The organism is Lachnospira multipara LB2003 (genome assembly GCF_000702205.1).
GTDB classification, from domain to species: Bacteria; Bacillota; Clostridia; order Lachnospirales; family Lachnospiraceae; genus Lachnospira; species Lachnospira multipara_A.
In genome coordinates, this window is the sequence record NZ_JNKW01000016.1 from 1 (window position 1) to 41,091 (window position 41,091).

General features: G+C 32.9%; 31 protein-coding genes, 1 other RNA gene and 1 pseudogene. 6 read left to right on the forward strand and 27 right to left on the reverse strand.

The features are described 5' to 3' along the window. Positions 1 to 153: 153 nt before the first annotated feature. The 5 genes from efp to nrdR form a co-directional block, all read right to left on the reverse strand. Positions 154 to 711, reverse strand: coding sequence for an elongation factor P (gene efp, locus T537_RS0109070; RefSeq protein ID WP_027437391.1), 558 nt, complete (start codon positions 709 to 711; stop codon positions 154 to 156). A 132-nt stretch (positions 712 to 843) separates the two neighbouring features. Further along, positions 844 to 1,287 (reverse strand): type II 3-dehydroquinate dehydratase, encoded by a 444-nt coding sequence (gene aroQ, locus T537_RS0109075; protein WP_027437390.1) that lies wholly within the window; start codon positions 1,285 to 1,287, stop codon positions 844 to 846. A gap of 7 nt (positions 1,288 to 1,294) precedes the next feature. Then, entirely contained in the window at positions 1,295 to 2,653 is a 1,359-nt protein-coding gene (aroE, locus tag T537_RS0109080; protein WP_031557409.1) for a shikimate dehydrogenase, read from the reverse strand. Beyond that, positions 2,628 to 3,158 carry a YqeG family HAD IIIA-type phosphatase gene (locus T537_RS0109085; RefSeq protein WP_031557410.1) on the reverse strand — a complete coding sequence of 177 codons (531 nt, stop codon included), beginning with the start codon at positions 3,156 to 3,158 and terminating at the stop codon, positions 2,628 to 2,630. The genes aroE and T537_RS0109085 overlap by 26 nt, the downstream gene beginning before the upstream one ends. A gap of 27 nt (positions 3,159 to 3,185) precedes the next feature. Continuing rightward, positions 3,186 to 3,632, reverse strand: coding sequence for a transcriptional regulator NrdR (nrdR, locus tag T537_RS0109090; protein WP_027437387.1), 447 nt, complete (start codon positions 3,630 to 3,632; stop codon positions 3,186 to 3,188). 264 nt (positions 3,633 to 3,896) lie between these two features. Here nrdR and T537_RS0109095 point away from each other — a divergent pair, with 264 nt between their 5' ends. From T537_RS0109095 to T537_RS0109105, 3 genes are all read left to right on the forward strand, one after another. Beyond that, positions 3,897 to 4,946 (forward strand): lactonase family protein, encoded by a 1,050-nt coding sequence (locus tag T537_RS0109095; RefSeq protein WP_031557412.1) that lies wholly within the window; start codon positions 3,897 to 3,899, stop codon positions 4,944 to 4,946. Between the two features lie 170 nt (positions 4,947 to 5,116). Beyond that, positions 5,117 to 6,034: an aspartate carbamoyltransferase gene (gene pyrB, locus T537_RS0109100; RefSeq protein ID WP_031557415.1), complete on the forward strand. Its 918-nt coding sequence runs from the start codon at positions 5,117 to 5,119 to the stop codon at positions 6,032 to 6,034. A gap of 119 nt (positions 6,035 to 6,153) precedes the next feature. Further along, positions 6,154 to 6,579, forward strand: coding sequence for an aspartate carbamoyltransferase regulatory subunit (locus tag T537_RS0109105; RefSeq protein WP_031557417.1), 426 nt, complete (start codon positions 6,154 to 6,156; stop codon positions 6,577 to 6,579). 39 nt (positions 6,580 to 6,618) lie between these two features. Here the strand turns inward: T537_RS0109105 and rnpB are convergent. From rnpB to T537_RS12105, 20 genes are all read right to left on the reverse strand, one after another. Beyond that, positions 6,619 to 6,969, reverse strand: an RNA gene (rnpB, locus tag T537_RS12510) — RNase P RNA component class A. A 112-nt stretch (positions 6,970 to 7,081) separates the two neighbouring features. Further along, positions 7,082 to 7,441: a PilZ domain-containing protein gene (locus tag T537_RS0109110; RefSeq protein ID WP_031557419.1), complete on the reverse strand. Its 360-nt coding sequence runs from the start codon at positions 7,439 to 7,441 to the stop codon at positions 7,082 to 7,084. Positions 7,442 to 7,546: 105 nt separating this feature from the next. Further along, on the reverse strand, positions 7,547 to 8,593 hold the full coding sequence (gene queA / locus T537_RS0109115; protein WP_031557422.1) for a tRNA preQ1(34) S-adenosylmethionine ribosyltransferase-isomerase QueA: 1,047 nt from the start codon (positions 8,591 to 8,593) through the stop codon (positions 7,547 to 7,549). 198 nt (positions 8,594 to 8,791) lie between these two features. Then, positions 8,792 to 11,212: a phenylalanine--tRNA ligase subunit beta gene (pheT, locus tag T537_RS0109120; protein WP_031557424.1), complete on the reverse strand. Its 2,421-nt coding sequence runs from the start codon at positions 11,210 to 11,212 to the stop codon at positions 8,792 to 8,794. 106 nt (positions 11,213 to 11,318) lie between these two features. Further along, positions 11,319 to 12,338 carry a phenylalanine--tRNA ligase subunit alpha gene (gene pheS / locus T537_RS0109125; protein ID WP_031557427.1) on the reverse strand — a complete coding sequence of 340 codons (1,020 nt, stop codon included), beginning with the start codon at positions 12,336 to 12,338 and terminating at the stop codon, positions 11,319 to 11,321. Between the two features lie 120 nt (positions 12,339 to 12,458). Next, positions 12,459 to 14,147, reverse strand: coding sequence for an AAA family ATPase (locus T537_RS0109130; protein ID WP_031557429.1), 1,689 nt, complete (start codon positions 14,145 to 14,147; stop codon positions 12,459 to 12,461). Between the two features lie 11 nt (positions 14,148 to 14,158). Beyond that, on the reverse strand, positions 14,159 to 14,986 hold the full coding sequence (locus T537_RS0109135) for a hypothetical protein (RefSeq protein WP_031557431.1): 828 nt from the start codon (positions 14,984 to 14,986) through the stop codon (positions 14,159 to 14,161). Positions 14,987 to 14,996: 10 nt separating this feature from the next. Continuing rightward, positions 14,997 to 16,181: a DUF5716 family protein gene (locus T537_RS0109140; RefSeq protein WP_031557434.1), complete on the reverse strand. Its 1,185-nt coding sequence runs from the start codon at positions 16,179 to 16,181 to the stop codon at positions 14,997 to 14,999. A 3-nt stretch (positions 16,182 to 16,184) separates the two neighbouring features. Next, the gene (locus T537_RS0109145; protein WP_031557436.1) at positions 16,185 to 19,742 is read right to left on the reverse strand and encodes a DUF5717 family protein; all 3,558 of its coding nucleotides are present in this window, start codon (positions 19,740 to 19,742) and stop codon (positions 16,185 to 16,187) included. A gap of 30 nt (positions 19,743 to 19,772) precedes the next feature. After that, on the reverse strand, positions 19,773 to 21,038 hold the full coding sequence (locus T537_RS0109150) for a replication-associated recombination protein A (protein ID WP_051554913.1): 1,266 nt from the start codon (positions 21,036 to 21,038) through the stop codon (positions 19,773 to 19,775). Positions 21,039 to 21,048: 10 nt separating this feature from the next. After that, positions 21,049 to 22,719 carry a hypothetical protein gene (locus T537_RS0109155; RefSeq protein WP_027437375.1) on the reverse strand — a complete coding sequence of 557 codons (1,671 nt, stop codon included), beginning with the start codon at positions 22,717 to 22,719 and terminating at the stop codon, positions 21,049 to 21,051. Between the two features lie 50 nt (positions 22,720 to 22,769). Further along, positions 22,770 to 23,525 (reverse strand): DNA repair protein RecO, encoded by a 756-nt coding sequence (gene recO / locus T537_RS0109160; protein ID WP_027437374.1) that lies wholly within the window; start codon positions 23,523 to 23,525, stop codon positions 22,770 to 22,772. A gap of 80 nt (positions 23,526 to 23,605) precedes the next feature. Further along, positions 23,606 to 24,994 carry a glycine--tRNA ligase gene (locus T537_RS0109165; RefSeq protein WP_027437373.1) on the reverse strand — a complete coding sequence of 463 codons (1,389 nt, stop codon included), beginning with the start codon at positions 24,992 to 24,994 and terminating at the stop codon, positions 23,606 to 23,608. Between the two features lie 122 nt (positions 24,995 to 25,116). After that, entirely contained in the window at positions 25,117 to 26,082 is a 966-nt protein-coding gene (gene era / locus T537_RS0109170; protein WP_051554922.1) for a GTPase Era, read from the reverse strand. 43 nt (positions 26,083 to 26,125) lie between these two features. Continuing rightward, complete coding sequence (locus T537_RS0109175) at positions 26,126 to 29,098, reverse strand: insulinase family protein (protein ID WP_051637209.1); 2,973 nt, start codon at positions 29,096 to 29,098, stop codon at positions 26,126 to 26,128. Between the two features lie 241 nt (positions 29,099 to 29,339). Next, the gene (hemZ, locus tag T537_RS0109180) at positions 29,340 to 30,794 is read right to left on the reverse strand and encodes a coproporphyrinogen dehydrogenase HemZ (RefSeq protein WP_031557442.1); all 1,455 of its coding nucleotides are present in this window, start codon (positions 30,792 to 30,794) and stop codon (positions 29,340 to 29,342) included. A gap of 116 nt (positions 30,795 to 30,910) precedes the next feature. Next, entirely contained in the window at positions 30,911 to 31,555 is a 645-nt protein-coding gene (locus T537_RS0109185; protein ID WP_027437369.1) for an MBL fold metallo-hydrolase, read from the reverse strand. A 22-nt stretch (positions 31,556 to 31,577) separates the two neighbouring features. Then, positions 31,578 to 33,878, reverse strand: a complete 2,301-nt coding sequence (locus T537_RS0109190; RefSeq protein WP_051554911.1) for a RelA/SpoT family protein — start codon at positions 33,876 to 33,878, stop codon at positions 31,578 to 31,580. 115 nt (positions 33,879 to 33,993) lie between these two features. Beyond that, positions 33,994 to 34,854: a sugar phosphate isomerase/epimerase family protein gene (locus T537_RS0109195; protein WP_031557445.1), complete on the reverse strand. Its 861-nt coding sequence runs from the start codon at positions 34,852 to 34,854 to the stop codon at positions 33,994 to 33,996. Positions 34,855 to 34,868: 14 nt separating this feature from the next. After that, the gene (locus T537_RS12105) at positions 34,869 to 37,346 is read right to left on the reverse strand and encodes a glycoside hydrolase family protein (RefSeq protein WP_034244598.1); all 2,478 of its coding nucleotides are present in this window, start codon (positions 37,344 to 37,346) and stop codon (positions 34,869 to 34,871) included. A gap of 244 nt (positions 37,347 to 37,590) precedes the next feature. Between T537_RS12105 and nrdG the strand changes: the two genes are divergently transcribed. The 3 genes from nrdG to T537_RS0109215 all read left to right on the forward strand — a co-directional run bounded on the left by nrdG (position 37,591) and on the right by T537_RS0109215 (position 39,399). Further along, entirely contained in the window at positions 37,591 to 38,115 is a 525-nt protein-coding gene (nrdG, locus tag T537_RS0109205) for an anaerobic ribonucleoside-triphosphate reductase activating protein (RefSeq protein ID WP_027437365.1), read from the forward strand. Further along, entirely contained in the window at positions 38,116 to 38,580 is a 465-nt protein-coding gene (gene dut / locus T537_RS0109210) for a dUTP diphosphatase (protein WP_031557447.1), read from the forward strand. A gap of 129 nt (positions 38,581 to 38,709) precedes the next feature. Further along, a complete protein-coding gene (locus tag T537_RS0109215; protein ID WP_031557449.1) occupies positions 38,710 to 39,399 on the forward strand; it encodes an MgtC/SapB family protein in 690 nt (229 codons plus the stop codon). Between the two features lie 123 nt (positions 39,400 to 39,522). Here T537_RS0109215 and T537_RS0109220 read toward each other — a convergent pair whose 3' ends face one another. Then, the gene (locus T537_RS0109220) at positions 39,523 to 40,578 is read right to left on the reverse strand and encodes a trigger factor (RefSeq protein ID WP_027437362.1); all 1,056 of its coding nucleotides are present in this window, start codon (positions 40,576 to 40,578) and stop codon (positions 39,523 to 39,525) included. A gap of 269 nt (positions 40,579 to 40,847) precedes the next feature. Continuing rightward, positions 40,848 to 41,091 (reverse strand): annotated as a pseudogene (locus T537_RS13010) (group II intron reverse transcriptase/maturase); the annotation flags it as partial.

The following is a 41,091-nucleotide window of genomic DNA, read 5'->3' on the forward strand; positions in this document are numbered from 1 at the left end:
CGATGGACACCTTTGTCCTTGGCTGTATCCTTCCCACTACTAGGGCGGATTAGGGACTTTCACCCATTAGAAAACGTGCGCCGCAAGGCGCACTGCAAAAAAACACCAGATTCAAAAATGAATCTGGTGTAAATTAATATAAATTATATATGATTATGCTCTTGAAAGATATTCGCCTGTACGTGTATCAATCTTGATTGTATCACCCTGGTTAACGAATAATGGAACATTAATCTTAGCGCCTGTTTCAAGGATAGCTGGCTTTGTAGCACCTGTAGCTGTATCACCCTTAACGCCTGGTTCTGATTCTGTAATTAAAAGCTCAACTGTAATAGGTGGCTCAATTGAGAATACATTACCTTCATGTGAACATAGCTTAACTAATTCATTCTCCTTAACGAACTTAAGTGAATCACCAACATTCTCCTTAGATAAAGCGATCTGATCATATGTTTCTGTATTCATGAAGTAGAATAAATCTCCATCAGCGTAAAGATACTGATATTCCTTCTTCTCGATATGAGCTAAATCAAATTTTTCTGTTGGTCTGAAAGACTTTTCAACAACACCACCAGAAACGATATTCTTTAACTTTGTTCTAACAAAAGCTGCGCCCTTACCTGGCTTTACATGCTGGAATTCAATAATCTGCCAAATGTTTCCATCCATCTGAATTGTAATACCATTCTTAAAATCACCTGCTGTAACCATGCTTGGTAAACCTCCTAAATAAAATCAATCATATTATCTGTTAAAAATAATCTATAAATCTTAGAAAAGATTTCCCCTCCTAAGATACGCAATAACCTTATTAATTTTATACTAATAGTCGGCATTTGGCAACTATTTTTTCTTAACCAAATCCACAATAGCCTCTAGAGCTAACAAATATCCATTTAATCCAAGACCAACAATTTGACCAACACATGTTGGTGCTGTTACGCTTGTATGTCTAAATTCTTCTCTTTTATGAATATTAGAAATATGCACTTCTATCTTAGGAATCTGCTCAACTGATGATAGAGCATCTCTAATTGCATATGAGTAATGTGTATAAGCTCCAGGATTTATTACTATTCCATCAACCTTCTCATAGAAAGCCTCCTGAATCTTATCTATTATTTCTCCTTCATGATTTGACTGAAAAACTTCCACATCAATGCCTAAATTCTGTGCTTTATTTTCAATCATAGATACTAAAGAATCGTAGTTATTCTCGCCATAAATACCTTTTTCTCTTATTCCTAAAAAATTAATATTAGGTCCATTAATTACTAAAATCTTCATTAATTTATCACCTTTCAATCTCTTTATACATTCTATCCATATTGCCATCATTAGTATTTACAATAACTGTAGCCGCTGTTCTATAGATATCTTCTCTTCTTGCCATTAAATCATCTATTTTATCGCTTAAATTAGAGCCTTTAAGTAAAGGTCTATTAGTATCATTAGCTAATCGTTTCATTAGTTCAGCCTTTGAAGTTTCAAGATAAACTACTTTTCCCATAGATTTTAAAATCCTAACATTCTCCTCTTTAACAGCTAAGCCGCCACCAACAGAAATTACTGTATTGTTAAGACTTTTACTTAATTCCTTAATAGTGCTTGTCTCAAGGTCTCTAAAGTATTTTTCTCCATCCTTTTCAAAAATCTCATTAATAGTTCTATGCTCTTTCTTTTCTATTAATTCGTCTGTATCTATAAAATCCATATTTTTATTTTTGCTAATCCATTTACCAAAAGTTGTCTTACCACTTCCCATAAATCCTATAAGAATAATATTTCCTGCCATGTTAGCCTGCATTTTTTCATAAATGAATTGACTACTGCTTTGTGAAATTTGGCTCCCAGACCACAATTCATAGGCGCATATAGCTTGATATAGAAGCATTTTTAATCCGTTGTAGCTTTTAACTCCTGCCCTATTACAAGCCTTCATAAAGGCGGTATTAGCTGGGTTATAAATTATATCAACTCCTACTTCTAGCTTCTTATAAAAGGCTTCATCACTAATAATTACATCTTCTACATTAGGATATAAGCCAACACTTGAGCACTGAATACATATGCAATCATCCTCATCAATCTTAGTATAATCACTAAGCTTAAGAGCTTTAACCAGATCCTTTTTAAAATAACTATTAACTGCCTCTTTTATGGACTCTGCCTTATTAATTGTACGATTTAATACATAAACTTTCTTAGCATTTCTACTAGCACATAAAAAAGCTATAGCTCTTGCAGCTCCTCCTGCTCCAAGAATTATACATGTCCTATTAGATAATGTTATCCCTTCATCCATTAACTCTCTTTCAAGTCCTAGGATATCTGTATTATATCCTTTAAATCCATCATCAGTTCTAACCAAGGTATTTACTGCCCCTATAGCCTTTGCTAATGGATCAATACTAGTAAGATAGTCAATTACCTCTGATTTGTAAGGTACCGTTACATTTAAACCTAATACATTTAATGCATAGGCTCCCCTAATAGCATCAGCCACACCATTTTTTTCTACCTTAAAAGTTGTATAAACATAGTCATCCTCATTAAGACTAGCCAAGGTATTGTGAATTAGTGGCGATATTGAATGCTCCACCGGGTTTCCTATAAGTCCTAAAACTCTAGTTGTTCCCTTTACTTCTTTCATTTTCCTTCTTCCTTTTAAACCTTTTGTAAGACCTAAGAACAATCCATTCAAGTCTTCTTTTTAATACTATCTGAATCTCTTCATGCTTTGCAATAGGTTTTACTAAAATCGAATAAATACCTGCTCTATTGGCTCCCCAAACATCTGTAAAAATCTGATCTCCTACAAAAAATGTCTCATTAGTCTTAGTCTTCATAATGCTCATTGCTTTGTAATAATTTTTTGGATTAGGCTTTCCTGCCTTACTTACATATTTAGAGTCTGCAGCAATAGCTAGTGGCCTTACTCTTTCCTCATCATTATTAGAAATAATACATGTTTCAAATCCAATCTCATGTAATCTCTTAAATAAATTTTTGCATCTTTCATCAACTGGTGCATCATGTTCTACCAAGGTATTATCTATATCAAAGATAATGCCTCTATAACCTGCGTTATAGAGGCCCTCATAATCTATTTTGTAAGCAGAATCAATATACACATCTGGAAAAAACCTTTTTAACATAAAAACTCCTTGTATTACTTTGTTTGCTTACTTTAAAATCTTCTTAATCTCATCCATAAATGTATTAACATCCTTGAATTCTCGATATACTGACGCAAATCTAACGTAAGCAACCTCATCTGTATCTTTTAATTTATCCATTACAATTTCGCCAATTGTATTAGTTGAGATTTCTTTCTCACCCATATTAAATATTGTATTTTCAATTTCGTCAACCATGGAATTTATCTTAGACATTGAAACAGGTCTTTTATGACACGATCTAACTATACCTGCAACAATTTTTTCTCTATCATAAGGTTCTCTATTGTTGTCCTTTTTTATAACAATTAAGGGAAGGGTCTCAACCTTCTCATAGGTTGTAAATCTCTTGCCACAGACCTCACACTGACGACGTCTTCTAATTGAGCTATCATCTGTTGGTCTTGAATCAATTACTTTAGTATTGTCATTACCACAATAAGGACACTTCATATTTAACACCTCCAAGCCCTTTTATTAAATTAATTATAAATAAAATTAGAATTTTCGTCAAACTTTTTGTCCAAAAAAATGTATATTTTATACAAAAAACTATACACTTAACATTATTAGTTTTGTTAAAAAATTAACCTTGTGCTATTGAAAAAAAGCTGTTGTTGAATTAAAATTACAATAGATTGTTTTTATCCGTGACTTAATTACAATGGGGTTTTTATTTTCATGGGTACAATACTGCATTATTATTGGAGGAACACTATGAGTAAAAAATATGTAGCATATGTTGGAACATACACACAAGAAAAAAGTAAAGGCATTCATATATATGACTTAGATGTTGATAATGGACGCATTGAAGAAAGAGATGAAATCGAAATTGATAATCCATCTTATGTTACTACATCAAGTGATAAAAAATTCTTATATTCAATTTGTGACCAAGGTGTAACTTCTTTCAAGATCTTAGAAGATGGCTCACTAAAGAAGCTAAATACTGCTTCTATTAACGGCATGAGAGGATGTTGCATAGTTGTTACTAAGGACAATAAATTCCTTATTGTTTCTGGTTACCATGATGGTAAGATTACAGTTCTTAAGATTAAGGCTGATGGCTCTATTGGTGCCATTGCTGATGAAGTATTTCATAAGGGTATGGGTAGCATTGCAGAACGTAATTCTAGACCACATATTAGCTCTTTATCATTTACTCCTGATGAAGATTTATTATGTGCTTGTGATTTAGGTATTGATCAGATTAAATTATATGAATTCAATCATAAAACTGGTAAAATTAAGCTCTATGATATTATTCGTTCTCAACAAGAATCTGCACCTCGTCAGATTTTATTTAGTGAAGATGGTCGATTTGCTTATGTTGTATGTGAACTTAAAAATTATATTAATGTTTATTCATACGACAAGAATTCAGATAAGAACAGATTTGAATTAATCCAGAATATCTTTACAGTACGTAAGGATCACAAATCTAACAGTGCAGCAGCTTATATTAAATTTACTAATTCTGGTAAGAATTTACTTTGCTCTAATGCAGGTGATGACACACTTACTGTATACAGCGTAGATAAAAGATCTGGTAAATTATCAGCTCTTAACTCTCTTCCTGTAAGTGGTGAATATCCTAAATATGTTAATGTCTTCCCTGATGACAAGCATGTATTATGTATGAATAACGAGAATAACACAATTACTATTTTTACAGTTCACTATGATAAAGGTCTTATTGTTATGAATGGCAAACCAATTAAGGTTTCTCGTCCTAACAATATGGAAATCGTTGCACTAGACTAAGAATAACTAGCAAGAATACTTAACTACAACTATAAGAATCAAAGTTCCCCTATGGGAATTTTGATTCTTTTTTGTATTTTTTTTAAATTTTGATTGATTATTGTAAAAATTAATAGTAGAATATTGAAGATTAAGAAATCAATAACACTATAATAACTTTTGGAGGCAATATGAAACATTTACTTAGTCCGCTAGATTTAAGTTTAGAAGAACTTGATAACTTACTTGATTTAGCTAGAGATATTTCTCACAACCCAGATAAGTATTCTAAACGTTGTGAAGGCAAAAAATTAGCAACTCTTTTCTATGAACCTAGTACAAGAACCCGATTAAGTTTTGAAGCTGCGATGCTTAACTTAGGAGGGTCTGTATTAGGTTTTTCTTCTGCCAATTCCTCATCGGCATCTAAAGGCGAAAGTGTTGCAGATACAATTAGAGTAATTTCTTGTTATGCAGATATAGCTGCTATGAGACATCCAAAGGAAGGTGCACCGATGGTTGCTGCTTCTGTTTCTAGAATTCCTGTTATTAATGCAGGTGATGGTGGTCATCAGCATCCTACACAAACTCTTACAGATTTAATGACAATTAGAGAACTTGGTGGTTCCTTAAACAATTTCACTATTGGCCTTTGTGGCGATCTTAAATTTGGACGTACTGTTCATTCACTTATTAGTTCATTGGTTAGATATTCTAACATCAAATTCGTTCTTATTTCTCCTAAAGAACTTAGAATTCCAGATTATATTAGAGATGATGTTTTAAAAGCAAATAACTGTGATTTCGTTGAAGTTGAAAGCTTAGATGAAGTTATGCCAGAACTTGACTTCTTATATATGACAAGAGTTCAAAGAGAAAGATTCTTCTCTGAAGATGAATACTTAAGAATGAAAGGTTTCTATGTACTTGATAAGGCTAAGATGGCTATGGCTAAGGAAAGCATGTATGTATTACACCCACTTCCAAGAGTTAACGAAATCTCAGTAGAAGTTGATGATGATCCAAGAGCTGCATACTTTAAACAGGCAAAATACGGTGTATATGTAAGAATGGCTCTTATCCTTACACTTCTAGGACTTGACAAGTAAAATTTACACACATATATAAGCTAAATATATCAATTAATAGGTAAAGAATAAGACATTAGCTAATGTAGTCGGGTTTTAGCACAATCTTATGCTTTTACTTACACAAAAAGGAGATCATTATGTTAAACGTTGGACAGTTAAACGAAGGTTTCGTTCTTGACCACATTGAAGCTGGTAAAGCAATGGAAATCTATAATAAATTAGGACTTGGCTTACTTGATTGTCAGGTTGCCATTATTAAAAATGCTCGTTCTAATAAAATGGGTAAAAAAGATATTATTAAGATTGAGGGTGGCCTTGATTTAGTTGATCTTGATGCCTTAGGCTTTATTGATCACTCTATAACAGTTAATGTTATAAAGGATGGAGAAATCGTTGAAAAGAAGACTCTTTCTCTTCCTAAGGAAATTACTAACATAATCTTTTGTAATAATCCACGTTGTATTACATCAATTGAACAGGGATTAAAGCATGTATTTTTCTTAGCTGATGAAGAAAAGCAGGTTTATAGATGCAAGTATTGTGAAGAAAAATATAATAGATAAAAAACAAAAAGCACCTCTACGAGGTGCTTTTTATATATTATTAAGAGCAAAACTATAAGCCGGGTTATGTCGAATTACTTCGTGATGATCATCTATCTAGTCCTACTGTTACCAATAGGCTCAAGCGACCTACCTAAAACACGTCGGGCAAACGTATTGTTTTTACTCGGTCTTGCTTCGGATGGGGTTTACATAGCCAATGTTGTTACCAACAAAGCGGTGGTCTCTTAAGCCACCTTTCCACCCTTACCATTGCTGGCGGTATATTTCTGTTGCACTAGCCTTGGAGTCGCCTCCACCGGACGTTATCCGGCATCCTGCCCTATGAAGCCCGGACTTTCCTCACCTACTCCCTTTCGAGATTGTAGCCGCGATCATCTGTCTTACTCCATAATAAATCTTAAATTATCTCTTACGCTCCTTATGGAAGCTCTCGCATTAGAATTGCCCTTGGCAATCTGCTCGAGCCTACATGGCAACTGCTTCGCAGTTGTCACAACTATTAAGAAACGCACTTAGATTCATAAACTAACTGGTATACATCAATCTTAAATTGATCTTCACTTGTAATACCAATGAATCTACAACCATAAGTTGTCTCTGGTTCGCCTAAATTCTCCATACGTACAATTTCGATAATAGCCTCAAAGCATTCTTTATTATCTAATGTAATAATTGTATCGTGGTAAGTATTTAGCTTAAAGTTCCTGTCTGACTTAAACGCTATTCCATCTCTAGAGATATTAAGTGTATTAACAGCAACTGCTCTACCAGAAATTCCTGTAACAAAATTGTCCCCTAATTGTTTCAATGAAATAACCACGTCGATGTCAGTCCTCTTAGACTTTCTTCTCTCAACCATCTACGTTACCTCCATATTGTCCTCTCTACTTTATATTATTTTAACATTGAAAAGAAATTTAAACAATACAAATTTATGTACTTTTGTTATTTAAAATATAATTTATTAGTTTATTTCATTATCTGTGATAAACATTGCATCACCAAAACTAAAGAATCTATATTTTTCTTTAACAGCTTCCTTATATGCATTAAGAATATTCTCTCTGCCTGCAAGAGCTGATACAAGCATAACTAAAGTTGATTCTGGTAAATGGAAGTTAGTTATAAGACAATCTACTGTCTTAAATTTATATCCAGGATAAATAAAAATATCTGTCCATCCTGTCTTAGCTGGTACATTACCATCTTCATCTGCTACCGATTCAATTGTTCTTGTAGAAGTTGTACCAACACAAATAATACGACCACCGTTTTTTCTAGTCTCATTAATTGTATTAGCTGCTTCTTCGCTTACCATATAGAATTCAGAATGCATATGGTGTTCTTGAATATTCTCAACCTTAACCGGTCTAAATGTACCTAAACCTACATGAAGAGTTACCCTTGCTATCTTAACACCCTTTTGTTCAATAGCTTCTAATAATTCCTTAGTAAAATGTAATCCTGCTGTAGGTGCTGCAGCTGAGCCTTTATGTGTTGCATAAACTGTCTGATATCTATCCTTATCTTCAAGCTTATGTGTAATATATGGTGGAAGTGGCATCTGTCCTAATTCATCAAGAATCTCTTCAAAAATACCATCATACTCGAATTGAATTATTCTGTTGCCATCATCAACAATATCTTTAACTTCAGCAACAAGCTTACCATCACCAAAGCTGATTCTAGCCCCAACCTTAGCTTTTTTACCAGGCTTTACAAGAACTTCCCATGTATCCTTTAAATCCTCTTTACGCTTAAGTAAGAGTACTTCAATACCTGCTCCTGTGCCTTCCTTCTCGCCATAAAGTCTTGCTGGAATAACCTTAGTATCATTAATTACAAGACAATCACCAGGATTAAGATAATCAATAATATCCCTAAAAATCTTATGTTCTAACTTACCTGTTTCTTTATTAAGAACCATAAGTCTTGAAGATGATCTGTCTGAAAGCGGATCCTGTGCAATTAACTCCTCTGGTAAATCATAATCAAAATCATGTAAATCCATAAAACACCTTTAAACATAACCAACGCGGTTATGCCCTTTCTTAGTCAAAAACTAACTTCGGGAAGTTAATTGTTGCAATTACTTTGTAATTGCAATGCAGCCTTGCGTGGCCGAAGGCACTATAATCGCAAGGTTCAAAATACTCCCCGAAGTTAATATATTATATCTATTTCTTACAGAAATCAAGCTAATATTTAATTAAGCTCTAAGTTCTACACCTAAATTGCTTAAATCTGCTAAGATTTTTTCCATAACTGGTGTAATATCCTTGTCTTCAAGGGTTCTGTCATTAGCTCTAAATGAAATAGAATATGCTACTGACTTGAATCCTTCCTTAATCTGGCTACCTTCATAGATATCAAATAAATTGTAATTCTCTACTAACTTGCCGCCACGCTTAGCAATAATAGCTTCAACATCACCAACTGGCATAGACTTTGGCATTACCATACTTAAATCTCTTGTTACAGCTGGGAATTTAGCAATTCCAGTGTATTTAATATCGAAGTTTGCAAGTTCTGTAACAACAGGCATATCTAATACTGCAACATATGCTCTATCACCAATTCCATAATTATTTAATACTGTAGGATGAACCTCACCTAAATAACCAAGAACCTTACCATCTAAACTAATTTCAGCCTGTCTACCTGGATGTAAGAAATTCTTCTTAGCATCAGCATTATATGTTAACTTATCATCAATACCAATTTCGCTTAAGAATTCTTCAACAACACCCTTCATAGAGAAGAAATCAACGTTACCAAATGAACCAAGTGTAAACTGTACTCTTTCATCTGGAAGATCATTCTCTGTTGGAAGATAAATCTTAGCAAGTTCAAATAACTTAACGTCCTTATTACGTCTGTTATAGTTAGTTGAAAGGCTATTAAGCATACCATTTAGTGGAAGTGTTCTCATAATTGAGAAATCTTCTCCTAAAGGATTAGAAATTACGATTGTCTTACGTAATACATCATCCTTATCAAGCATTAATTTATCAAATACCTTAGGACTTTCAAATGAATATGTCATAGCTTCTGAGAAACCTGCAAACTTAGCGATTCTTGCAGCTTCTAATTCAACTTCCTGCTTAAATGAAATCTTACCCATAGTTGTTGCACCATGAGGAAGTGTTGTAGGAATGTTGTCATAACCAAAGAATCTAGCAACTTCTTCAGCAATATCAGCATTTCTAAGTAAATCCTGTCTAAATGTAGGAATAATAAGTTCATTGCTGTCCTTATCATATTCAATTTCAAGTCTCTTAAAATATGTCATCATGTCATCAACTGACACATCAGTACCAAGTAAAGCATTGATTTTTTCTGGTTCAAATGCAATTCTCTTTCTTTCTACCTTCTCTGGGTAAATATCAATTGCACCACCAACTACAACACCAGCACCAAGCTCTTCAATAAGCTGGCAAGCTCTATCCATTGCTGCCATAGCATTCTCTGGATCAAGACCCTTCTCAAACTTACCAGAAGCATCAGTACGAAGACCTACTCTCTTAGCTGACTTTCTAATATTAGTTCCATCAAATGTAGCAGCCTCAAAAAGCATTGTCTTAACATCATCAGTAATCATTGAGTTCTCTCCACCCATAATACCAGCAATGCCAATAGACTTCTTGCCATCATTAATCATAAGAACTTCTGAATCAAGATTTCTTTCCTGACCATCTAAAGTAACAAACTTTTCTCCATCCTTAGCTCTTGCAACAACTATCTTTCTATCTTCAATAGTATCAAGATCATATGCATGCATTGGCTGACCATATTCTTCCATAACGTAGTTTGTAATATCTACGATATTATTAATAGGTCTAATTCCAGCTGTCATAAGTCTCTGTCTCATCCACTCTGGTGATGGAGCAATCTTAATATCCTTTACAACTCTAGCTGTATAACGCTTGCAAAGATCATTATCCTTAACTTCAACCTTAATATAATCGTTAACGTCCTCATGGTTACCAGTCTTAGTAACAACAGGAGCCTTAAATTCCTTCTTAAATGTAGCTGCTGCTTCTCTTGCAATACCAATTACACTATAACAATCTACTCTGTTATTAGTAATTTCATATTCGTAAACAACATCGTTAAGACCAAGGTAATCAATAGCTGATGAACCTACAACAGCATCATCACCTAAAATATAAATACCTTCTGAGTCAGCTGTTGGATAGAATTCTGATGATACACCAAGTTCTTCCATAGAACACATCATACCAAATGATTCAACGCCACGAAGCTTACCCTTCTTAATCTTAATACCATTCTCTGGTAATGGACCGCCATCGTGTCCACCTGCAACCTTACCGCCATCAAGTACTACTGGTACTTTCTGACCTGAGCTACCAACCTTAATATTAGGTGCACCAGTTACAATCTGTACTGTTTCACTACCTACATTAACCTGGCAAACTACTAATTTATTAGCATCTGGATGAGCCTCTACTGACTCAATCTGACCTACTACGATTTTTTCTAAGTTCTTATTATATCTTTCAAATCCCTCAACCTTAGTTCCTGAAAGTGTCATAGCATCACGGAATTCCTGATCAGTGCACTCAAGGCCTGGGACCATAGCTTTAATCCAATTTAAAGATGTATTCATGATTTAATCTCCCTTTTAGTTGCTTAAAATAGAAGCTCTCGCATTAGAATTGCCTTAGCAATCTGCTCGAGCCTACATGGCAACTGCTTCGCAGTTGTCACAACTCTTAAAATTGCTTTAAGAATCTTTCATCGTTCTCATATAAAAGTCTCATATCATCGATTTCGTACTTAAGAAGTGCGATTCTCTCTAAGCCGATACCGAAGGCGAAACCTGTGTATTTATCTTTATCAATACCACTCATTTCAAATACATGAGGATGAATCATACCGCAACCAAGGATTTCAATCCAGCCTTCACCCTTACACATACGACATCCCTTACCACCGCACTTAAAGCAGCTAACATCCATTTCAGCACTTGGTTCTGTAAATGGGAAGTGATGTGGTCTAAATTTAACTTTTGTTTCTGGTCCAAAGAGCTGCTTAGCAAATTCAGCTAATGTACCCTTAAGATCTGCGAATGTAATATTCTCATCAATTACCATACCCTCTACCTGATGGAAACATGGTGAATGAGTTGCATCTACTTCATCTGCTCTGTAAACTCTACCAGGACTAATCATCTTAATTGGAAGTTTACCTCTTTCCATTTCACGAACCTGAACTGAAGAAGTCTGTGTTCTAAGTAAAATCTTATCATCAATATAGAATGTATCCTGCTCATCCTTTGCTGGATGGTTAGCTGGAATGTTAAGTGCCTCGAAGTTATAATAATCATATTCAACTTCTGGGCCTTCAACTACTTCATAACCCATACCAATAAAGATCTTCTTAACTTCCTCTAGAGCTAATGTGTTAGGATGACTATGTCCAACATTATTCTTCTTAGCTGGAAGTGTAACATCAATAACCTCTGACTTTAATTTAGCTTCAAGAGCCTTGCTAGCTAAATTCTTCTTAGCATCCTCTAAAACTTCTTCAATTGCTGCTCTTGTTTCATTAACAATCTGACCAACCTTAGGTCTATCTTCTGGGGCAATATCCTTCATTCCCTTAAGTATTTCTGTAAGTTCACCCTTCTTACCTAAAAAGGCTACTCTGATATCATTTAATTTATCAAGAGAATCAGCTTCATTAATCTTAGCAAGCGCATTCTCTTTAAGCTTAACTAGTCTCTCGTTCATAATTACTCCTAAATTTAACGTAGTAGTGTTTACTGACCCTCTCCAAGGTCCAAAAAAACAATTCTTATTTTAACACAACTCCTAATTTTTTCAATAATATATCACTTTAAATTGTGACAACTACGCATTAGCACTTAAACTCTTCTCAAAATTTTCCACAACCTTTAGGGCTTCCTTTGCATATTCTGGATTTCTCTTGGTTATGTTCTTTATATTTACCTTAGCTTCCTTTACTCTCTTGTCGTTATATTCAATTTGAGTACGAAGCTTTTGTCTTCTAACACTTAATTTATGCCTTATTTCAACCATTTCTTTGGCATTTAATATGGCTCTTGCCTGGGATAACCATATATGAGAGTCATATAAATCCAATTTATCAAGAAGTTCCACCAATTCTTTTTCTGCTGCCGAAAGGGCTGCTGTCATTTCTACTAAATGCCTTTGCTCTTGTCTCATTATATTAAACAGCTTAAATTTCTCAGCTAATTCATATGAACTTGATACATCATATTTGCTATACTGATAATCAAGAGTATTTGCTGCATTAATGTATTTTATCTTAACCTTATTTAGAAGGGTTGTGGCTTTATTAATCTTATTTTCAACCACATAAACTTCTCTTTCTGTCTTTCTAAGTAGGTAAAAAAGACTTAATGCTATCATAGCAGCAACTGCTGTAATTGTTACAAAAAGCATAGAATTAGCATCGTCCTCTAGTCGAATCATTGCAAAAATAAATGCAATAAATATTACAGCCATACAAATTATGGATGTGATTGAAAAACTTCTGATATTGATTTGTCGCTTTACAAGATTTCTTGCTTCATCCTTTAAACCAAGTCTTTCTCCTTCAAGCATTCTCATATCTCTTTTTACATTCTCATAATAATCTTCCTGGCTTCTAATATCATCAATAGCTTCAGGAATTTCTTTTTCAAGATTTTCCATACGTCTAAAGACATCCATTGGGAGCTGGTTTCCCATTCCTCTGCTTATTCTTCTATCAGTTGTAAGATTTTCCACTCTTTCTGCTGCATTTTCCACCTTAAGCCTTAGATTAGTTGGTGCCTCATCTATTTTTTTAGTATCCTCATAATACCTGGCAACAGTTTCATATTCCATCTTAGCCCTCTCCATAAATGTAGATGCTTCTTCCATTATTTCGCACTGGCTCTTTACATACATTTCCATATCCGATGGCATGAACTTATCAGTATTAACCTTATCTAATTCCTTAGGTTTTTTGGTAACATCTGGCAAATCTATTTCAAGCTTATCAACCTCTAAATCTACCTTACTGCTATCTATCTTTCTTAAAAGTTCCTTTTCTTCATCTTTCTTTGCATCAGTTAATAGATTATCTTCTTGATTAAAATCTATTCTTTTCTTTCCGTTCTTAATAAATAAAGAATCCTTACCTTCTACTAATTGTTCCTCTATTTCCTTTTCCTTAGTCTCTTCTGATTTAACTTTTTTCTCTGACATCTTCTCAACTGTCTTAATCAGGTTTTGAGCCTGTACACTATTAAGAAGCCTATCGTATTTTTCCTCTTCCTTTGAAAGAGTCTTCTTATTGACAATATTTTTTTCACGACCTGTTACGTCGCTATCTTTAGCTATTTTTTCTCCATTTTTATCAATATCAAAGCCTACAAAAAGTTTATCCATGGAAAGATTTGCTAAATTATCCTCAAAATCCTTTTCATCGCCCTCCTCTTTTAAAGGCTCATCTTCATAAACAAGATCTTCAAGATTATCCAAATCATATTCTTCATCCATGCTTTTCTTTATAAATTTAAAAATCCCCATATGCCCTCCAATTAATCACTAGAAGTAGCTACTACATACTCACTTTTCCATTTATTCAAAATGTCGGATATTTTCATATTAAATTCTGAAATCTTACCTTCTTCTCTTAATTTAAAAGCATCCTCAATTTCCTTAAAATCATCAGTAAATCTGGCATTATCCATAAGAGTCTCAAGTTCACTTCTTACCACATATTCATCTTCATTTATGTCCATATTTTCCACATTACTGTGTGACTGTAACATATTCTGACATGCAATAAGCATTCGCTTTGTTTCCTCATGCTGACTATATTTATAACTCTCCTTGAAATAAATAATGGCATTCTCATATAAAAACATCTTGGCATAAGAAACACCTAAGTTATGTAAAACTTTTCCATAAAAAATCGGTCCAAAATCTTCTAAAGAATATTTTTCTAATATCTTTAAATAGCACTTAATTGCGCTATAGTAACATTCATTAGATAGAAATGTATCTCCCATTTTCTTAAGTCTTTCATATGGAAATTGTTTACTTAATGTGTTTAATATTTGTCGTATTTTTTCAATTTCTTCAAGACTATAATAATCCACTGATTTAAGTATAGTTACTAGAATTTCTGCTAATCCAGCTTCATTTTCTTTCAAGTAAGAAAGTCTATTGGCAAGATTTTTCTCTCCTAATTCCTTCTCTATAAAAGCTATCATTTCTTCATCAATAAAATCGTTATCTATTAAATATATATTGTTGTAAATGTAGTAACACAACTCCTGGCTTGTAAAAATTCGTATCCCTGTACTTTTAATGTGATAGGGATTAGTTGCCATCTTGCCCCTACATAATATTAGTCCGCTCATAAACTACCTCTTATATTGCAAAATCTAGATCTTTATATATGACTTTTCCAGATGATCTATAAAAATCTCCAAATCCCAAATCTTTAACTACAATTTGGCATCTACTATTTGAGAAAAACTTTATATTAAGTGATATTCTTGTAGTTTTTCCCTCCCTTAGCGGAAAATCAGAAAGATCAATAACTTCGTCATCAAATCTATTATCCGCTGTTAGAATTTTTAGATTAATCTGTCTTATATCATCTAATATAAAATCAACAGTTCTCTCTGCCATAAACCAGTTAGAACCTGGCTTTACAAGTCTAAACCTCTTATCCTTACCAAACTCTTTAATATCTAGTTCTATTCCAACCATTATTCTTTCCTTAGAAAGCAATACAGTATTATCGAAGACTTTCGGTTTTAAGTTCTCAAGGGCGCAATAACAAGCCCCCTTTGTATATAAGTTTTGACCTATAAATGCCTTCTTTCTACAAACAATTTGTTTTGTAAACTTCTGTGGTAGATTATTTACATTAAAGCCCTTGCCAGTTAAATAAATAGCAGATATAGCTCTTTTTTCCAAAAAATCATTTAAGGTTTGACAAAGTTCTTCATCTATATCATCTAGAGTTTTTTCACCATAAATAACCGAATCAAATTCTGGAGAATTAAAATGCTTACGCTCTTCAATAATATAGTCTATATTATGTACTCTCTTAGACATTAATCTACACATTTCTATGCCATCTTCTCTAAAGTCCATAAGACCTACACCGCCAAGATATAGCTCCTTTTTTTGAAGATATGCATAATATGCAAAGCTTTCTGCATCTGAAATAACTTCCCACTTATATGAGTCTAAATCTAAATTAGAAAGAGCAATTTTTATTGCCTCAAGTGTTTCAATCTTATAATCATGAACGCAGACGCTTATACTATCAACCTTTGATATATCTGTTTTTATTCTTACACTTTCTACTATATCCTTAAAAGTCTCTGTTAAGGTCTTATATGTATTAGGTGCAAACTCATCCTTTTCTTCTATCATTTCTTTTAAAGTACAGCCAAAAAAAGTTTCTTGCCTGTCATCATATTCCATTTGAATAACATCCTCATAGGAATAATCATAATAACTAACCATGGCGCTATCTTCTCTTAAATCAACGCCTATAATTAATCCTGTATTTGTTTCATTATTTACTAAACTATCCATATTTTAGTCCCTTCGCATGCTAAAAGTTGAATCTACAACATACTTTTCGACACAATACCCGCTCATTACTTCCCTAAGGGTCATATAATCCTTAAGATTAGCACTTGCAAAGCAATCATTTAATTCATCATATCTACCTCTGTTAGATGAATTCATTAGGTCATCAAAGTCCATTGCATTTTCTTGTGTTTTATATGGATTCTTACCATCATCAACTATATAATAATACTTAACTTCGTCTCCAAAAAACAAATTTAATTTGAACGTAAATAATCCGAAGCTAGTTTTTTTCATAATTTCTGTATGTTCCTCGCCACCATTAATTACATAATTAATAAAGCACTTGCAATCTGGACTTGCAACATACTCAAAATTAGTGCTTCCGATTATATTATATGGCAAAATCAAGTATTTTGATAAAGCATCATAGAAAGACAAATAGATTTCTTTTTTACATAAATAATCTAATGCAATTCTACTTATCTTTTTTCTATATTCATCCTGTAATACATCTGGTTTTCTTGCTACATCCTTTAAATATGCCACATAACAAATATCAGCTATGCCTACCTTTTCTTCTATACATTTTTCAAAAACCCTGTAAACTACTTCATTGGATTTTTTACCCTTTACTACATATAGAAAGGCATTATAAGCTAAATAGGCTTTAACTAGCAACTTTATACCATTGGTATTATAATAGTCCACAAAAATTTCAGTTAATCGACCATTATGTACTCTACTAAACATCATCTGTGACAAGGTTCTTTCAGATAATAAAGTTACATCTAAGCCAAATTTTTTACATGACTTCCACAATTTATAAAGTTCTTCATTAGTACCATTAAAATTTACTATCATGTACTTAAGCATATTTTCATTATAAACTCTGTTAGTAAAAAGATATGTTGTAACATAATCAACCCATGTATTAGCTACCATATCAAATTTAGCAATCATAGCATCACAAAGGCCAAGTAATCTTGCTGGCCTAATGCCACTAAATCCGTACTTTCTGCCAAGATTAAAGGCTTCATCATAAAGCTTATTATTAATCATTATTTCCATCAAGCCTATGCCATCTTTAAAGGAAAGATCATCCTTTATTAATATATCTAGTACCGCAGTTACATTATCAATTTCATTTTGTGAAGCATAGTATTTAATTAACCATGAATTAATCTGTAATTTATAATTCCTATCAAAAATAGGATTGGTAATTATATACTTGTAACCACCTATTACATCTGGATTAATCAATCCTCTCTTGTGACAAACTAGTGCCCAATTAATCATAAAGCCTTCATTTGAAATCTCATAATTTCTTAATTGTTCATCTTTAATTATATCAGGCATTAATTGTGTAACTGTATATAAAAAGCCTTCCTTTCTAATAACTCCGTCATTACATAAAAAGGCAATAGCACAGTCATCTGTATAAATAGGAATATAACACTCCTTATTTTTTATTTCATAAAAATCAGCATTAGTCTTTTCCTTTAATTTGACAATAGCTCCTACAATTTTGTCGTCGTCAACCTTTACCTTATGTATAAATTTTAACTGGGATACAAAATCGCAATTCGCCTCATTTATAAGCTCATCTGTTAAAAACTCATTGTAAATAATGGACATATGCTCATTAACGAATCCCATTTTAAGCATTTCTTTGGCGAAATTCTCAATAATCTGTAGATACCAGTTATACTCTTCCTTATAAAATTCTTTATTATACACTATATTTCCATAAAGAAAAGCCTTATCTTCTCTTTGCATGTTATTATCATATAAAAAATACATAAGAACAGGCTTTGGAAATCTAATATCAAGAGATTTATTGCAACTTGATATATAATATTCATAAATTCTTGTAATTTTAAAGCCCTTAAGTATGGCAAGCTCAAAGTATTTGTTATTCTCATTTTCGTCAAGTCCTGCCCTAACCAAATGCTTTACAAGTGGGCATAAAATCTCATCAAAGTCATGAACACTATATAAGTACTTTAAAATCTCAATTTGCTCATTACTAGCGTATTTTAGCTCGTCAATTACACTTGCTATCTGCTTAGCAAGTCCTTCATGTATTGCATTATGTCTAATTCCAAAATTAACAACCTTTAATTCAAAATCATCCACTACTCTAAATAATTCTGGATGGAAATTAAAAATCTTAAGAGCTTCATAATACATTACAGGACTTGTACAGCCCTTCTTTATTATTTCTTTTAGTCTAATTAATCTTATACTTCTATTTTTCTCATTATCAGTATTTAAGTAAAACAAAATCCATAGAATTCGCCAAGACTTAGCCCCTGATTCATAAATTTGTGTAACCTGCTTTATTACCTTTTCAGTATAATCTCCTGATCTTATATAAAGGCTGTTAATATAAAGATAATAGCAATAAATTACTGGATCTGAGTTTATTGAAGCCAAGGCTTTTATCTTAACTTCTTCAATAATCTTACTACCTTCTTCATATTCTCTAGTCATTAGAAAACTTTGTGCTAGAGCTAATTTTAAAAATAAATCATCACTGCAATACTTATTACAATCATGTAGAATTTCTCTAACATGTCCCACAAAAATATCTTTTCTTGTAAGATTCATTCTGTAATCTAGATATTCCATTACAAGCTGTCTATAGGCATCTTTTTTGGCTCTGCTTATTTTTCTTTGCTTAGTTTCGCCCTCACTAACTTCCCTTTTACACTCAATTTCATATTCTAAATCCACATTAAAAGCAGTGACTTTTATTTTTGTATAATTTTTACCTCTATGAAGCTTTGAAGAATCTATAATATATTCTATTTCGCATAAATCTCCTGTAAAATCCTCTTGTGTAATGACATTTTTTGACAAAATTATAAAATCATCATTGCAGCTAATCTGCAACTTTAAGCTGCCCCATTCGTTTTTTCTAATAAAAAAACTATCCTTTACATCAGCTTTTAAATTCTCATAAATTTGTCCATTTTTTTCTAATTTAAATTCAATAGCTCTTTTCTTTTTTAATGATATTAAAAATTCTTCAATTGATTCTAATCCATGTTCCTTATTCTTAATAACATCGTAAAGATTGCAGGTTTTACTATCATTATCAAGAAAAATCTCCTTAAAATCTGGACTAAAAAAGATATCTAATGCTTCTTTGCTATTTCTTTGATAGACATTAGTAAAATGGAAGAGATTGCTAGCTTCTCCAATACTTGTATTAACAAATCTAGGCACACATTTAAAGTGAAATGGAATCTCAATTTCTCCATAGTCACTTATAATTGTGAATTTGCCCTCTAAAATGTCTTTTTTCTTCAATCCTCTTCCATCAACATTAAATCTTATTTCATTCTGCTTTCCAGCAAAGTCATTATCAATAATATGAACTCTTAAATCAGAGGAGTAAACAAGTCCCCTTGCTTCCTTGTTTGCCTTAATTATAAAACTACTACTAGTGGTTACTCCTAATTCCACATCACGAGTAACCACTCCTTCTTCTACAATTAACTTATTATCTTCAAAATTAAATTTTCCTCTAGCTAGACGATTATTGTTATCTCTCATTTTTTCTATCCCCTTAAATCAAGCCAAATTTTAATCCTCTATATAAAACTTCTCATCCTTATATTCATCCGGAAGATATTGCTGTTTGACATAATGTCCCTCATAATCATGTGGATATAAATATCCCACACCATGTCCAAGCTTAGCTGCTCCCTTATAGTGGGCATCCTGTAGGTGTGTAGGAACACTTACCTGCTTGTGAGTCTTTACAAAATCAAGAGCCTTATCAATAGCTAAATAACTTGCATTGCTCTTTGGAGCCTTAGCAACATAAATAGCTGCCTCTGATAAGATAATCCTTGCCTCTGGCATTCCTACTCTTTCAATAGCAAGACAAGCAGAAACCGCAACATTTAAAGCATTAGGATCTGCCATGCCCACATCTTCACTTGCACAAATCATAATTCTTCTTGCTATAAACTTAATATCCTCCCCAGCATAAAGCATTTTAGCAAGATAATACACAACTGCATCAGGGTCAGAACCCCTCATGCTCTTTATAAAAGCTGATATTGTATCATAGTGATTATCGCCTTCCCTATCATACCTTACAGCCCTTTTTTGTATACAGTTTTGTGCCACTTCTAAATCAATATGGATTTTTCCATCCTCTGATTTATCCGTTGTTAAAATACCAAGTTCAATGGCATTTAGTGCTGATCTTGCATCACCATTAGATATATCTGCTAGAAAATCTAGAGCATCCTCATCAATTTCTGCATTATATATTCCCATGCCTCTTTCTTCATCATAAACTGCCCTTTTTAGGATTTCTTTAATGTCATCCTTTTCAAGGGGTTTTAATTCAAAAATAATTGATCTTGATATTAAAGCCGCATTAACTTCAAAGTAAGGATTTTCTGTAGTTGCACCAACTAAGATCACTGTTCCATCTTCAACATATGGCAATAAGTAATCTTGCTGCCCCTTATTAAATCTATGAATCTCATCTATAAAAAGAATTGTCTTTTTACCATACATTGAAAGGTTATCCTTTGCCTCATTAATAACCTCTTCCATATCTTTTTTGCCTGCTATTGTGGCATTTATCTGTTTAAAATTAGCACTTGTTGTATTAGCTATAACCTTGGCAAGAGTTGTTTTTCCAGTTCCTGGAGGACCATAAAAAATAACCGAACTTAATTTATCTGCCTTTATTGCTCTATAAAGTAAAGTTCCCTTGCCAATTATATGTTTCTGACCTACTATTTCATCTAATGTCTTAGGTCTAAGACGCATTGCAAGAGGAGAATCCTTCTTGTCATTGTTTTGTCTCATATAATCAAATAAATCCATTTTACATTCCTTATTTCAATTTAGTTCCTAGCCAAAATTTCTTTATATCTCCTATATTATTAAGGCCGCTACCCTTCATTGTTGTAGTAAATAAAGTATTATTGCTTCCATAAAAATATAGGCTATTCTTATATTTTACCATTCCTGTGTTAGTGCTTAAATCATTACCTTCATATACCTTTATTGCTTTATTATTAGCCAGATTTAGGTAATATATTCCATTGTCCTTTATGTAAGAAACCGACCTTGTCGTATTGCCAACTAGACTTAAGCTTCCATCAAGAACTCCACTATCTAACACCTTTGTCTCGCCCTTTTTAATAAGAACCAATTCATTACTTGTATTAATAACTAACAATTCTTTTGAATTATTTAGGAAAATACTATTTCTTCCTGTTTTTATATCACAAAGATTTTCAAAATTTGATACGCTTCCATTAGAAATACTAGCACAATACACCGTGTTAGTATTTAGGGCATATACATAATTATTTGTTGCATCATAAACAAATTCCATATTAGAATCTGTTGATTTCATTAGCTGTATGGCTTTTTTAGTTTTTAAATCATATCTGTAATAAATAAAGCCAACAGTGTAAACAAAGCTGTCACACTTATCCCATTCGTTAACTAAATCAGCGCTATATGTATAGCAATTATTATAGTCTGAACTCATAGCAATTATATTAGTAACATTAATTCCAAGAGATGTGACCTTTCTAGTCTTATAATTATATTCACTCATCTCTCCATCGTTATTTACAAATATAACTAGGTTTTGGCTTGTATATACAAAATATTTGTTAACGTCCTCACTAAGTAAAGATGTGGTTATTTTACCATCATGAATATAGGCTAGATTTAAGGTCTTCTCACCCATTCCGCCTTCTTCATTTAGCACAACTGTTTCTGTATAAACCATTACACCGCTATCTAGTAAACATACAATTTCCTTTGATTTATCACTAGTTACAACTGTTTGTAATTCTCCATCTAAGTAAAGATCTATAGAATAATCTTGTGATTCTTCATCATAGTTTACAAAGCCCATATATTCGCCATTATTACTTGATAATTTCTGAATATTTTGTCCATTTAATTCAATGCCATCCATGCTATAAAATGTTTTGTCATCCTTTGCAAAAATTGCATCTGATTCCTCACAAACATACTTAGATTCTAAGTTAGTAACATTATATATCTTGTCATTGTAACTAAAGAAAAGTTCATAATTCTTTCTTGTAAATAATACAAAGCCTAAAATAGCAACAGCTACAATTATTACTAGAAGGCAAGCAAAAAATATTAATCGTCTAAAATTATATCTGCTAGCTCTTTTTCTAAATGTAACAGCTAAATTATTCTCTTTTCTTTTATTATTTTCCTCTGTATTTTTATTGGATTTCTTATTCTTACTATTAGACTTTGCGGTTTTAGAATTGGCTCTAATTTTGCCAACAAATCCATCTATTGCTCCAAGAACATCAAATTCTTTGTCTTCATTTTCTTTACCTTTATTATCTTGTCTACTACTAGTTGGTATATCAGTTTGTCTTAAGCGCCCTTCTTCGTAGGCCTTTTTTCTAGCTAAATAATCAGAATTATTAACCAAAATAACAGGACCATCACAATTTGGGCACTGCGCTCCCTCATATTCCTTGCCGCATTTTGGACAAAGCATAGTCTCACCTCAACTCTTCTCTTTCTTGTCTATTATTTTACATTATTATACTAATTATTTAAAGTGTTTTCTTCAAATAACATTTCCTTAGACTTGAAATTCTTATCAAAACACTGACTTTCAAGTCTATTAACCACCTGCTTTAAATAAATAAAAGTCTCATTGTTTAAAGTAAAGCTATATAGCTTGTTTAGGGGACTTGTGACTATATATTGTAGGGTATAAACTGCATCTTTATTAAGATATATCTTATCCCTTGCTTCCTGCATGCAATCACTACAGTATAATCCATTATGACTTAGTGAAAAATACTCTAAATTAGTTTCCTTCTTACACTTTCTGCATGTAAAAAAATCTGGACATTCACCATTAATTGCTATCATTTTAAGCTCATATATATATCTAATTAAAACACTTGGTATCTTCTTTCTTATAAGGGCCTTTAAAGTCACATATAAGAGATTAATAATATCTTTACCATCAAGGTTCTCCTTAGAATAATAATCCGCTATTTCAGCAAAATAATAGCCATAGCATACAGCATCAAAATCATTTACCAATTCTTCAAAATATTCCTTGGCACTAATCTTATATACTGAATAGGAATCTCTTCCCCTATAAACTTCAAAAGTCCCAAAAATAAAGGGTCTAGTAAGACCTATTAGGGGACTGTTTACACGTCTTGCTCCCTTAGCAAAAGCACTGATTTTACCCAGTTCTTTGCTTAAAATAACTATTCTTCTGTCAGATTCCCCTACTGGCATACTTGATAGAATAATACCAGTAACATTAATTACGTCTGCCATAACCCTCTCCTAAACTTAAATTCAAAGGGCTGTTGCCACAATTAGCAACAGCCCTCTACTATACTAATTCTAATTCTTAATTAGAATCTAAATTTATCTTCAAAATATGTCTTAAGATCAGCAATTGCAATTCTTTCCTGTTCCATTGTATCTCTATCACGAACAGTTACGCAACCATCTGTCTCTGATTCAAAGTCATAAGTAATACAGAATGGAGTTCCGATTTCATCTAATCTTCTATATCTCTTACCAATATTACCTCTGTCATCAAATTCACAGTTATAGTACTTAGAAAGTTCTGCATAAACCTTTTCTGCACCTTCATTAAGCTTCTTAGAAAGTGGTAAGATACCAATCTTAACTGGAGCAAGAGCTGGATGGAAGTGAAGTACAGTTCTTACATCTCCGCCTTCTAATTCTTCTTCATCATAAGCTGCGCAAAGGAAAGCAAGTGTAACTCTATCTGCACCAAGTGATGGTTCAATAACATATGGTACATATTTTTCCTTAGCTTCATCATCAAAGTAAGACATATCTTCACCTGATGTGTTCTGATGCTGTGTAAGATCATAATCAGTTCTATCTGCGATACCCCAAAGTTCGCCCCAACCAAATGGGAATAAGAATTCGATATCTGTTGTACCCTTAGAATAGAATGCTAATTCTTCTGGATCATGATCTCTAAGTCTCATTTCTTCTTCTTTAATACCAAGAGAAAGTAACCAATCACGGCAGAATCCTCTCCAATACTGGAACCATTCAAGGTCAGTACCTGGTTTACAAAAGAATTCTAATTCCATCTGTTCAAATTCTCTTGTTCTAAATGTGAAGTTTCCAGGTGTAATTTCATTACGGAATGACTTACCAACCTGTCCAATACCAAATGGAATCTTCTTTCTTGATGTTCTCTGAACATTCTTAAAGTTAACAAAAATACCCTGAGCTGTTTCTGGACGAAGGTAAACTGTATTCTTAGCATCTTCTGTAACACCCTGGAATGTCTTAAACATAAGGTTAAACTGTCTGATTTCTGTGAAGTTATGCTTTCCACAAGAAGGACAATTAATTTCATGCTCATCAATAAAGTTCTTCATATATTCCTGAGACCAACCATCTACTGATGACTCAAGTTCAAAATTATTGTCTGCTGCCCAGTCTTCAATAATCTTATCAGCTCTAAATCTTTCATGACATTCCTTACAATCCATTAAAGGATCTGAGAAACCGCCTAAATGACCTGATGCTACCCATGTCTGTGGATTCATTAAAATAGCACAGTCAACACCAACGTTATAAGGATTCTCCTGAATAAATTTCTGCCACCAAGCTCTCTTTACGTTGTTCTTAAGTTCAACACCTAAGTTACCATAATCCCAAGTATTAGCAAGACCGCCATAGATTTCTGAACCTGGATATACAAAGCCTCTTGCCTTAGCTAAGGCAACGATCTTCTCCATTGTCTTTTCCATAATGAAACTCCTTTTTTATTATTGTTCTAAACTTAAATTTAGACTTATTCGCTTATAAAGCTAGCTTTGTAACACAAAGCTAGCTTTTTTAGTTTATAACATTCTTTAAGATTATGCAATTATTAATTATCTGCTAAATCCTTTTTATCATAGCCAAAATTCTTAATTAGAATGTCGCTATCTCTCCATTCCTTCTTAACCTTAACCCATAGTTTTAAATTAACCTTAGTATCTAATTGTTTTTCAATTTCGTAACGGGCATCTGTTCCAATTCTTTTTAACATGCTTCCGCCCTTACCAATTATGATACCTTTGTGAGAATTCTTCTCGCATATAATTGTTGCATCAATATCGACAATTGGTTTTTTGTGTGTTGTTTCTCTTTCCTTATAAAGGTTGATTTCAACAGCAATACCATGAGGAATTTCATCCTCTAAGCAATAAAGAGCCTTTTCTCTAATAAGTTCAGCAATAATCTGCTTCATTGGCTGGTCTGTAACTGTATCCTCATCGTAATACATTGGACCATATGGAAGATAATCAAAAATTGTATTCTTTAATTCCTCCACATTATCACCATTTCTTGCTGAAATAGGAATAATCTCATCAAATTCAAGTTCTTTTCTATACATATCAATTACAGGAAGAACTTCTTCTTTCTTAATCATATCAACCTTATTGATAATAAGAATGATTGGCTTTTTACAATTTTTAAGTCTTTCTATTATCTTAGATTCTGCTTCACCTATAAAAGCCTTAGGTTCTACAAGATAACAGATTACATCCACATCCTTAATAGTTCTTTCTGCTGCATTAACCATATATTCTCCAAGCTTATTCTTAGCCTTATGAATACCTGGAGTATCAACAAAAACTATCTGACCTCTTTCATCTGTATAAACAGTCTGTATTCTATTTCTTGTTGTCTGTGGTTTATTAGAAGTAATAGCAATCTTTTGACCTATAATATTATTCATAAGTGTTGATTTTCCTACATTAGGTCTTCCAATAAATGTTACAAAACCTGACTTAAGGTTTTTATCGTTAGCCTGTGAATTACCGCCTGTAATACCACTAGCTGCTAGCATTTCATCTAAATTCATTATAATATCCTTTCATTCTTAATATAATCTACTTATCCTTAGTGGCACTAATGATAAGAGGTTTAATCTCATCAAAAATATCTTTATTGTCCTGGATTACCTGCTGATTACCAACAACACTTAAATAATCCTGTCCAATTGATAATTTTACAATTGGTGCCAATGCTCTAATAGCATTAACATCACAATTTAAGATTTCTCTTCTTTCTTTAGCAAATGTCTCATAGTCTGCGTGACTAAGATAAGCACTAAATGATCTTACACCCTTAGCCTTACTATTAAGTGGTGTATCTAAATCACCTATAGTTCCAATTATGTATTTTAACATATCTCTATCAGAAACATCAAAATTTTCTACATATTCATATGCTTTTTTGAAAATATCAATTGTTCCCTTAAGGTTAGGGTCTCTATAACTAGACATATACATATCGCCGTTTCTAAAGAAGCTTGAATTACAGCCATATGCACCGCCCTTTACTCTTACATTAATCCATAAATAGTCATAAGAGAAAATTACCTTTAATACCTTTAGGGCTCCTGTATAATTAAAGCCTTCCTTAACATAATTTCCACACATTGCCACATACTGAACCTGTGATGATGATGTAAATCCAGTCTTTGACTTTGTAGGAACATGTAATCTCTTAGCTTTTTCAAAGTCATTATTAGGTAAGCTCTCAAGGAATTTTTCAAAAGCCTTATTAAAAAGCTCATATCCTTCCTTATCAGCTGTAAAGCTTACCTTTAAATTATCTCTATTAAAGATAAAGCCAATTAAGTCATTAAGCTTTGTTGCCACAGTTTCCTTTAATTCATCAAAGTTCTCATAGATATTTTCAATAAATCTATAATACTCATATCCCTTCATGATATTAGAATAATATGAGCTTTGTGAGAACTGAGCCAAGGTATTCATTACAGCAAGGGTATTTCCGGCACTTACCATAGTTCCTTCCATACGTGACTTAATTCTAGCAATGATTTCCTTTAATCTCTTATAGTCATTATATTTTGTTGTAAATACAATTTCTTTATACATATCAAAAATAAAATCTAATTTATCATATAATGACTTGCCCTTTAATTCATAGCGAATTGTAAATTCACCAAGATTTTTGTTATCAGTGTAAATAGCGCTTTCTGTGCTGATTCCACCACTATTAATATTAATTTCATTAGTTAATTCCTGATAAGAAAAATTCTCAGTATCCATAGCTCCCATAACTGATGAAAGTAATCCAACATATGGAATATACTCATCTGGAACCTTCTTACAGCTAAATGAAAGAAGTGTATATGCAATCTTATTAGTAAATAAATCACTAAACACAACATCTACATCTTTAACCTTTCTCTCATCAATATAAAGAGGTTCTGGGTCTTTCTTTATATCGCTAAGCTTAAGCATAGGAATCGATTCAAGATCTTTCTGGCTTGAAGGTGTATCTTGGTATTCCTTTAATTCACGAGTCTTAATAACTAATTCTTCTAACTGTTCATCTGTAAGAGTTGCCTTATATTTAGCTAGTCTAGCTTCTTCCTTTTTTCTTCTTTCTTCATCTAGACCCTTCTTTGGATTAAGTGTAAGAATAAGCTTATGAGTATTCTTTAATAGATACTTATCTATCATCTTCTCAAAATATCCCTTATCTATATCTTCTCTTAATTCCTTAAAAATAGCACCTTCCTTAACATGAATAAATGGCTTTGTTTCATCATATAACCAGCTATCCATCATGTTAAGATAGTTCATAAGTCCCTTAGGGAATGGGCCATAATCTGATTCTCTATACTTAAATTCGTAGTAATTAATTGCAGCAAGTAATAATCTCTTATTTATGCCCTCATCTCTTAATTTAACTAATGTATCCTCAATAACCTTTACGAATTCTTCTTTCTGACTCTTATCTGCGTTCTTAGCCACAATTGAATAAATTGGCTGATATACTGAAGATTCATAATCAGAATAAACATCTGTACCGATTCCAGCATCAATTAATGCCTGCTTAAGTGGTGCACCAGGAGATAGCACTAGGGCATAATCTAGAATATCCATAGCAAGATAAAGCTTAGCATCTGTGCTTGTTCCCACTACTGTGTTATATGAAAAATAAGTATTATTCTCTTCTGATTCATCATCTGCTATTGCATATTCCTTTACAGCTTCAACAGGCTTAGCAAAAGGCTTTTGAAGTGCAATATTAGAATCAATTGAAACGTCATTTTTATCGAAGTTATCAAGGTATTCCTTAGATAAATAATCAAGTCTTTCATTAATATCAAAATCACCATAAATATAAATAAAGCTATTTACTGGGTGATAGTATTCCTTATGATACTTTAAAAAATCCTCGTATGTTAAATCAGGGATAATTTCTGGATCTCCACCTGACTCATTCTTATAGTTATTATCAGGGAATAAAAAACTAAATGTATATCTAGTAAGTAAGTCATCAGCAGATGAGAAAGCACCCTTCATTTCATTAAATACAACACCATTAAATTTAAGGTCTGCATCCTTACTTTCTAATTCATAATGCCAACCTTCCTGCTCAAAAATCTTTCTTTCCTTGTAAATATTAGGATAGAAAACCGCATCCATATAAACGTCTGTTAAATTCTTAAAATCCACGTCATTGCAACTAGCTATTGGATAAACTGTCTTATCTGGATATGTCATAGCATTAAGGAATGTATTAAGAGAGCCCTTTACTAATTCAACAAAAGGATCCTTTACTGGATACTTTCTTGAACCACAAAGTGTTGAATGCTCTATAATATGCTGTGTTCCTGTATCATTAGTGGGTGGAGTCTTAAATCCAATTGAAAAAACCTTATTATTATCATCATTAGATACAAGACATATTCTTGCGCCACTTTTCTTGTGCTTTAATAATAATCCCACAGAATTTAAATCATCTAATCGCTCCACGCTTATAGTTTCATAATCGCTTCTGCTAAAGTCTTTTAGACTATCATATAGTTTTCCTAATTCCATAGCGCGTCCTCTTTTCTATTTTATTTTAATAAAATTACATTTTCTATTACTTTTAAAATTTGTAGCAAGAAAAAACAGATCTTGCAAATGCCTATTCTAACATAACACAAGACCTGTTGTAAACTTACTAAACTAGCATAATTCATTAAAGTTTTATTAAACTAACCGACCAAGAGTCTTTTATAAAAAAAGACTTATTAACACTATACAAATTGTATCATCAATAACTTTTTCTTGCAAGTTACTTAAGTTCTTTTCTTTTTCTTTCTATCATTTCATCTATTCGATTAATATACTCATCAACGTTTTTTACATTCTCCACTCTTGTAATAATACTTGAGCCATCTTTTTCATTGGTTCTTACAATCTTAGTACTTGCACCAGCTCCGCAAGCAATTATAGACTGAACTTCCTCCATAATAAGAATATTATAGATACATTCTTTTCCTGGAATTGCATATCCTACATTTTCGAAATTACCTGCCATATTCTTTTGTCTATACATATAATATGGCTCCACCTTTAAGTCCTTAGCGCACTCTTCTGTCATCTTAATAATGCTTTCAGTATTCTTAAAATCAAGATTCTTATACCTATCTCTATAGATGTTAAGTCTACTAGATCTCTTAATTGCAAGGGAATGTACTGTAAGGGATGCAGGCTTCATATCCTTTATTGTATTAACTGTATTAGCTACCTCATCCGGACCCTCTCCTGGAAGTCCAAGAATAATGTCCATATTTATATTATCAAAGCCCATTTCACTAGCTAGTTCATATGCTTTCTTAATATCTTCTACACTATGCTTTCTACCAATTAAATCAAGGGTTTCCTGATTCATAGTCTGTGGATTTATAGATATACGTTCCACATTGTGATTCTTTAAGACCTGTAATTTTTCCCTTGTAATGCTATCTGGTCTACCTGCTTCCACAGTTAATTCTATTGCATTTTCTAAGTCGAATTTTTCCTCTAAGCATGTAAGTATTCTATCTAACTGGTCTGGAGTAAGAGTTGTAGGTGTTCCTCCGCCAAAATAAACTGTATCAAGGCGCTTTCCATCCATCATCTTAGAAACCTCACTAATTTCCTTGATTAGTGCATCAACATACTGCTCCACCCTGTCTTCATATGCCTTATAAGCGTAGGCAGAGAATGAACAATAAAGACAAATACTTGGACAAAATGGTATGCCTATATATAAGCTATATCCATTTTTTACATCAATCTTTGAAACAAGAGATATTTCCTTCTTAGCCACATCTATAGCTAATCTGGCCTTTTCTAAAGTCGTGAAATGCTCCTTTGTAAAAAATCTAATGATTTCTTCTTCACTTTTGCCATCTACTATCATCTGATAGGCTATTTTACTTGGGCGAACCCCTGTCATATTACCCCAAGGAAGTCCACGGCCTTCCTTTTGTTCAAGCTGCTTATATAATTTAACCTTGAATTTTTCATGAGCATCTGCTTTAGAAAGTCCTGTTACATCTGGAGCCTCAATTTCAATAAGTCTATCTCCTTCATTTAAAGTCACTGTTACTTCTTTAATAGGATTAAATGTGGCAGGATTATTAATATCTGAAGTACCAGAAATCGGTCTTGCAGGCTTTACATCTACCCTAGGATAAAAAGAACGCACTATTGTTACTGCATCATCATAAAATGCATCATCATCTATATTTATATAAATCATGTTATTTCCTTTCAATTTATAGCTTAAAAGCAAAATAAAATCTGTCTGTCATATGACAAACAGATTTCATTGTACTATAAAAAAAATAATATATCTACTTCACTTTATAAAAGCTTCTAACTAAGAAATGGATTATATATTTTCTCATGCATTATGGTTGTTTCCTGACCATGTCCTGGATAACATCTTGTTTCATCAGGTAATGCAAAAAGTTTTTCCTTAACTGAGTTAACTAATATTCCTAGGCTTCCTGTTGGGAAATCAGTTCTTCCAATTGATTCAAAGAAAAGTGTATCTCCTGTAAATACCAATTCCTCTGACTCAATATAAAAACACATTCCGCCCTTTGTGTGTCCTGGTGTAAATAGTGCTAGAATTTCAAATCCAGCCTCAGTAAATTTATCTCCATCTTCTAGATATACATCCACTGGAAAATCTCCTGTATAATCCTTAGTTAAATCAATACCATAATCAGCTGAAAGATTATCATTGGCAGAATTTATTAAATCCTTTTCTTCCCTAGATAAATACACCTTAATATTATATTTATTCTTTAATTGCACAACAGCACCAATATGATCAAAATGGCCATGTGTTAATAAAATAGCCTTAGGTTTAAGCCCCTTATTATCAAGCATCTGTATTATTCTATCTGGTCTATCTGCTGGATCAATAATAATACATTCATTGCTTTCATCATTTGATAGCATATAACAATTTGTACTTATAGGTCCTAATACTCCGTAATTTAGCGTACTCATAACTACCCACACATCCTCTCTATTAACCTGTTGTTCTTTCTATGTCAGTAACTGACTCTACTTTCTGTAATTTGTCAATAAGTCTATTGAGCTCATCCTTAGTATGTACAGTAAATCCAATATTAATTGTAGCAACACCCTTTTTATTAATACGACAATTTAAGCTATTCATACCTATATTAGCCTCTGTAAAAATCTTAGAGATATCAACAATAAGGCCATTTCTATTATTAGCATAAATATTAATGTCTGTACTATATTTTTCATTGGCATTTCCACTGCTTTCCCATTCAGCTTCTATAAGTCTAGCTCTTTCGCTTGCAGGGAAATTAAGAATGTTAATACAGTCTGTTCTATGAATAGAAATACCCCTACCTCTTGTAACAAAACCTACAATTTCATCGTTAGGCACTGGATTACAACACTTAGAAAATCTTACTGCAACATCATGTGTTCCCTTAACCACAATACCTGTCTTACCTGATGTCTTTTTAAGTTTTGCCTTAGGATCATTAGCAAGTAATTCTTCAAGTACAGACTCATCTGTAATATCATCTTTCTTGCTCTTTAAATATTCATCATATAATTTATTAACTACCTGACCTTCTTTTAAGCCTCCATGACCAACTGTAGCAAGCATTGACTCCCAGTTTTTAAAGCCATATTTTTTAAGTGCTTTTTCTATTAATTCAGGCTTTATTAGTTCTTCCTGCTTATAACCCTTAGCCTTAATATAAGCTTGAATAAGCTCCTTACCACGAACTATATTCTCTTCCTTTAATTCCTGGTTAAACCACTGATTAATCTTATTCTTAGCCTGTGTTGACTTAACAATTGATAACCAGTCTCTACTTGGGCCCTTGGAATTTTGTGATGTTATAATCTCAATTCTATCACCACTTTGAATCTTGTAATCAATATTAACTAATTTGCCATTAACTCTAGCCCCTACCATTCTATTACCTACAGCTGAATGTATGCTATAAGCAAAATCGATAGGACAAGAACCAGCTGGTAAGTTCTTTACATCTCCTGATGGTGTAAAGGCATAAACTGAATCAGAGAAAAGGTCTAAATCACTCTTAATTGATGATAAGAATTCCTTATTATCTGACATATCACGCTGCCATTCTAGGATTTGTCTTAACCAACTAAGCTTAGCCTCTTCTGATTGACTATCCTTTCTACCAGTCTTACCTTCCTTATATTTCCAATGTGCAGCAATACCGTATTCAGCTATTCTATGCATTTCATATGTTCTAATCTGAATTTCAAAAGGCTGTCCATTAGAAGCAATAAGTGTTGTATGTAATGATTGATAGTTATTAGGCTTGGGCATAGCAATATAATCCTTAAATCTACCAGGAATTGGCTTATACATTTCATGGATTACTCCAAGTGCTGCATAGCAATCTTTTACAGAATTAACTTTAATTCTAACTGCGAAAATATCATATATTTGATCAAGAGTTTTATTCTGACTTACCATTTTACGGTAAATAGAGAAGAAATGTTTAACTCTACCATCTATTTCAGCTTCAATATCTGCATTCTTAATATGCATTCCAACTTCACTAATAATGCTCTTAATAAAAGCTTCTCTACCAGGTCTATTAGCATTAACCTCTTCCACAAGCTTATTATATTCTTCTGGCATAAGATATTTCATTGCTAAATCATCAAGTTCAACTTTTATCTTGCTAATACCTAATCTATGGGCAATAGGCGAATAAATCTCCATTGTCTCTCTTGATTTTTCAATCTGCTTATTAGGCTTTTGATACTGCATTGTACGCATATTGTGAAGTCTATCGGCTAGTTTAATTAAGATAACCCTAATATCCTTAGCCATGGCAAGGAACATCTTTCTTAAATTCTCTGCCTGAATTTCTATCTTATCATGCTCATAATTTAACTGAGTTAATTTAGTAACACCGTCAACTAACAGAGCTACTTCAGCTCCAAATTCCCTTGTTACATCCTCACTTGTAAGAACTGTATCTTCTACAACATCGTGTAATAAACCTGCAATAATTGTTTCCTTATCAAGTTCTAATTCTGCTAAGATAATAGCTACGCAAATAGGATGTATAATATAAGGTTCTCCAGATTTTCTCTTCTGGTCTTTATGCGCTTCATAGGCTACTTTATATGCTTTTTCAATATCAGATAAATCTGTTGATGGATGATAAGCATTAATCTTATTTATCAATTCTTTATATAACTCTTCGGGAGGAGTAAAATCAGCCGGCGTTGCCGTCGTCTTCTCCACCTGATTAGTTTTTATGTTATTTGATTGTCCTATTATAATCTTATCAGGCATACTTTTTCTCCTCATCTTTTTAAAATCTATATAATATAACATTATATCATTTAAACAAAAAATGTCACTATAAAATTAGTGCGCCAAATTATTATTTGACGCACTCTACTCTTATCTATAACGACTCGTATAATTTTTCCATAAACTCTCTAGTAGCTACTGCATTTTCAGGTACAGTATTCTCAAGTGTACAGTGAATGTATGGTTTATGCTCCTTTATAAGCTTTAATAATAATAGATAGTTTAATCCACCCTTACCATCACTTCCGCCTGTTCCTGCTGCCACGCTCTTTAAGTCTACTTCCTTACCTTCATCAATAAAGTCTTTGCAATGAATAACTGCAATGTCTTTTCCTAAAAGTTCAAAAGCTTTTGTAATTATTTCGTCTTGATCCTTAATATTTCCTGGATATAAAAGGTTAACTGGATCAAGAATAATCTGTAAATTTGGAGAGTCAATGGCATCAAGTACCTTTCTTGCTCTCTCAACTGTATTAACAATATGCTTCCATACAGGCTCAATTGCAATAATTACACCAAAGCTTTCAGCATACTTTACAATTGGTCTTAAATTCTTAATAAAGCACTCTAGGGCCTCTTCTGAGTGATTAGCCTCTTCATACTTATATTCTTCATTAACAGCACCTGTTTCTGTTCCCACAACACCACAGCCGAGAATGCTTGCAAATCTAATATGTGCCTTATATTTTTCAACAATTTCAGCATGCTTAACTGGATTAGGATTGCATAAATTCAAATAGCATCCAAGTACAGCTACATCTACCTTATTCTCTGCGCATAATTCCTTTATATACATAGCAAGTCCCGGTGTCATTACCTCAACTCCAGTGCTAAATTCCTTAATTGACTTACCAAGTGCTATATGCATGCAATGAAATCCCTGTTTGTGAATGTTTGGGATTAATTCATTAATTGGTGCATATGCTACATCATGTGCTCTAATACCAATTCTCATTTTGTCCTCCATCTTTATCTTATATCCTCATATTTGATTCCTGCCTTAGTTAGTGCACTATAATAAGTTATAAGCGGTATAAAGCTTTGGGCAAAATCCTTGGTAGAATTTCCCGCAACGCATACGGCATCCTCAAATACAGTTTTACTTGATACTCCGGCACTTACCGACTCTGTAATTTTTTTCTTAAAAGTTTTAAATCCCGGATATAAATATTTTATATCACCTGTAAGTTCAAATGCAATAGCTAGAGACTCTAAAAGTAGTGTATTATTGCCATTTCTAGCTAAACTTGGCAATTCCTTATAATAAAACAAACCATTGTCTAATAAACAATTTTCAATTAAATCGTCTACTGCGCGAAGTATCATATCCTTAATATCGTCTCTTTTAAACACTCTATAATATCGCATAACACTGCCAATGGCTACAGAAATCATAAATCCAACTCTAATTAAGGTATTATCTGTATATGGAGCTAACCAATGGCCATATTGTTTTTCCCAAGTAAAGAAACTATCTAAAATCCAATCACACTTAGATAGCCACTTCTTATCATTTGTTTCAACATATAATGCAACCAATGCTCTAAGAGCCCATCCTGTTTCCCTTGCATTAGCTTCCCCAGGAATGGCATACATAGGTGTATCTAATAATTTAAGAATATTTTCTCCAATACCTAGGGCTGTAGTTAGACCTCTTTCATCCCCTGTAAAATGATAATAATCAATTAAACCTTCAACCCATTCATGGGAACAAACCATTGTTCCATTTACAATATGTCCTGCTGTATGTTCCCACGTTCCACCAATTCTTAATGGATCATTACTATAATGGCACACATCCACATCCATCCAATGACTAACATGATTAGTCATATAATCATAAAATCTTCTAGTTCCAGTTCTTGCAAATTGTAGGGCACAAGCATGAGGATAATCATACTCATTATTACTAAATACCAATCTACCATTTCCTCTGCCCTGCTTTGTATAGCCTTGATCCACCGAATCTCCCCAGTTTAACATACCGTAGTTTCTATCATGTGCATCACATCTATTAATCAAATTAATTTCCACGTCATCACTTAACTCTGTAGGAAAAACGTCCATAAAAGCCTCTGATTTTCTATAGACATCAGGGGATAATACAGCTAAATCAGGCATTTGATAAATTAAGCTTATATTGTCAATCTCTGCAATACTTAAATTAGCATCATGGAAATGAAGAAGCATTCTTTGCTCCCTTGCCATACCAGGCTGCATAACTACATGCTCTATTCCACTAGGAACAAGCATAGCGCAAATTCCTCCATCATAAGCCTTAATGGCCTTTGGGTAGTTTTGCATTGCCTGATAAATAGTAACGCAAACTCCACCCTTGCTGTCTGTATAATCTGCAAAAAATGTACCATATAAAGTCTCTGCAAAATGCTCGTTGCCTTCCTTTAATAGCTTCTTAGAATCTGCGATAACATTAGTTGCAGAAGCATTTTTTCCAATATAAAAATCAGTCTTATAATTAGATGTGGCTGAAATTGTACGCACATTACTTACAGGTGCCTTAGTTAAGAAAGCATCTAATTCATTAATTCCTCTAGTATGAAAAAGTGGACCATCTTGCTTACTATTATCTATGATTCCATCACCACAACCTGTGGAATCCCCACCACTGCCTTCATGTAATAATTCATTTACATCAACTAACCTATTACTTATGACTGAATCAACTTCTGGCTTTAAGTAAAATTCAATACTCTCAATATCAAGTTCATCAAGACTAGTATTAATAATTCTATATGAAAAATCCATATATGACTTAGCACTAAAGACTGTAAGTCTAATTTGAAAATCAATTTTCTTGTCCTTACTTATATGGCTTCCGTCAGCTTCAAGAATAGTAGCTACATGTCCTTTTTCTACAATTTTCCAATTATGAATTTTAAAGTCATACTCTCTTTTTTCTTGTCCATTTTTTTCAATTAAATTAGGGCCAACAAAATTATCACAAGTGTAGCTTCTATTACCATCCTTTAGATATTTAAACACGCTAGAGCTATTATTACTAACCACAAATTCTAACGAAGAATTTTTTACCTTAATCTCATTATTGCTTGGATCTTCATAGATTTCTATCTTATCAAAGCTTAAATCTATAGCCTGCTTCTTCTTAATACCTTCTATAGTTTTCATTGCCTTAGGACTTAAATTTAAAGTTTTAAGGTCACTAGCTGTTTCATCTCCTGTAAGGAATGTAGCAACCCCTGCCTTATTCCCAGGTAAATTCACCAAAAATCTCACATAAACAAATCTTATACTTCCATCATCATAGTTAGAAGTTACCTTGATCTGACTTGGCAAAACTTCTCCATTTTGCACCATAATAAAGTCATCAGTATTAAAATATCTTCCCTTCTTAAATGGAATACCCACCCCAACGCATTCATTTTTTCTATCATATCTGTAGAGTTTCTCAAAAAATACGTTTATCATACACTTTTCCCTTTCTAATAAGTCAATTTTTGAAAATAATTTATCTTTATTATACATGTAAATTACCCTTATAATCTACTAAATTTACATATATTTTGCTGTGGTTTTTTCGCTTACTATAGTCCTTTTTACAGTTTCTTTTTTCTTATAGTCACAAAAACATTTTTCCCGTCCTTTTAATTAAATTATAATTTTGCTAAAATGTATTGGATGTGTTACGCAATATTAAAAGGGAGGTCTAATCATGAATTATGCAACAATAAAATACAACGATATTGCCAATGGTCCTGGTGTTCGTACTTCACTTTTCGTAAGCGGATGCACCCACCACTGTGAAGGTTGCTTTAATGAAGTAGCTTGGGATTTTAACTACGGTAATGAATTTACCCCTGAAGTTATGAATGAGATTCTTGACTCTTTAAAGCCTGTATATGTAGAAGGCATTACCCTGCTTGGTGGTGAACCATTTGAGTTAGTTAATCAAAGAGGACTTCTTCCTCTTTTAAGACTTATAAAAGAACAATATCCAAATAAGTCAATTTGGTGTTTTTCAGGATATCTATTTGATAAACAAATCCTAGGAGAAATGCTACCAAAATACCCAGAAACTAAGGAAATGTTAAGTTATATTGATGTTTTAGTTGATGGTAAATTTGTTCTTTCTTTAAAGGATTTAATGCTAAAATATCGCGGCTCTTCAAACCAGCGCATTATAGATGTTCGTAAAAGTCTAGCAACTAATAAAGTTATTTTATGGGAGGATCAATAAATGCAATTTGCAGCCAATATAACAACTACTAATATTAGCATTAAGAAATTAAGCCCTAATGCTACAATTCCAACATATGGATCAGAATTTGCAGCAGGTGCTGACCTTTACTCAGCTGAAGAGGCTGATATTACAATTAATCCAGGTGAGACATGTTTTATCCATACAGGTATTGCAATGGAAATCCCTGTAGGTTTAGTTGGTCTTATTTATGCAAGAAGTGGTATGGCTTGTAAGAAGGGCCTTGCACCAGCTAACAAAGTCGGTGTTATAGATTCTGACTACCGTGGAGAAATTATGGTTGCTCTTCACAACCACTCAAATAATGCAGTTACAGTTGAAAAAGGTGATAGAGTAGCTCAAATCGTTATGACACCTTATGTTACAGGTTCATTTACAGAAGTAGATGAAATCTCAGACACAGTACGTGGCGAGGGCGGATTTGGTTCTACAGGAACTAAATAGTCCAATAAGATTAAAAATTTAATAGAATTTAGTTTATATTTATGCTATAATAAATTCATAAAAACTATTATAATAAGTGAATAAGTTTATGACTCATTCACTTATTTTTTTATAATGGAGCGTGATTTTATGTTAGAAAATATAAAGCAATTATCAGATTTAAACCTACTATCCATTAGCTTTAGAATTCTACTTGCTATGATTACATCTGGTTTAATTGGTATGGAACGAGAAAGAAAGCAACGACCTGCTGGCTTTAGAACCTACGTAGTTGTTTGTCTTGGAGCAACCCTTACTTGTATAACTAATCTCTATATGAGCAAACTTTATCCTGGAGTTGACCCATCTCGTATACCAGCCCAAGTAGTAAGTGGCATAGGTTTTCTTGGTGCAGGTACCATAATTGTTACTAAAAACAGCCGAATTAAGGGCCTTACAACGGCAGCTGGTCTTTGGTGCTGTGCAACCATTGGCATTGCCATAGGTTCTGGTTTCTACACTGGCGCAATCATATGCTCCATTGCTGTAATAATAATTATGCGTTTCTTAACCTTTGTAGATAAGAGTTATTTTAAATACAACAAATATGTATATATCTATGTAGAATGCGACCATAAGATTTTTATGCGCTCTCTTATAGACTATGCAAATAAGAAAAATTACTCTCTTTACGACATTGACCATATTCAACAAAATGGTGATAGTTTTTGCTCCATGGTCTTTAGTCTAAAGGTAACTGACCCTTTAAACAAATCAACGGTAGTTGAAGAAATTAGACAACTTGATGGCTGCCTAATTATTGAAGAATTAGGACATTGATATATACAAAAAAGGATTTACTTTGTCACCCTAATAAACAAAGCAAATCCTTTTATTTCATTTCATTTTATTCTATTTTGCACTTAAGATTTTTCTTAAGCTTAATCTTACTTATATTCTATCTTACTTATATTCCACCTTAGCATTATCAAGAACTAACTGCTGTGCCTCATCTACAAGCATGCCAATACAAATTGTATTCTTGCCGTACTTATCTTCCATAAGTGAACCCTTAGAGAAACCATTAGCTGAAGCGAAATCATCAAGATCACCTTTATATCTATATTCAGTCATCTTTAAATTTTCACTTTCAATAATAGCTTCAAGAATTAATCTCTGCTCGCATGACTTACGAACATATTCGTCAAATGTCATATTAAAATTAGTTTGGCAATATTCATCATTTGACTTTCCCATAAGTGTTGCATAGAAGTTAATACTTGTATTAAACTGTTCTGTCTTCTCATCATATAAAGACTGAGGAATATCTGAAACACTACAAATCTCTGTTAATTTTGTAAGCACTGCTTCTTTCTTAGCATCATCAACCTTTTCGTTAACATCATTTGTTACTTCTTCTTTAATATGTTCTCTATACTGCTGCACTGTATCGTAGCCATAATACTGCTTTACATAAGCATCTGTTACCATTGGAACCTGTGCCTGTGCAACTTCTGTCATTGTAACTTCAAATACAACGTTAGCTCCTGCATATGTTGTATTAGGATAACTCTCTGGTAAAGTAATAATCTTAATATTAGTATCTCCAGGTTTCATATCGTAGAGCATTTCTTCAACACCATCAATTTTTAATGGGAATGAATCAACTCCAAGTATAAGTGTCTGTCCATTAGCACTTAAGTCAGCTATTGTTAATCCAGCATATGTTGCATTAACATTAAATAAAATCTTGTCTGTCTTTACAGCTCCTCTATCCACATCAGAATAAGTTGTGTTATCCTGCTGATCTTCCTTAATTGCATCTTCAATGCACTGATTTTCAATAGATGTCTTATCTATCTCAACATCAATATTCTTATAATCTCCAAGTGTTACATAATCACTTGCCTTATACCCCATATCTACATCAATCTTCTTATTACAAGCTGTAATAGTTGTAGTAAGAGTAACTGCCATTAATGCAGCTGCAATACATTTAGTTAATATATTCTTTTTCATAACCCTTTATCCTCTTCCTTAATTTTGCTAACTACTAGATTGCGCTTAACTATTGTAATCCCATACGCTCTTTAAAACTAGCTCTAAGCTAAAGAATATAGAAGTTAGCATCGGTTACTAATATACCATAATTTACAATTTATTCAAAGTTTATCCAAGTAAAATTTATATTTTTCACATATTTATCACAATCGGGTAGGAGGTAGATAATTATTTTATCTACCGACCTCCCACAGCACCGTACGTACGGTTCCGTATACGGCGCTTCTCTAGTTTTCACATATTTTCAAATAAAACTCTGTGAATGTTGGGTATCCTAGTTCACGGAGTTTCTTGTTGTTAAACGCAGTCTGTAATACAAAATAACTACCGCAATACCAGTTGCCATTTCGCATGTTTGCGCATATCCACGCTTTTCCTTCTTCCACGCCTAACTTTTTGAGTTCCTTGAATTTTGTTTTAGCCTTCTTCCATTGTTTCCAGTAGATTGTCCTTATCTTATGCCTTAACCAT

Coding starts and splice junctions, on each gene's coding strand:
- T537_RS0109085 (WP_031557410.1), bottom strand. CDS start 3,158: ATGTTAAAAAGGTTTTTTCCAGATGTGTATATTGATTCTGCTTACAAA.
- hemZ (WP_031557442.1), bottom strand. CDS start 30,794: ATGATTTATATAAATATAGATGATGATGCATTTTATGATGATGCAGTA.
- T537_RS0109095 (WP_031557412.1), top strand. CDS start 3,897: ATGAGTAAAAAATATGTAGCATATGTTGGAACATACACACAAGAAAAA.
- T537_RS0109105 (WP_031557417.1), top strand. CDS start 6,154: ATGTTAAACGTTGGACAGTTAAACGAAGGTTTCGTTCTTGACCACATT.
- aroQ (WP_027437390.1), bottom strand. CDS start 1,287: ATGAAGATTTTAGTAATTAATGGACCTAATATTAATTTTTTAGGAATA.
- T537_RS0109110 (WP_031557419.1), bottom strand. CDS start 7,441: ATGGTTGAGAGAAGAAAGTCTAAGAGGACTGACATCGACGTGGTTATT.
- efp (WP_027437391.1), bottom strand. CDS start 711: ATGGTTACAGCAGGTGATTTTAAGAATGGTATTACAATTCAGATGGAT.
- pheS (WP_031557427.1), bottom strand. CDS start 12,338: ATGAACGAGAGACTAGTTAAGCTTAAAGAGAATGCGCTTGCTAAGATT.
- pyrB (WP_031557415.1), top strand. CDS start 5,117: ATGAAACATTTACTTAGTCCGCTAGATTTAAGTTTAGAAGAACTTGAT.
- T537_RS0109145 (WP_031557436.1), bottom strand. CDS start 19,742: ATGAGAGATAACAATAATCGTCTAGCTAGAGGAAAATTTAATTTTGAA.
- T537_RS0109135 (WP_031557431.1), bottom strand. CDS start 14,986: ATGAGCGGACTAATATTATGTAGGGGCAAGATGGCAACTAATCCCTAT.
- aroE (WP_031557409.1), bottom strand. CDS start 2,653: ATGAAAGAAGTAAAGGGAACAACTAGAGTTTTAGGACTTATAGGAAAC.
- T537_RS0109130 (WP_031557429.1), bottom strand. CDS start 14,147: ATGGGGATTTTTAAATTTATAAAGAAAAGCATGGATGAAGAATATGAT.
- T537_RS0109215 (WP_031557449.1), top strand. CDS start 38,710: ATGTTAGAAAATATAAAGCAATTATCAGATTTAAACCTACTATCCATT.
- era (WP_051554922.1), bottom strand. CDS start 26,082: ATGCTAGCAGCTAGTGGTATTACAGGCGGTAATTCACAGGCTAACGAT.
- T537_RS0109140 (WP_031557434.1), bottom strand. CDS start 16,181: ATGGATAGTTTAGTAAATAATGAAACAAATACAGGATTAATTATAGGC.
- nrdR (WP_027437387.1), bottom strand. CDS start 3,632: ATGAAGTGTCCTTATTGTGGTAATGACAATACTAAAGTAATTGATTCA.
- T537_RS0109175 (WP_051637209.1), bottom strand. CDS start 29,098: ATGGAATTAGGAAAACTATATGATAGTCTAAAAGACTTTAGCAGAAGC.
- T537_RS0109150 (WP_051554913.1), bottom strand. CDS start 21,038: ATGGATTTATTTGATTATATGAGACAAAACAATGACAAGAAGGATTCT.
- T537_RS0109165 (WP_027437373.1), bottom strand. CDS start 24,994: ATGGAAAAGACAATGGAGAAGATCGTTGCCTTAGCTAAGGCAAGAGGC.
- recO (WP_027437374.1), bottom strand. CDS start 23,525: ATGGCAGACGTAATTAATGTTACTGGTATTATTCTATCAAGTATGCCA.
- T537_RS0109195 (WP_031557445.1), bottom strand. CDS start 34,854: ATGAGAATTGGTATTAGAGCACATGATGTAGCATATGCACCAATTAAT.
- dut (WP_031557447.1), top strand. CDS start 38,116: ATGCAATTTGCAGCCAATATAACAACTACTAATATTAGCATTAAGAAA.
- queA (WP_031557422.1), bottom strand. CDS start 8,593: ATGGATTTACATGATTTTGATTATGATTTACCAGAGGAGTTAATTGCA.
- T537_RS0109155 (WP_027437375.1), bottom strand. CDS start 22,719: ATGCTTTGTCCAAAATGCGGCAAGGAATATGAGGGAGCGCAGTGCCCA.
- T537_RS0109185 (WP_027437369.1), bottom strand. CDS start 31,555: ATGAGTACGCTAAATTACGGAGTATTAGGACCTATAAGTACAAATTGT.
- T537_RS0109190 (WP_051554911.1), bottom strand. CDS start 33,878: ATGCCTGATAAGATTATAATAGGACAATCAAATAACATAAAAACTAAT.
- pheT (WP_031557424.1), bottom strand. CDS start 11,212: ATGAATACATCTTTAAATTGGATTAAAGCTATGGTCCCAGGCCTTGAG.
- nrdG (WP_027437365.1), top strand. CDS start 37,591: ATGAATTATGCAACAATAAAATACAACGATATTGCCAATGGTCCTGGT.
- T537_RS12105 (WP_034244598.1), bottom strand. CDS start 37,346: ATGATAAACGTATTTTTTGAGAAACTCTACAGATATGATAGAAAAAAT.
- T537_RS0109220 (WP_027437362.1), bottom strand. CDS start 40,578: ATGAAAAAGAATATATTAACTAAATGTATTGCAGCTGCATTAATGGCA.